Genomic DNA, 57671 nt, shown 5'->3' with positions numbered 1-57671 from the left:
AAGCACTTGCTCTGCGCCTTTCATTTGGAATGCATTGATCTTCACAGTGCGGTTGTCACCTTCCGCTTTCACAACGTTCAGTTTGGTTGTTGGGTTCACTGTACCAAAGTCACCCATGCTGATAGACGTCACTGGGTAAACCACTTTCGCGTCAGCTGCTGTTTTGGTTGTGAAGCTCATCAGTGTTTCAAACGCCTTGCTATCAAGTTCCGCTTCTGGAGCGAAGTGCGCTACGCCTTTGTGACAGTCGATACACGTTTGATCATTCGCTTTGCCGTATGCGTGCATCTTCGCCGCATCACGTGATTGCTCGTACTCTTCCATTGCATCGAAATCATGACAAGAACGACAGGTTGCCGAATCGTTTTCACGGAACTGCTCCCAAACCATCTCTGCAAGTTCAGTACGGTGTGCTTCGTACTTCTCTGGCGTGTCGATCTTACCTGTTACAAACTCATGGTAGATGTCTTTTGAAGCGCGGATCTTAGTGACCAAGTAATCCATTGGCTCTTTCGGAATGTGACAGTCCGAACATTCTGCGCGAATACCTTTAGCGTTACTAAAGTGCACTGAGCCTTGGTACTCTTTGTAAGGGATTTCCATAGAGTGACAAGAGAGACAGAACTCAGTGTCAGATGTGTAATGCATCACTGCTGCGGTACCACCTAAAGTTAGCCAGCCCACACCAATACCCACTGCCACCATTGCGGCGATATAACGTTTTTTAATTGACATAATTGGAAATAAATACTCACAAAGTTACATGCTTTGTCGCATATTTACCTCTTTAGTAGTATTTGGTAATTGATCTGAGTCATACGTCCCACCTAGGTGGTGACTTATTTTTCGTTATTGAGAGACTCCTTAGCATATTCCATATTTCCAAAAAATCTTTCTTGACCGAACCTATTCGTCATAACGATAGGTGTTGTTTATCAAAGCACTTTTGATATGTTTGTGTGAGATATGAAAACTCGATCACATGGAGGCGATTCAAACGTGTTATCTCTACCCATTTCTACCCCAAGAACTGAGCTTAAACCGCTAACAAAAAGTGATTGGGATCTGTATCGCCGCTTGAGTAGCGAACCACAAATCATCGCGCTTTGTTTTGACCCACCGACCGATGAGGAAATGCGCCAAAAGTTCGAATCGCGGTTACCTGCATGGACACCGCAAAGCGAGCATTGGTTATGTTTGGTGATTTATGAAAAACAAAGCGCACGACCAATCGGCATCACAGGCTTTGTATTGCAAGATGGTATTGCTGAAGTCGGGTATTTATTGCTGCCAGAATTTTATGGCCAACAGTTTGGTACGGAATCCCTTACCGGTGTGATTGAGTGGGCGTTTGAGCAGCACAAGATTTCTCAGTTTTCCGCCACGGTCACAGAGGGCAATATTGGCTCTGAACGAGTGCTGGAAAAATGTGGTTTCACACTCACCGAGACCATCCCTGAAGCCTATGAAATAGGCGGGAAAAAGTACGCAGATAAGCTCTATTCATTACAAAAATAATATTCTCTACAGAATTAATATTCGTGACAAAAAGTAAGGACGTATTTTGCAGAAAGTAGTCATTATCACAGGCGCAAGCCGAGGCATCGGAGCCGCAACCGCCAAATTACTCGCCAAACAAGACTATGCCGTATGCGTTAACTATCGCGCGCAAGCCGAGGCTGCCGCGCAAGTTGTTCGTGAGATTGAGGAGGTTGGCGGTAAAGCCATCGCCATCAAAGCGGATGTTTCCGATGAGCGACAGGTACTCTCATTGTTTGAACAAACCGAACAAGCACTGGGAAAAGTCACCCACCTCGTCAACAATGTTGGCATCTTGTTCACCCAATCTCGTCTTGCGGACATGAGTCTTGAGCGATTCCAAACTGTTATGAACGCTAATGTCACTAGCTGCTTTCTCTGTTGCCGAGAAGCAGCAAAACGATTTGAATCTGGCAATGCGATTGTTAATGTTTCTTCTGCCGCATCCCGCTCTGGTGCGCCATTTGAATACGTTGATTACGCTGCCTCAAAAGGTGCAATGGACTCGCTCACCAAGGGGTTATCGTTAGAGTTGGCGGAACAAAACATCCGTGTTAACGGGGTTCGCCCAGGCTGTATTTACACCGATATCCATGCAGATGGAGGCGAGCCGAATCGAGTCGACAGGCTCAGTGAAAGAATCCCTCTCAAACGAGGGGGCACGGTAGATGAAGTGGCCAATGCCATCGCGTGGCTACTCGGTGATGAAGCGTCTTATGTCACAGGTTCGTTTATCGATCTAGCTGGCGGAAATTAAGGAACAGTAATGAAAATCAGATCAGCGACACCCGACGATCTCGACACACTTTTTGATTTAAACAAACAGATCAACGAGCTTCACCACCTTTATGCACCACAGGCATTTGTTGCTCCATCAGAAGAAGACCGAACATTTTTGATTAATATGTTAGCTGATGAAGAACGATTGTTTCTCGTTGCAGAGGAAGGCCAACAAGTACTTGGTTTTATAACCGCAACCATTACCCAAAATGAAACCATCAGCTTTTTAATCAAAGACCCGATTTGCCGCATTGGCACCATCGTCGTCGATGAAAATCAGAAGTCAAAAGGCGTTGGCCGAGCCTTAATGGCGGCCGTTGAACAATGGGCACGCGAGTCAGGTGCAACTCAAGTCCGCTTAGAAGTCATGGAGTTCAACCACAATGCGCAGCAGTTTTACGACAAGCTGGGGTTTGTTCCCAACTCCCGCCTTATGATGAAATGTTTGTAACGATCACGACATTTAAGCGAATTTCAGCATTAAAGCTTACGTGAATCGCATTTATCTTTCACACTTTCCTTCCCTTTTCGAAAAGACGATATGATGTACGAATAAAGGAGATTCGAACATGATTTATCTTTTCGATTGGGGAAACACCTTGATGGTCGATTTTCCTCACGCACAAGGAAAAATGTGCGATTGGGAACACGTTGAAACCGTTCCTCAAGCCAAAGAGACTTTGGCGCAACTCACACAACATCACCAAGTTTATATCGCGACCAGCGCATCAGATTCAGCGATGGAAGATGTACAAAAAGCCTTTCAACGAGTTGGACTCGACCAATACCTCTCTGGCTACTTTTGCTTTGCAAACCTTGGTATTGCCAAGAATCAGCCTGATTTTTATCTTGCGGTCGCAGAGCAATTGAGTGCTGAACCAAGTCAACTCATCATGGTAGGTGACTTACCTGAAAAAGACATTTACCCAGCAATGGACGCAGGCTTAAACGTCATTTGGTTCAACCCTAAAAACCTCCCTGCGCCAAGCAAACCAATCCCAAATCAAATACGTTGTTTGTCCGAGTTACTACGTACCTGACCGACATACACACAAATACACTTAAGCCGCTAAACTTTATGCACCAATCAAGGAAGATAAATGCAGATAAGACCGATTACACTCAACGATATCGAACACTTTATTGCGCTTTGGAATAGCGTTTATGAGGAAGGCGAATACTTACGTTCTCCCGCGCCAAAAAAAGCGATATTAAGCAAGGTAATTACTCGTGTAGAAAAAGAATCCATTCCCCAGTTTGTGGCCTTTGATGAAAAACGCTTAGTCGGCAGCATTGAAATTTTCCCAGCTGAAATGTGTGGCTACGAAGGTGGTGAATTTGCCAAAACTGGCTTCCTCGGCATTCATATAGACCAACAATATCGAAACCATGGGCTAGGAAAGAAGCTACTTGAGACTGCTATTCAAAGCGGCTGGGAATATGGCTATGACACCATCGCGCTTCACGTTTATAAGAGCAATCGGCGAGCGATTACCTTGTATGAAAAATTTGGCTTCGAGCATTGCGGCGAGCTGGGTGAAGTGCTGCTGCCCAACGGCAAATATCTGATGAGTCAGAAAATGGTCTTAAAGCATCCGTAAGTTGATTCTAGTAGCAAGACCACATTGCCTTTGCGATATACTGAGCTGAACCCAATATTTACCGCGTACTTGTGATGATTGAATATAAACCTTTATCGCCAAATCAAATCCCGATGGCTTTGCTATTGGAAGCCGATCCAGACCAAGACAATGTTAATCGCTATCTTGCCTGTTCATTGGGCTTTGTTGCGGTAGAAGAGAACCAGATCGTCGGAGCGTGTGTGGTGTCGCCGCTTTCAGAAACGCAGGCTGAAATCATGAACGTCTCAGTCGCACCTACTCATCAGCAACGTGGTATTGGCTCAGATTTATTGCGATTTGCCATTGAAGAGTTAAAAGGCCAATCTTTTCAAAAGTTGATATTAGGAACGGGGACGTTTGGTTATCAACTGACTTACTACCAACGCTTGGGTTTCAGGGTAGAGAGCGTGGATAAAGATCACTTCTTACTCCACTACCCAGAACCAATTTGGGAGAACGGTATCCAGCACAAAGACATGCTGCGTCTGTATCTAGACCTTTAAACATAAAGGCTTAGTTAGCTTTTCATATCCAACTTTTTACCCAAGTATTCAATTTCAAAAGTCGCATAGCCAAGCTGTACCGCTTCAAAAGAGTACATCAGGTTTTGCGCCTGTTGGGCATCTTTCGCCAATACGGCGACGGAGTAAATCGGACGCTCAACACCATTGTCCAACACTTGGGTATTGATGTAAGACGAGGTGACTAAGCCGGAGTTGTTCAAGCTGATCACTCGCTGCAGATCGACACCTAATACACGGTCCATTTCTAACGCCTCAATGCCCTCTTTCCAACGTAACGTCACACTGTAGTTATCACTTTCTGGCGTGTTGTCTAACCATTTAGCTCCTAGTGGTTGAATGCTCGCGATCTTCACCAAATCTTGCTGATACATAGGTAAGTCCTGCAATTTAGTGGCAACTTCCGCCTCGTTATTTGCCGACAACACGAAACGCAAAATCTGTACTGGTTTACCATCAATACTGCTTGGTAAAACAAACATGTCTTTCACATCACCTTGTTCGATCAGTTGGCTAAAGGCCGCTTTCTGCTCTGGCAGTGTTTTGAGAACCTGTTCCGAATCATTGGTGTTCCAAACGAGCTCCACGCCGTAATCAGCAGCAAAGCTAGAGAAAGAAGCCACAGTAAGCGTGCTTAATAGAATGAGTTTTTTCATAAGGTTACCTTTCACTTAACGATTTTCTTTTTTGCTTCGATATAAATTCAATGTTGTGGTTCGATTGATTACCAACGACTGCGGTATGCACGATGACAGCTTCGGCAAGTACTCTGAGCTTGCTTAAGTCCTGCCTCAGCCGATGAAACTTGTTGGTTCTGCGCAGCTTGATACAACTGTGCAAACCCTTCATCCATTTGCAGCATCAAGCGATTGAAGTTATCTGGTTTGCTCCACACTTCTTTCTTCGCTTTGCTCTCAGCTTGGCTTCCCTCTGGAAACGCTTGTTGCAGTTGCGCGCTGTGACGTGTGAGTTCAACACCAATCTGTTCTAGCGCGAGCCAATCGGTATTGCTGCCTTTCAATGTCTTACCGGCTTGTTTCGACAGGGACTCTATTTGCTCAAATGTATTCTGACGCGATTCAATTTGAGCGCTGAAGTCTTGGGCAAACACTGTTGTTGATACAAAGATGGTTGGTAAAAGTGCAATCAGTGCCAATGTCTTTTTCATTTCGTTCTCCTGGTTTTTCGTTATTGCTGTGTGGTTGCAAATAAATTTACACAACAATCATTGCGTACGCAACTATTGTTGTGTAAATTACCGTAAAGAAGATCATCACACCGAGAAAAGATCGAGGTAATTATGAAAATTTGGGATTTAGCAACGCGACTTTATCACTGGGCTCAAGCCTTACTGTTTATAGCCTTGATGGCATCTGGATTGTCTGGCAATGGGCCTCATGTTCAATTGGGATTAGCGTTATTCACTTTGTTGTTATGGCGATTAACTTGGGGAGTTATCGGCAGCGAAACCAGTTTGTTTCGACAGTTTCTCCGCTCGCCTAAAGGTGTCATTACTTACTTAAAAGGTAAATCGGCGGTGACTGTGGGTCATAATCCTGCAGGCGGCCGGATGGTGGCGGCATTACTAACGACATTGCTGCTTCAATGTATCTCGGGAATGGCGCTTGGCGGCTTATTCGATACGTGGCCATATTCCGATGTTTGGCTTAACGACAACGTGTTTACAGGGCTTGAGTGGTTACATCTGACCTTGGCCGATCTTTTGCCTTTACTGATCGCCTTACATGTTGGTGCGATCCTTTTCTATAAACTAAGAGGTAAACCCTTATTGAAAGCGATGATCACAGGTAAACAAACCCAAATGAACAAGCAGGCGCTCATCACGGAACAGAAAATTGTCTATCTCGCGCCGCAAAGCCGTGCTTTAGGGGTGCTAGTTGCTGCAACATTGGTTACCATGGCAATCGTTGCTTTATCATAAGAGTAAGAAAATGAGCGAACAGTTTGACAGACAAGACAGCTTTGGCTGGATGATCAATGTCGTTGCACACGATGCAGCGAAGCGATTTGAAGCCGAGCTCAAAAAGCACGGACTTACCGTTGCACTTTGGCCGACCATGATGTGTTTGTGGGAAGAAGAAGGCGTGACGCAGCGCGATATCGCAGCAAAATCTAAGGTAGAAAACTCGACCACGACTCGTACCTTAGACAAGTTGGAGAAATTAGGTTTGGTAGAGCGCCATCCCGATCCAAACAGCCGCCGCTCGTTCCGTATTTATCTAACGGAAGAGGGACGAAGCCTCAAAGAAACCTTGTTGCCAATTCCACTGGCTGTTAATAAAGAGCTGATGAGTCCGTTAGAGCCAGCAGAGCAACAAGAGATGCTTCGCTTGCTAAAAAAGTTGGTCGCAGAGATTTAGCACTTCGCTAAGTTTTTCCAACCCAAGAATTAACAAAGCCCTAAGTTCTGCACTTGGGGCTTTGTACTTTTCTACTCACGTCAGTTTACTTGATGTCTAGCAACCTTCTGTAACATGCCCTCTTACCACCGAGCGAGTCGACGCTTGATTAACGTAATAGAAATAGCACGCTTCACGTTCCAAGGTGTACCCTTGCGGCCAAATATACACGACACGATCTAATCCTGAATGATCAGCAAACTGATACTCCGGAATCGTGACAAAATGGGCACTGTTTGGAAATTGATTCCCCATGATGCAAAAATCACTGCCTTTACACGGCTTATCAATGGGTGAGTTGCCTTTGGCAGGCAGACCAATCTCTAGTAACGCTCGTATGCTATTTGCACTTGCTTCTGGCATCCCACTGAGCATGTTCACTTGATGATCAATGTACGTCATTTGTCTGCGCTCCTGCGCATCATCAATCATCACTTTGGCGTGGAAGAACTTAAGAGACGTCCCCAAAGAAGACTGCGAACTGTGCAACATTGAAACGTAAGCTTGACGGTGAATATCGAGCAGAATTGGCAAGGCGGCGAGAGCAATGGAACCCAAGGTTGCTAAGACGATGGTGATTTCCATCAACGTAAATCCTTTTGTTTTCACTTTTGACTCTCAGCATACAGACAGATGATAGGGGTTCGCTCCCACATCCATGTGAGAGCCGAGCCAATATATCGCTGAAATTACGCAGAGAAACGCGCAAATGATAAGAAAAAACGAGGGAATCGAGAACTTGAGAGTGACCGCCAAATTACATTGAAAAAAGCAGTAGAAGCGGCGTAAAAATTCGACTGAATTCAAAGCCTTGACGCAGGCCAAAGCCCTGCAAGCGACTGTTTCTAAAATAAGAATTGATATTAGTTAGTACTTTTGATGTATTTAAAAATATCGTTTACTTCACTTTTATTCCGATTGGATTAGGCGTTGAGCAGCGGCACGTTATTGCGGATTAAGCCTCGGCGTACGCTAGTGCACATTTTGCCGAATCGACGGATTTCATCAAACTGAGGCGTGATACCGCGATCCATTGCAGATTCCCAATAGCTCAGTTCAGAATCTACCATTTCCAACAATTTTTTAGGGCAACCAATGCATTGTCCCTCTGGCCCGCAAACAAAGGTCTCGGGTTCATAAATCGGTAATTCTGCTTTGACTTGTTCAATGATATTGCGCATCGCGCTCATTCGATCTGGCTTGACGGTCATCATCCGACTCCACAAACATGTAAGGAGCCGGATTGTACTCTCTGGCACGCAAATGTCCCTACCTAATTTAGGTATATTTTACGTTTCTGCTTTGCAACCTTTGATTTAAACATTGGTAGCTCAGGCTTTTTCACCACTAAGTAGACCGCTGTCGCCGCTAATACAAAGCCAATAATGCCCATCCAATCCAACGACTCACCGAAGACAAACCAAGCTTGAAGCGCCGTGGTCGGAGGCACAAGGTAGAACACAGAAGCAACACTCGATGCCGCACCATTCTTCACCATGTAAAGCAACAGCAGAATCGCCACACAGGACAGCACGACCACAAGCCAGATTAAGGTAAGAATGAACTCCGTCGTCCATTGCACCTGCATGGTTTCAAACTGCATCGCGATTGGCAGGAACATGGCCAATGCCGCCAAATACTGCACCGTCGCGCCGCCTACCATATCCACTTGTTGGCAATATTTCTTTTGATACAAAGTGCCAAGCGTAATACCAAACAACGACGACAAGCACACACCAATCGCTAAGGTTTTGTGCAAATCGGATTGCCACTCCATTTTCCCCATAAGCACCATAGCAATACCGACAAAACCCAAGGACAAACCAATCCACTGTGATGGTTTGAACTGCTCAGAAGCGAACGCCACCAGCAACACCGCCGTTAAAATAGGCTGTATTCCGACGAGTAGTGAGCTTAAGCCCGCCGGCATTCCCAAACTGATGGCGAAGTACGTTCCGCCCAGGTAAAAGCCGTGAATCAATATTCCGACAACGCAGCTGTGCCAAAAGTCTTTTCCCGTTGGAATGCGACGACGCAGAAAAGCCACAATCACCAAAAACAACAGGACATTAAATGCCATGCGAATCGACAACAAGGTCGCAGGCTCGGCATACTGCAAACCAAATCGCGCACCAACAAATCCAGAAGCCCAAAGGATCACGAACACAAAAGGAATGGCTCTGACTAACATGATTTGCCCTCACTCTACTTACTTTTAAATCTTGAATGTTTTTAATCTCGAATGTTGCTAATGTAGTTAGGTACAGTGTTTTCAAAAAGTGACAGATGGAAGTGTTTTTATGGGTACAGATATAGCAAGTACACTTGATGCCAATAAGTATTTGATCGTCGAGAAGCATCTCAAACAAGCGATCAGCAATGGGGTGTATCAGCCAGACGACAAGTTGCCTTCCATCCGTCAATTGAGCACTGAACTCAAGGTAAGCAAGAACACAGTGATCCGCGCTTATCAGGAACTAGAAGCACAAAGCATGGTTTATTCGGTGCCAAAATCTGGTTATCGAGTAAAACCAACTGAGCGACATGAAGCCAAGATCGCTAAGCCTACACGCGTGGATTTGCTCTCGGTGTGCAAACAAATCCTCACCTACCCTGAGTATCAAGAGCAGCTTCCGACCGGCTCAGCACACCCAAACATTGACGCGCCAGCCATCAAAAGCCTGTATGCCGAAATTGGCCGCCAGAGTCGCCAACAAAGCCATATTTCCAGCCATTATCAACTGCCACCGGGTGATGACTTATTGGTCAAACAGCTGGCGAAGATCACCCAAGATCTGGGAACGCCTGCAAACGTGGATGATCTTTTGGTCACCCATGGTGCACAGCAAGCGATCAGTCTTGCCCTCAGAGCAACAACACAGACAGGGGACATTGTGGCAGTGGAATCCCCCTGCTATTTCGGTAACTTGTTGATGCTCGAATCTCTCGGTTTACAAGTGGTCGAGATCCCTAGTTGTCCTCGTGATGGTATGGATCCAGACGCGCTAGAAAAAGCCATGGCGACGTGGGAGATCAAAGTCATTATTGTCACGCCAAACTTCACCAACCCAACAGGCTCAATGATGCCTCTTGAAAGGCGTGAACAACTGCTTAAGGTTTCTGGAGATATTCCAATCATTGAAGATGACGTGTTTGGTGCGTTGAGTTACGACAAACCCTTGCCAAGCTTACGCAAATTAGACGAGAAGCAACGAGTGATTTACGTCAACTCGTTATCGAAAACGCTCGATTCACGCCTTCGTATTGGTTGGATGCTAGCGGGACGTTATCGCGCTCAAGTCGAGCAATATCTGTTATGTGAAAACATGGGCAGTTTGAACTTGATGCAATCGGCGGTGGGCACTTTCCTAACCTCAGGCAAATACCGCACTCACACCGCGCGTATGTGCCGTGTTTACCAAGCCAACGTGAGACGATATTTGCAGATGCTCAACCAATGCTTGGATGCACACTTTGAACTAAAAAACCGCTACCAAATCAATGCAGTACAAGGTTCATTCTTGCTTTGGTTACGCTTGCCACCCAAGACTGACAGCTATGCGCTTTATCAAGCCTGTAACGAACGCAAAATCAGTATTCTGCCCGGCTCGGTATTTGGCACTCAGGGACAGTATCAAAACTGCATTCGTCTCAGCGTAGCGAACTTTGGAGCGGAGAAAAACTGGCTACCTGCAATGGAAACGCTGGCAACACTGATTGCCCAACACGCCAAGTAGTCGCTCCAGATATTTCGTTCCCAGCATTCCGTTCCAAACATTCAGCACCAGAAACAACAGAGCCTCCGCAACTTGGAGGCTTTGATATGATTTTTCTGAGCTATCTGCTCAACCAAACACGGAGTGTTAGCGAGGTAATTGCCACAATCTGGCTACGTTTTCGGCCAAGTTCGTAAGGTTCACGTCGGCTTCTTCCATAGCTTCTGGTAAGCTCATTGCGCGTGGTACACATACAAATACTGCGTTAATACCGCACTCGTAGACGGCTTGGAAGTTATCACCTGTGCAACCTGCTAAGGCAATGACAGGCAAACCATACTCTTTTGCCACTTTAGCCACACCCATTGGTGTCTTGCCATGCACAGTTTGGTGATCAATACGGCCTTCGCCAGTAAAGACAATATCAGCGTCAGCTACATGCTCTGCGAGTTTTACGGTGTCTAATACAATCTCGATACCCGGCTTCAGTCGTGCTGGTAAGTAACCAAGCAACGCTGCGCCCATACCACCGGCGGCGCCCGCGCCTTTTTGAGTCAGCACATGCTTGCCTGTCACTTGCTCTGTCAGTTCACCGTATTTGCTTAGAGCAGAATCTAACAGCTCAACATCCGCCGGCGTCGCCCCCTTCTGTGGGCCAAAAATCGCTGACGCACCTTTCTCGCCACATAATGGGTTGTCCACATCGCATGCCACCAGCACTTCGCAGTCCGCTAAACGAGCGTCAAGCCCAGACACATCAATGCTTGCTAGCTCAACTAAGCCGCCACCATTAGGTGTGATTGGCTGACCAGCGCTGTCCAGAAGCTTAACACCTAAAGCCGCTAGCATACCCGTGCCGCCGTCATTGGTTGCGCTGCCACCCAAGCCGATGATCAAGCGTTTAATACCGCGATCAAGGGCGTTTAGAATTAACTGGCCAGTACCAAAGCTGCTGGTGTTTTTCGGGTCACGTTGCTTACTTGGCACGAGGTGCAAACCACTTGCCTCTGCCATCTCGATCACTGCGGTTTCACCGTCACCTAGAATGCCGTAAAACGCCTCAACATCATTGCCAAGTGGGCCTTTTACGGTCACGAAAACCTGCTCGCCCTCAGTCGCATCAATCAAAGATTGAACGGTCCCTTCACCACCATCAGCAACAGGCACCGTAACGAATTCTGCATCGTGCCAAACACGAGACAAACCCGTCTTGATCGCGTCACTCACTTGTTTGGCGGTCAAGCTCTCTTTAAACGAATCTGGGGCAATCACAACTTTCATTTCATTCTCCTGAAAACAGCACGCTGCGAGCGACAAGTCGCAGGTCATCAATGTGGCTATTCTCACTTAAAAACTTGGCATATTCTTTAGTCAAACATCCAAACAATACTAACTATGCTTGAATTATTTTGTGCACTTGCACAAATGGCTAATTTAGCTTTCTTAACTGGCTTGCGATATACAGCTCGGTCAATCCCGTAAAATCTTGCGTCGAGATGCCCGTCACTTCACTGATTCTATCCAGACGATATCTCAAGGTATTTCTATGAATATACAGAACCTTAGCGCAATCATTGGCGTTACCATTGGCTTGAAAATACGCTTCTAAGGTTTTTACTAACTGTCCAGATTTGTCTGCCGAAACCAAAGTAGCCATCGCTTGAACGAGTTGTTCACCTTGCCAAGAATCGGCTAAAGGAGCGAGTAACACAGGTAAGCGATATTCAGAAAAGCTCAGCATGGTTTGTTCTGGATGAGAACGACGACCGACAGTAAGCACCTGCTTGGCACTTAGGTAGGAAAGAGGAAGCTGTTGTGCGCCATCAAAACGTTGCCCAATCGCGAAGCGGACATCATCAATTTGATTGGCCGTTAAGCGGCGCTGAATGCTCTCGAGCACACTTTGGTCGCTATTCGAAGAGGAACGTAAAGGCTTTAGAACGACAATTTCATTCATCGACATGATCGCCACCAACGGCTTATCTTCAGAGCAATACAGCACGTCAACTAGGCCGCGCACACTGTTCAAACTAACGGGAGCACTCTCTGCCTTAAGCTCAATTACGACAGCAACTCGTGGTGTTGCTAAATCGATGGAAAGGCGCTGCGCCCAATCGTGCAACTCAGAATCGCCAAGCTGTTGGTTCAACCATGCTGAAACAAACTCTTCTTGATGACGGCGATCCCACTGCAATTGCTCCACCAGCGAAGCTTGCTCAATCGTCAGTTCCGCTGTCATCTTCACTAACTGACCGAATGCTCTGATGTGCTCAGGGTTGCCAGTGACACCCACCACGCCCACCACTTCACCTTTAAAGTGCAGCAGCATATTGATGCCCGGTTTCACGCCTTGCAATGATTGGCAACTTTGCTCATCCAACTCTAGCGAGTCACCATGATTCAGCGCCAGCACTGCACCATCATGCTTTTGACCAATGCGCTCAGCATCGCCGCTACCAATAATGGTACCTGCCGCGTTCATCACATTGATGTTATGACCAATGATCGACATGGTGCGATCGACGATTTGCTGCGCGAGTGTGTGGTCGAGAATCACCATTTCCGTTCCTAAAATTCCACGATTGAGGCGTCAATAAATCACACTTTGTCTTCTATCGCCATGATATTGAACTGAAATCAACGCCAAAGTGAAACATCACGCTATTAACCTTAGATTATTTATGGTTATCTGCCCGTAAAGTCGAGCATCACTGCTTATACTTATAGCCGAGCCACCCAAGTTTTTGTACTTGGCGCGACTTGAACCGACAACCAAACAGTGACCGGAGGGAGACTATGGAACTGCGGAACAAGGCGGGCGACATTGCCAAAATTGCTGACAACCTCACCCTGAAAGAAATTACCGAGATGGGCTACACCGTCGATCTATGCGATGAAGCCTTTGACCCAGGCGAGCATTGGAAAGCAGAAGGGCAAACGCAAGGTATGGGCGAATACCCTGAGGAATAATCTCTAGGATACGCGTCAACAAGACCACAACCTTTTAGCCGAGTGAGCCATCGCTCGGCTTATTCATTACAGACCAGAGGTTTGCGCTTCCTCTACAAACAGATGCACCTCTTCAAGATAATTGCCATTCGCACAGCCCCAGTCACTTACTTCGATAAATTCTCGAGTTAACTGGCCATTCTCATCATGAATGACGTTTTGGCGAAACAAGTCCCAGTTTGTCGACTGTTTTGGATTGTTGGCATCCACATAACGCTCGCCATAGCTTTCGATTAACTGGTTGTAGGCACTCTGACGCTGTTCTGAGTTTGCCGATTCACTCAGTATCACAGCGCAGTTTTTTTCTATGATCTGCACTTGGTCATTGGTTGGCGGCGTCGTTGAGCATCCTGCTAATGTTAACCCCATTAAGCCCACTGTTATTCTTGTTTTCATTACTATTTTCCTTACTTTCAGCACCACTGCGAAAGACCGAATTTTATAAACTGCACTCCACGATTTCTAATCAAAAACGGAAAGATTTTGTGACTGACGCCCGCACATGTAAAAAGTGCGGTAAATTCCTGTTTACAAGCCATAAACATGACAAATGGATTTCGCATTCCTTTCTGCTGCTTAGGCGTGTAATAATCGACGACGATAAAAACCTCAATAAAGCAAACATTTGAAGGATCAAAATGACTGCAACGGAATACCTAAACGACCTCAACCAACGTTACCTCGCTATCCATCGCACCAAAGAAGATTTCTTTTGGGAGACGTACATGGGCATCAGCGACGACCACGATGGTTCGACAAAAGCACAAACCGCTTGGACCAATTTCTTAAGCAACGCCAAGCAAATCTCTGCTATCAGAGCGCAACTTGAAGCGGCTGAGACGATCGCTGATCCACAAGAGAAACAGCAAACGCAAATTGGTCTGCAAGGATGGTTAGCAACATTTGAATCGCATGCGATTGAAGGCGAACAAGCTCAAGCGCAAAAGAATGCTTTGATTGCATTTGAAGCCGAGTTGTTCGAGAAAAAACAAAATCACGTTCTGACGTTTACCAATGAAAACGGTGAACAAACCGAGGGCTCTTTGCCAGTATTGTCTTCGACCATTCGCGCGAATAACCACGAAGAAGTGCGTCAATCTGCGCACCAAACGCTGCTCGACCTTGAGCAATGGTTGCTACAAAACGGCTTTATTGAGCTGATCAAACTGCGTAACCAATTCGCACGCTCTTTGGGCTACGAGACCTTCTTTGACTACTCAGTGAAGAAGACGGAAAAGATGAGCTCAGAGCAACTGTTCAGCATCTTAGATGACTTTGAACAGCGCACGCGCGATGCTCACCTGAGCAGCTTGGCAAACCTTGCTGAGCAAAAAGGTCAAAGCGCACTGACTGGCTATAACTTTGTTTACTCGTTCGCGGGTGACGTCATGCGTGACTTAGACCCGTACGTACCGTTCTCAAAATCACTACGTCGCTGGGTAGAATCATTCGGTCGCCTAAATATCGAATACTCAGGCGCAGAACTGACGCTAGACCTGCTTGATCGCAAAGGCAAATACCCGAATGGTTTCTGCCATGGTCCTATCCCATCGTTCTACAATCAAGGCGAATGGGTTGCCGCACAGGTGAACTTCACCAGTAACGCGAAGCCAGACCAAGTTGGCAGTGGCTACGATGGCATCAATACTCTGTTCCACGAAGGGGGTCACGCTGCACACTTCGCTAACGTGAAGATGAACGCGCCGTGTTTCTCTCAAGAGTTCGCACCAACTTCCATGGCATACGCAGAAACACAATCCATGTTCTGTGACAGCCTGTTGACCGATGCCGATTGGCTAAAACAATACGCGTTGGACGCAGAAGGTAACCCAGTACCAGATGAGATCATCCAAGCGATGATCAACAGCCGTCAGCCATTCAAAGCGTACGAAGAGCGCAGCATTTTGGTTGTGCCGTATTTTGAACGTGCGCTTTACCAATTAAGCGATGAAGAGCTGACGCCAGAGCGCATCACTAAACTGGCACGCGATTGTGAAAAGCAAATTCTTGGTTTGGAATGCAGCCCACGCCCATTGATGGCAATTCCACACCTTCTGTCTGATGAAGCAGCGTGTGCCTACCACGGTTACTTGCTAGCACACATGGCGGTTTACCAGACTCGCGCTTACTTCCTCGACAAGTTTGGCTACCTGACTGACAACCCAGAGATTGGTCCGCTACTGGCGAAACATTACTGGCATGCGGGTAATCACCTATCGCACAACGAGACTATCGTTAGCCTAACGGGTGAAGGCTTTAACGCTAAGTATCTGGCGGACGTATGTAACCTATCGCCAGAACAAGCATGGGAAGTGCAGCAGAAAAAAATTGCCTCGCTGCAAACTCGTGAACGTACTCCAGTAGCGTCTTTAAATGCCAGCATCAAGGTGGTGGATGGCAGCAAAGAGCTTGCAAGCAACTCAGTCTCAGACGAGCAGATGTGCGATCAGTTTGAGCGCTACATCGAAGAGACTTACGGTCGATAAGCGAAACCAAGAGCTAGGGGTTATACTCCTAGCTCTTTTTCTATCAGGGAAGCAACCATGTACCAAGATATCCTGACTTTCTGGTTTGAAGAATTGGAACCAAAAGACTGGTTTGTGAGCAACGCCGACGTCGATAAACAAATCGAAACGCGCTTTCTCACCACCTTAGAGCAAGCCGCTCAATCTGAATTGTTTGACTGGCGAGACACCGCACAAGGCCGTCTGGCAGAGATCATCGTGCTCGACCAATTCTCTCGCAACGTTTACCGCAATACGTCAAAAGCTTTTGCTCAAGATGCTCTCGCGCTTGCTTTGGCACAAGAGGCAATTCGTTTAGGCTTAGACCAAGAATTGACCGACGTTGAACGCAGCTTCTTGTACATGCCATTTATGCACAGTGAATCTAAGCGAATTCATGAAGAGGCAGAGAAGCTGTTCAAAGCTCTTGGGCGAGAATCTAATTACGAGTTCGAGCTAAAGCATAAAGTGATCATCGATCGCTTTGGTCGCTACCCACACCGCAATACAATTTTAGGCCGTGATAGCACCGCAGAAGAAGTGGAATTCTTACAACAGCCGGGGTCCAGTTTTTAAGCAAGCACACCTGCCAACTGAAAACGAACTATTACACCAAGCATAAAGCCTTTTGCTCTCTTAAGGCTTTGTGTATCGTACTTGCCTTACGTAGCTTGTTTAGCTCGAGCTCAACTTCAAATGACTCAATCCAAATATTAAGGTAACGCAATGATCACATGGCCTTGTTTGCTCAAACTCGATGGCGACGACGAACTGGTGTACTTAGCTTCATCAGAGCAGTTAAACGCCGAATGCCAAGCATTGATTTGGGGCCAGGATGACATTGTGATTGATACGCAAGGCCATTGCTTTGCATTGAGAAATGGTGCTAATAACACGGTGGAATTGGACCTTTTGCCACAAACATTGAGCATACAGCAAGTGACAGAACTTATTCAAAAACACGAGTTTGCCCAAGCGCAGCGCTGCATCATCAAAATCCATTTTACTTCCGTCCAACAAGCGATTGAGGCCTTAGCTGATTAACAATTGCGCACTTTCCTCTGCACATCGAAGTTACATTTACGAAAACAAAATGTGGGACTATTGATTGGTAAAAAGTAGCTAGTCTACCAATAAAATTTGCTAGTCTGTCACGGTGAATTGTGTGGATGGTGAAGTCGCTTATGAACAAGGTCGTATTAGTATTTGGTGGACTAGGGAACGCTAAATCGTCTGTGGTGGGTTTGTATGAAAGCCTTCTGCACACCCTAGGCTCTCGCTTTGATATCGTCGCTATCGATCCTGCAGTTCAACATCCCAAGTCCTTTGTATCTCAGTTCCAATTACCTTACTCCGCTTGCTACGCCAATCTTAATGCGTTTTTACAGGCTAACTCACATACTGATGTTGCTGCGGCCTTCGTTCTCACGCCAGTTGGCACACATCTCTCCATTATTGAACAAGTGAGTAATGCTCTCGACACTCAAGGCCTTCTGTTTGTGGTTGAGAAACCGTCTTTCTCACTGGCTGAAATAGATAGAGGCTTTAACCAAGTCATCCCTGAGCTTAAACGTCGCGGGGCACAATTTTACTTTATCGATACGGCTTTGGTTGCTCCTTCGCTTGAAGCACTTTTTGTTGGCTCACCTATCGCACTACCTGACGGAGTGCCTAATAAGATCATTGCGATTGCTGCCGATAACCCCATCGACAGTCATGAAGCAATCCAAGGCTTCCGTTTTGAAAACCGAATTGAATTACTCAACGCCAGAAAACTACTTAACTTAACCACCAGCGGAGGAGGAGGTTACGGCTTTGATATGGGCATCCACGCAATTGCAGGATTGGTGCGTTACCTGCATAAATCCAGCATAGGTGACTCGCTGGTTGAACTAAAACAAACCTGTGCCGAACGGATTAGTGAATCGCAATTGGAGTACACACAAGGCGCTGAAACTCATCTCTATGTCGAAGGGGAACTCACTTCGCCGGAGGGCAATATTGAAGTACTGATTGAGGCAGGAAAAGCGGGGGATATCTGGGACAGACGGTTAGAGCTGCACTATCCGAAGCGCATCATCGCGATTGGTTTTGGCACACTCAAACATCCCCCGTATCTGTGGGAGAAAAGCCCCGATGGCATCAAGAGCACCACATTTGATGTCTCAGGCTCAGGTTATGCAATGCACTTTAACGACATCCTCTGCGCGCTTGGTTTTGATGCTAAACCACGACTCTCACAGCAAGAGAGCGAAGCCTTGATGTCACAATCGATGAACTTGCTAAGTAGCGTCTTTGACGCCATCGGCGATACCTACCAAGTTCGCGAACAAAACATTGCCGTAGTGGATGCACACACACCTAAATACTTATCAGAAGCAGAGTTAGAGATCAGGAAAGAACTTAGCCAATACCTCGACCTTTTGATTCTTTGATTAAAGACCCTCCCTGTATTTCTGACTTAACTCATTTCAATTAAGTGATATAGTTTCTATTCATAAGCCTCAACTCGTAAGTTGACTGATAGGAATATCATGATAAATCTATCCCACTTAATAAAAAATGATATGAACCTGCTGATTTGCTTGTACGTTTTACTGCAAGAGCGCAGCGTGAGCAGAACTGCAGAGAAACTATTCTTATCTCAATCGGCCGTCAGTAAACAGCTGACTAAATTGCGCCAAGAGTTTGATGACCCGTTGTTCGAACGTGAGTCCAAAGGTCTACTACCAACACCAAAAGCGCTAGCACTAGAGAGCAAGCTGCAACAGATTCTGATGCAAATTGATCAGCTCCGAGAGCCAGAAGAGTTTGACCCAGAACGCTCGACACGTGTTTTTAGCATCGACCTTATTGAAACCGCCTACTCCACGATTTACCCACGTTTTCTACCTCAAGCCTTATCCAGTGCGCCAAGGATCACGATAAAAAGTGAGGATTGGAGTAACGGCAGCATTACTCGACTACAAAGAAGAGAGATCGATTTTGGTGTGGGTATATTTGAGTTTGATGCCCGTTCTAAAACCCATGTCGATACCATCCCCGACACACTGAATTATGCCGAACTCATGCGTGACACCTCTGCTTGTATCATGCGAAAAGGACACCCTGCGTTAGAGGAAAAGTGGAACCTCAATACCTTCTTGAAATACCGCCACATTCAAGTCATCACTGGTGGCGTATCTAGTTGGCTATTACATGAAGTTTTGGATACGAAACGACTGCGCATTGATAACGCCGTCAACATGTCCGATATTTCCAGCGCAGTGAAACTGTGCGAGAAGAGCGACTTATTGCTCACCTATCCTTACAAAAGCATCCGCGAGTTCGAAGGCAAATCGGATATTGTGATTAAGCCGCTCCCAATCGAGATGGAACCAGGCGGGTTCTTTCTACTTTGGAACAAACAACTCGACAATGACCCAAGCCATAAATGGCTAAGAGAGCTCATCGTCAGTCAGTCCTATGCCTAATCACAAAGCCTGTAACCAAAGTAGAAAGTACAAAGCTAAGAGTTGATGTACTTTAAATGAACATTCAAACGCCAAAAATAGAGTGCTTGCAAAGCGATAACAGAGAATGTCGAAAGTAATTCAACGATAAAATAATGTTGAGCGCCAAAGTCGAAAGAGACGATAGCCATCCCAACAAGCACAGATAAAGCGACAAATCTAAACGACAAAGGGATAGATAAAGCGATAGAGCGAAGAATGTAGGTTTTACCATCTCTATTATTCGTTCTATACGTGACTATTACACCCAAAATTGACACGACTAAGATACCAATCGCCTCGGTTATCATAACTTCATTGCTTACATACGGCGCCAAGAACATCAAGTAAGGTGTCACCGTATAAAAGATTAAGAATATTAAAGCGTATTTTATCCAATCACTGTCTGGCACTTTGTTGTCTTTTAGTTCCTCAGACAGCTTTGATGTTTTCCAAATGTACAAATTATTATTCCTTTTATGTGAGCTCAGATTGAAGGCTCGCCTAAAACCCTAACTACCAACGTTCAAACACAACTAGTTAATATCAATAAAAACAGACAACTAGCAGCAACTTCGGCCAGAAGTTTACCTCACCAAACCATTCACGATCGATATAAAACAACCCAAAACACAAAGAAATTTATAAGATAACCATTTGATAAGCATGCAGGATACGCTTGTTTACCCTTCTCTCCATTATTTAATAACAAAAAATTATTATCTTAAAAATTATTGATAATTTCATGTAATCAAAATTTCTCCATATACTCACCTCCATCGAAACGAAACACGAATTAAACATCACAGTTTTTTGGAGCAGAATTATGAAAATGAATCACGTAGGCATCATGGTTGGCGATATGGACAAAGCAGTAGAGTTCTACACTAAAGCGCTTGGTCTTCGCATCGTAATGAACAACACAAAAGTTATCGAAGAGCGCGAATCAGCAATCGGTCGTATGTGTATCGCCGTATTCGGTGAAGGCTTCAAAGGCTTCAACATCGCTCACCTAGTGACGTCTGACGGTATCGGTGTTGAACTGTTTGAAATGAAAGAGCGTCAAGAACGTCACGAAGTAGACTTCTCTCGCCTAGGCATCTTCCACTTCTGTTTACAAGTAGCGAAAGAGCAGTTCCCACAAACTATCAAACGTATTGAAGAGTTTGGCGGTAAAGCTCGCATGGACATCATGCGCTACCACCCAGAAGACGACAGCAAACAAGCTCAAATGATCTACATGGAAGACCCGTTTGGTAACCTATTCGAGCTTTACTCACACACTTACGAAGAAACTTACGCATCTGATTACGAATAATTGAATGCTAAAGAATCAGAAAGGGTTGGCCTAGTGCCAACCCTTTTTTGTTTTGATAAGTTTTGATGAAACAACCCCTCCTAACCTCCCCTTGGCTGTAACTTAGGAGACTACAAAGGCCATTATGGTAAAGGGGAGGAACTGTCGGAGCGGGTTAAAGCGAGACTCCTGATGTCAACTAGGCCTGCCGGAATAACTCGAAAAGTTGGAGATAAATTCCCTCATCGCGCCAAAGAAAAGCCCTCCCCCTTGGACACTAAATGCAAATGCTGAGCAAACAATGTCAATACAAGGGGGAGTTGGAGGGGGTTGCGAGTGAGAAACACAACCCTAAGCTCGCTATATCAAAAAGATCCCGAGATACGTCATCACAACAATACCGAGCAAGAACTCAGACAAGGGCTCTCTAACCATCTTTAATTGAATAAAACGACTGAACCGAGTGGATACGACAAAATCGCCACCTCCCCAATCCAAACTCTTTAGGTTAAAGCACAAACTGAGGAATAAAAGATGACTGGCTGTCACGATGCGGGCATGGAAGAAATCCTCCGCGCCAATTGCAATAACAAAGGATGCAATATGGCAAATCGCAAGCGTAAGTTTTGGTAAAACAGAACGATACTCCACCAACAACAATTGCATTAACCAAAAGCCATAAATCAGTTTTAATTGCCAAGGCACCGCCTCGCCAAACAACAGAACGCTCCCTTCACCTAGCAGAGTGGTTTGCGCACCAATGTGTATCCAATATGCAATCGCCGCCGCCAGCACCATCGATATCAGTGCTGATAAATAAGCCTGCTTTTTGATTTGCACCATGATAAACCCAGCGGACTGCAAGACAAAAAACACGATCAAGCCTTTGTCGACGTATTCCACGCTTACCCATTGGCTCACAGCGAGGAAACATAACAGATTAAAGCCTGTTTCTAGACAAAGGATACGCTTTATCTCATTGGAATTTTCTACTGGCTTCGTCAGCGGCCAAAACAACACAGGCAACATGAGTGTCAGCACAAATGTCAGCCACACGGAGCTTTGCACAAGCAGATAAAAACCACTGCCATAAACTAAGCAAAGTATCAGAAACAGCCCACATGATAATGGGGAGTAGACCAGTGACTTCATTGACTCTCCTCACTCTCAGAGAGGGCTCGCGCAACCACATCCATCGCACATAGATTGGCGGTTTCAATGCAGCGTTCTAGCGTAACAGGGACTCGCCAAGTTTGCCTTGGATCAGACAAGTACTCGCCGCTTAAGAAGACGTTAGAGAAGTGTTTCACGGTAGTCGAGAGCGTACTCTGAGCCGTTGGTTGCGTTAATGCATGTTGCAAGACCCAGCAACGAGGCTGGCCACTTTCATTGATAACGACATCGCCATGAAAGTGATCGGCATACAGAGCATCCAGCTCTTGCGGCGTGACCATTTTAGCCCCTAGCCCCACTCTGAAACCTTTGTAGGCCGAGTGATCCAGTAAATCTAGTTTTCCGAAGAGTTGAAACAATAGCTCATCTTTAACTTGCTGCTCTGTACAAGACAGCATCGGTTTTTGATAAAGAAGGCCAAGCGCATTATCAAGGTCGGTTGCCGTCACCGACAAACACGTCATTTCGCCTCGGGGCGTATTTCGCGTGGTCACGTGATAACTCAACCCCCAAGGAGAATCGAGGACCAAACCAACCGTCCTACTCTTCAATACCGCAGGTACCCGTGAAAAATAGAACTGGAATCCGTGACTCAACACATAGTCATAATTCAGAGCAGGACTTGTCTCAGCGAGCAGAGATTGTGTCACGTGAGCCGGTAGTGCAAACACATAATAATCGGCCAAAACGGTATTATCGGTATGAAGTCGAACACCTTCAACTCGTGTTCGGGCCTTATTGGGGTATATGGCTTGTGCTTTGTAGCCTAAATGAAATTGAACGCCCTGTTTTTGTAGATGGTGAGTCAGCGGGTTAATCAGCGCATCGCTAATTGGTTTGTCCATTCCCAAGCTGTAGGCGTCTGGAGCAAATGGATGCAACTCTCCTTCTTTATTGTTGAGTAAATCCAAAATAGCCAGTGCGGGCGTATCATCGGTTGCGCCGATCCATCCGAGCAATACAGATCTCAAGAAGATAGCAAGCTTGGGACGGGTATCGTAGGAGAAGAAATCACGAACAGAAACGCCGAGTAAATCTTCTATCGAGTAAGGAGCTTGTAGCCGTTGCTTAAACCAAAGCGTGTCCTTCACGGGCACTTGAGAATAGAGCATCGAATAAGCTGATTTTGCATCATCCCACAACTTTTCTAGGCGAGTGAAATAGCTACGCTGAAACGGTATCGTCTTATTACTTTGAGCCCAAGAGAATTGAACAACATTCTGAGGATAGAGTGAATCTAAACAACTCCCTGAATCTGAGGGGATTTCTTTAAGAAAGTTAATCAGGTTGTAGTTTTTAGCGAAGAACTGTCGATGTGTGAGCTCATGCACCACGCCGCCATCATCTACCGTACCAATGCACTTGCCTCCGGTGTAGAGCTCCTTGTCGTAAACGGCAACATCAAAGCCTTGCTTTATACAATTATGCGCGACGGCTAAGCCTGAAATTCCCGCGCCAAAAATCGCGACTTTCGGGCGAGAACGGCCTGCGCTAGCGCAAGCCTCAACCTCCCCTTCACTAATAGAATGGCAAATCATCTTCTCACCTCGAACTATCGGTGAAAATTCACATGATTCGCGATTTCTACACGATATAGGTCGTGATTCGGAAGTTGCTCAAGCACGCCACTGATGTCCAGTTCAAACGGGCTATTTGACAGTGAGCGACACATAATCAGATCATCACCTAAAATCATCACTTTTGGTGTCGCCCCTTCCCACACCAGTTGTGCTGATAAGTTTAAATCACTGATGTTAATGCCACAGTCATAAGTGCGAGAGCGTAAAACACCATTTTCTACTTCGTAACCACCAACCAACACAATGGGATGCTGAACAGTAGGAAAGACGATTGGATCGTTTACCTCTGCAGCGGGTTGAGTCGGAAAAGTAATCGCATCTTCAGCGTGAACCAGAGAAGCAGCAAGAAGGGTCACGAAGCCAAGAACGTTTTTCATTATAGTTTTCTCCATTTTTATATTTATTGCGGGAATGTTCCCAAACGAGAATGTATATCAATTGCGAACTTATCACTATTGGCTTAACTCGTTTAATTCTGTAAGAGATATGCCATTGAACAAATCTTCACCGAAAAAGATAAAAATCATTAAATATCATTAACTTTAAAAAACAAAAGAATCAATAAAGAAAGAAATTATGGGAAAAATGAAGGAGTAAACATTTATGGGAATAGGAGAATTTTCAAAAAAGAGAGAAAAAAGTGATAAACGCAGCCAATTACATCAACTTTAAGTGATAGAAGACCTAAATAGGTATTACTACTTTGTTACTAGTAACACATTGAACATTAAGATTTTATAAAATAGGCAAATGTCTCACCTCAGCTTACGATAAGTCTGCTTGACTTGCCTGTAAACATAGAGCGGAAAACAGGTACAAAATAGAACTGGTGCAGCTCTGTGTAGAGACGCAAGTCCTCAATATTCGCTGGAATCACTCGCCGAATACAATCCGTTTAGCTTTTGAGTATAAAAAAGGCTCGGTATCAACCAAGCCTTTGAGCGATCGGATTACTTCGTAATGCGACATGTACTCTGCGATATTTCATTGACGATCAAAATCGCTTCGTCACCTTTGGTGTGGAGCACTAACATTTGGTCATCAGATAGATACCTTACACCTGAAGCCGAGCGGACCTGTTTGAGCTCAAGCTCTCTTCCGCCATCAACGGTAATCCGCGCTTTTTCCTGCTCAAAACGGGCAGCAAACTGATGGCCGTCATCACACTGATATTGGTACTCCGGCACATTGGAAGTACAGCCTCCAAGTACAAGCAAACTACCTAGTGTCAAAGTGATTTTAGCCGGAAGAGAAATCATTCTTCAGGTGCCCAAACGCGAATGTTCACGTCCAAATCCGCTGGCGCGTAAACTACAACAGGAAGCTTGCTGTTGTAACGGTAAAGGTCGCGTGTTGGCATTTGAACGAAAGTCTCGACCTTCTCCATGTCTTCAGGGCAAGCCATAAGCGTAGAGATGCCACCCGCTGGTGAAGCGTCAACTTGGTAGTAAGTGTAGCCCCAGCCTTCTAGCGAATGCTCGCTAACACTGCCGCCTAGAGAAACACGGTTACAGTCTGTTTCCATCATTTTGCCTACCACAAGCTCAACGCGCTTATCTGCTTCGTTGCTTGCTGGGTCTACATAGAAAACGTGCTTCGTCATGTTCTCCATCTCTGGGAACATCTCTGCTGATGGGCGAGATACATCATTTGCTGAGTTCATTGCCGAACATCCGCTCAGTGCCAATGCACCTGCGGCCAACCAAACTGCTTTCATCGTTTTTTCCTTTTTCATATGGATGGGCATATTGTAATGGGGAATTCTGATTTAATGTGAGAGCACGGTAGGATTTGAGGCTGGCTCTCACAATTACGACGCTCTTAGCAAAATAAACGCGCGTAGTTATGCTGGCTCTGGCGATCAGCTTGCTGGTTTAGTGCGTATACTTTTCTCAATGCTCGAAAAAGGAACACGTCATGGCAAACCAACGAAACCCCATTGAAATCAAAGCTCTCGACCACGTGGTATTAAGAACGGATAATCTCGATGCGATGCTCCGTTTCTATCGAGACCTATTGGGGTGTCCTATCGAGCGAGAGTTGCCCGACTTAGGGCTGACGCAGTTACGTGCTGGCACAGCCATCATTGATTTGGTGACGGTTGAGAGTGAACTCGGCAAGTTAGGCGGTAAATCGCCAAGCCAAGATGGCCGCAACCTCGACCATTTCTGCCTACAAATCGCGCCTTTTGAAGAGTCTGAGTTGCTTGAATATCTTCATCAACATAACGTCCATGTCGAAGAGTTTGCCGAACGATATGGTGCACAGGGCTTTGGTCGGTCTGTGTATTTAGAAGATCCAGAAGGCAATGTGGTCGAGCTTAAACCACAGAAATAACTCGTTGCTATTCCTAACTTTATGTCCTCATTTTATCGACTAGAAACGGCTTCCAATTAAACCGTTTCACCGTACATTACGTATGTGTGTTCCTAAGTTTAAATAGGCAACCTTGATTAGGAACACACCATGACACTCAGCGACGACGCTCTATCCAGAATCATAGAAATGGCATGGGAGGACAGAACCCCGTTTGAAGCCATTGAGCATCAATTCGGCCTAAACGAAAATGGCGTTATCAGCTTGATGCGTCGCCACCTCAAACCCCGCAGTTTCAAGCTTTGGCGACAACGTGTATCTGGGCGTAACACCAAACACTTAAAACTGCGCTCACCAGACGTGAACAGAGGCTATTGCCCAACGCAGTACAAACAACGTTGAGCCTCTCGCCAAGCCTTTAGACTCAAGCACTCTACGCCTAGACCATAAAGTAAGGCGCACTGTCTCGCATGAATTCCGCCATAGAGGCTAGGTAATCCCACGTTTCTCGGTAGGTGTGGCTCATGCATTGCGTGAAGGCTTGGCACAGTGACGGATCTTCTTCCAACCACTGGCTGACATGTTGCGCCGTGTAAGAAACCTGCCTCACCTCATCATCTAAAATCAGCTGAATGGTCGGTCGCATCTCTTTCAGATACGGAATATCCGATTGGTCGATAAAACTCAGTTGAGAAACCAATAGACACCAAGAACGAAGTTCGACGGAGTGAGCTCGGAAAAGGTGGATTTTAATGTCGTCGTAAAAGTGGCTCACATTGCTGAAGTCACTCGACTTTTCTTCTTGATATACCTCGGTTTGGTAACCTGTTAATGGGATCAAACTGGCGTACATGGCCGAGTGGTTTCTGTCGTTTTGGTAGTGATGCATGATCTGCTGCTTCATCTCACCCTGAGCGTAACGATTGGCGATCATTTTGAGTCGCTCGGCTCCCTCTCCTTCGTTGATGGCATTGTGCAGCAAGTAATACGCCATGGTTTGTTTGCTCTGGAATATTTCGCCAGTGAGCTTACCCATCTCTTGAGGTGTGAGTGAGGAATCGGAATGTAGGTAGCTGGCAATAGAGGCTTTGTACTCTTTAGAGGGCACGAAGTCATTGTCTTCTAACAAGTTATACAGGCTGGTCTGTAAACAGTTCATGTCACCTTCCTTGATGGTGCTGCATCGCAACACGTCATACTGACGACTAAGAAAGTGAGGTATTTATCAATACGCTCCTTTGAATGAGGAAAATTCAGGCGGCAATGTAGAGTTTGGAGTTAATTTCGGCTCGGAGCGACTGAACAGCGGCGAGGTTAGGGCAACTCTGAATGCTTTCGCATGAATATCTAACGACCTCATTGATTTATGAAGCATATATTTTGTTACAAAACAGTTAAACGATCATTTTATAAATGTTATGTGTTGAAAATAGGCAGAACGAGATGCGGGACAGTTACTGATTGTTTTTTAACGGGAAGTGGCTTTGTAGCTCAGTTTTTCCAGCATACAAATTTTAGGAATTTGCAGAAAATTAGTGTGATAACTCTATAAAAACCGGACAATTTTCACCGTCCGGTTTGATCTTACTGAGCCTAATTTGAAGAGGGTTAAGCGGTTGCAGATGCTAGGGGGGTCATCTGCAACGCTTAATATTTGACGTGTTAGTGACTCACTAACAGGTGTTATTTGCCCACGAAGCCGTTGTACAACATGTATAGGTGCGCAGCACTCCAAGAGAAGTTGTTTGCGCCCTGCACTGCACCCGTTTCAGGGTTGTAGTTTTCCTGAATTGGCGTCGTTTCCGTTAAGCCTTGTGCGTTCTTGAATAGCTTATCCACCATCTGACGCGCTTCCACACCGTAACCGTAGTTGTCCATACCACGTACACCAAAGTAGAACTGATCCAGCCACACACGACCACGCCAGTAAATGTCTGGGCCGTAAGCCGGGTTATCCATTGACGCCGTGCCAAGTGGGATCATTGGTGAGTTAAACTTGCTGGTATCAAGCATGTTCTTCACTACTTTATCCGCGTGCTCTTGCGTTGCCGCGTTGTTGAATAGTGGAGACCAACCTTCTGGCCCCATGCCGCGTTTCACCAACATTGGACCAGCACATTGGTTGCTCAAGCCTCCAGGTACCACTTCGATGTCGTAGTAGAATCCAGTTGATTCATCGAACATACAGCGGTTGATGTACTCTTTGGTGTCTTCCGCTTTCTCTTTAAACTCAGCCGCTTTATCTGCTTTACCCAGTACTTCTGCAATTTGAGATAGGAACAGGTTATCTGAGTACCAGTAAGAGGCTTGGTCTACCGACTCTTGCATCAGCGAATAGCCAGACAACTTGTTCGCTTCGTCAGTGTTCTCGTTGAACTTCACTTCCCAGTCTTTCTTCGCTAGAGCCAGTTTGTCCATGTTCTCTGGCGAATCATCACGGTAAGTCACCACCGAGCCATCTTCACCCATGACCATGTCGTAGGTGTTGTCGAATCCGTTGGTATCGTGTGCGTAACGACCCATTTGGTCGATCACTTTAGCTTCGTCTTGTGTCGGCAGTTTAGACATACCTTGTAGGTTGTCGATAGTGTCGATAAAGCCAAATACACCTGCGTTGTCACGACCAGATTCCCAACCCGCAGCTACTTTTGCAGGGATGCTCATCGCAGTGTAATCACCGGACGTTAGCAACTGGTTGTATTTCTCGATGCCAGTCTCTTTGATCCACTTGTCGCCATTCGCTTCGTCTTTGTACTGGAACTTCATGTCGTCTACTGACGCATCCGATCCCCAAGAACCATCATTCACATCATCTTCAAATACAGTATGAATTGGGTCTTTTGCTGCACCGTATTCAGGGATGCCGTTTTTGTTTGTATCGCGAGCACGCAGCCACCAATCGTGGAATGCCACCAACTTCGGATACATCTCTTCTAGCCACTGCTTCGCTTCTTCCGGACGGTTATGCTCGTCTTTCAGTGCGGTGTAAACTTCCCATACTGCCCATGCAGCTAGAGATGGTTTGGTGTTGCGTTCGTTCCAGTTCAAACCGTCTGTCGCCAGTGGGAACACTTTTTTGTATTCCGCAGACATGCCTTCCCAACGTTCAGCTGGCAAGTTGTAAGTCACCACGTCAAGCAAGTAACCTTCATCCCAAGGGCGAACAGGATCATCAGACTGAACTTGGTATTGGAATACAGTACGAATGTTTTCCATCGCCACATCTGGGTTGAAGTGAGCCATTGCGTACGCTTGTTTCCATGTATCCCATGGCCATGTCATGTTGCCAGAGAAGTAAGGCGCAGTTACCGATGGCGTTACTGTGTCGTGGTCAATGGCACCTGCTGCACCACGCCAGTTTGCGCTCAGTGTTTCCATCGCTTTTACTGCAACGAATTCATGTTCTTTTGAAGCGGCATCGTTGGTTAGACCGTTTTCTAGGTACTCTTCCCAACGCATTGCTGAATCGTGCATGTAGCCTTTCGGATCGGCCATCACGTCATCTAACTTCGCAAACTCAGACGCTTGCTCTTCGGTGTTTTGCACGTGCGTGTAAGCCGTATATAGCGTGATTTCTTCGCCATTACCTAGCTCTGCCGTTTGGACAAAGCCTTTCTTGTCATCGTCGATGGTCGACGTTTCTGGCTTGATAGAGCGTGTTACTTCAAACTTAGAATCGCCTGAAGTCAGCAGAGACCAAGAGGCACGAACCGCGCCAAAAGACACTTCTACGCCGTTTTCTGTCGCGGCGATTTCACGTGAGTAAGTAGGGTATGCATCTTCAACACTGCGCACTGTGCTGTCGCTGTTTTTGTATAGTTCACCATCGTCAGCACGGTAATCTTGCATCAACTCACCGTCCCATTCGCCTTGAAGAACCAGCTTGTTCGGGTTCTTGATGGTGGTTTTAACAAGAGACGTACGGTCGGTCACAAAGCGCATTTCAAGTTCGGCAGTGATGCCGTTATCGCCTGTGTACTCTTGAATCAGTGCGCCTGGTTGCGAGTAAGCGTCTGTTAGCTCAAGCGGCATCGCTTCACCGTCAACCATCAGTGTTAGACGGTCGAAACGTGCAGCCATGAATGACACGTATTCTTCCGTTAGCAACGCGGTACCACCTAGGGTGATTTCGCCACCTTGAGTATCTAGCGTATGACCATGCCAAGAACCGTTATCGAACATAGGAATGTAGCGAAGGTGACCACCATGAAGATCACGCAGTGCCACTGGCACACCTGCACGGTCAATGGTGTTGTGGAATTCAGCCGCTTTCAGAGGCGCTTCCACATTCGAGTCATTATCACTACTGTTGCATCCACTAAGTGTTAGAGCAACCCCGACAGCAATCGCACATAAAGAAGTCTTAAAGTGCATGTTATATCCCTCATTTATTGGCTTTTGGTCCTAATCAGGCGAAAAAAGGTCGAGACGTGCCCTGCCGATTTTCGATGATGAAGATTCAGCCTTATTTATTTCACTTTTGGATTTGAGAAGAGATCGGTTAATTTGTCTCTTCTTCGTTTGACCTATTTAAATAACAGGTCATTAATTTTGGATAATAGTGGGTCTTTGATGCATTCATGATCAAACACACCCACTTAATATAAATTCTTTATTTTGTGATTAAATAGTCACTATTTTTCATTCGCCATCGAGATGGCTTTTAATAATTCACCGTCAATATTCGGAATCGTATCCGAAAGGAATATCTGGTTGCCCGGCGTGTAAGTCATTAAGACGTTTCTCAGTCGCTTGCTACCTTCTCCGCTCTTGTTTTGCACATCAAACTCTATCAGTTTGTTGTACACCTCATTCGCCAGTTTCTCTTCCTGCTCTTCAGTGATAGCAATGCGTCCCATGCAAATCGGTGGTCGCACATCATGGCTAAACACTTCATCTCGAAAGCGCTTAGCAAACAAAGTATCGAGCTTAGAGCCTTCTTCGAAAATAAAGCGACCTTGGTCTTTAAAGCGGTATTGGTCATCACCTTTTAGCTCGATGTAATCCATCATTTCCAATGCGCGGAAATAAAGGGTGATCGAGGTATGGGTCAATTGGTATTTACTCGCAATATCTTGCGGAGACCATTCCTTCCGACGTAATAAATACAAGAAATCAAACAGGTACGGATACTGGTGAAATATTTCACTGTTAATGTCGGTGATAAATTGCTCGTTTTCTTGTTGCAGCTGTTTACCACGCATGGACAATTCGACTAAGTCAGTATCTAAATGAGTGGCATACGAGAGTATTTTGTCCAACCCTAAAGACGTGTTGTGTAACTGTCTCTTGATGGTTGATAGAGGAATCCCCATTCCAGCAGAGAGATCGGAATAACAAATCCCTTTCTCTTTAATTTTTTCTCGTAAAGCAGCAAGTAAGTACGTTGCAGAATTATTCATCTAACAATGCCTGTTTTAATTTCTTCAGCATCCCTGATGATATATTCAAGAGAATCCTACTCTTGTGATGCTGGTTCCAATTATTCCCAGCACTCTTTATCAATTAAATCGGTTTCAATGATGAGACTTTTACTTGTTGTTAACTGATCAAGTTTTACCCATTACGTTCACACTTTGACCAGATATTTTAAGCCTTATCAGTATGGCGACGAGTATAATTGTTTTGATGCGTAAAATTAAGTTCACAAAGATTTTTAGTAAAAGTTTTCTCTCAGAAGGTTATTTTATTAGGTGAGAAGTATCAAAAAGTTGTACTCAGAGATTTATTATCGTGAGGGATCACAGAAAAATAGTGACTCACTGGTAATTTATCGATTCGATGACCAGTAAAAATCTTGTTATAAGGAGCAAGAAAGTTGGTTAAATTAACCGAGGTATTATTGAAGCGCCGTCATATTATACCCGTATTTTTCTAGCTTGCTCACATAATTTATTGGCTTGCCACCAAAGCTTATTTTTATATTCTTTTGCCACGTAAAAACTCTCTCCCGCCATCGGGGTTATCAGCTCAATGTGATCAGCTTGGCAATGTTCAATCAAGTCCTCAATGGGCTCATCCCATTTGTGCGTAAACAACTCATACGTTGCCCAGTGCACAGGTAGCAACTTCTTCGCTTGCAGGTCTTTGAATGCGCGTACGGTGTGATGCGCTTGCATGTGTCCCCAGTTCTCAACCGGATAACCTTGGTTGCCTTTCACATCTGCTGCGACTTCCAAACAGGCGATATCAATCGGGCCGCAACGCTGAGCGATTTGTGCAAAGTGACTATCGTACGCACTGTCACCGCTGAAATAGAGTGTCTCTTGCTGCCCTTTAACAACCCAAGATGCCCATAAGGTCGAATTCTTATCCAGATAAGTGCGCCCTGAGTTGTGATTGGCTGGCGTGCATATTAGCTCAACGTTGGCGTAATGAACGCTCTCCCACCAATCAAATTCCACCACGTTATCAGGTCTAACGCCCCAACGAATCAAATGCTTACCGACACCGAGTGGCACGTAAAATGTTACGGATTTATCAGAATAGTAGCGTATGGTCGAAGCTTCGAGGTGATCGTAATGATCATGAGAGATCACGATAACATCCGGAATCGGCAAGCTATCACGTACGGCTGTATTGGGGATATTGCGCTCAAACCATGCCTTCGCAATCAACGGCGACGCGTAGTCGAATACAGGGTCAGTCAGAATGCGTACGCCATCGGTCTCAATCATCAAAGTGGAATGCCCGAGCCAAGTGACTCGCATCGCTTGTTGTCGCTGTTTAAACCGCATGGGCTCTATCGATGAATAAGGCAACTGATTATCGGGACTGAGCGGTGAACGTCCGCCCATGTAGGCCCAGCACACTTGCCAAAAAGACTGAGGGCTTGGCACATTTGGCATCTTGTCTTTGACGCGTCCATGTTCAAATTGAGGAGAGTGGTTAATGCGATGCGCCAACTGCGCGTAGTAAGTGTGAGGAGTAATCAGTGATTGCGTTGCGCGCTCACGAGCCAAGTACGTGTTTTTAAGTGTCGTTTCAGACATGTCCTATCTACGTCTTGTTCACTAAACTATGGTTTTAGTTAAGCCTGCTTGTATGTCTTTTTCATGACCAAAATAGGGCGTAAGATGAAGATTAGGTTTCAGAGAAGTATTTCTGTCCTTTATCGGTCTTGATAAGGAAGAGAGAAGGAGAAAAGTTATGGTGACCTGCAGCCAATACGATTTTATTGAAATCGCCTGTATGTTTAATCTGCCCGTACAGATCACCCTCAAAAACGGTGAGAAACATCAAGGCAGCGCATTTGATACAGGCTACGATATTGAACGACAAGAGTGCTTATTTTTGGATATCGATGGCGAGCACATTTCGTTCCCAACCGAGCAATTGATTGCAATGAGAGCACTCAAAGACAATCCGCATTTCAGTGAAGTGACCTTCGGTTAACTGCTCGAAAACCGATAGAACAGTTAGACATAAAAAAGCGCCCTTAACTGGCTGAGTTAAGGGCGCTTTTGTTTGGCTTTAGAGGTTTACCTTGAGCGGATAAATATCAGCATCGGCATCATGATAACGAACATCACCCCGACCAACTGGAAGGTGTGCACAAAGGCCACCATTTGCGATTGCTGATGGAGCATGTTCTGGTATTGCTCCAATGCCGCAGGATCAGTAATCGATAATCCCTGTTTCGCAGCCCAGTCATGCAACACTGGGTTGTAAGGGTTAAAGCCTTCTCCCAAAGCATGCCATTGCTGTTGGCTGTCACGGTATTGGTATGTAGTCGCAATCGAGATACCAAACGAACTACCAATGGTGCGGAACAGGTTAAAAATACTCGCCCCTGCCACCGACTGCTCTTTCGGCAATGTCATGTACGCCAGTGTCGATAGGGTCGAGAAGGTCAAACCTAAACCCATACCCTGAATCATACTTGGCATCACGATCCAGAAGGTATCGATCTCCATGGAGTACAAGGTCATGAGGTAACTACCAATACCGATACAGGTTAGGCCAAAGACAATCTTCAACCTTGGATCGAATTGTGGGTTAATCACAATCACCAATATCAGCATACAGGCGGACGCCAGCCCCCGTGGTGCCATTAACATACCCGTGGTGGATACTGGGTAGTTCAATAAGCTTTCGAGCAACATCGGTTGTTGAGTGGTCAAGCCGAACATGGCCATCGACACCACCGCCATCATTAAGGACGAGACCATGAGGTTCTTGTCCTTGAGGAGCCACAGAGGCGCAATGGGGCTCTTGGTCTTCCAACTGCGGTAGATCCACATGATTAAGCCCATGATCGCCAGCAGCACTGCGGTTTGGATGATGCGAGAGTTGAACCAGTCTTCGTCGTTACCTTTGTCGAGCACAAACTGCAGCGCACCGACCCCTAGGGCCATATAACCAATGATCCACCAGTCGAAGTTCGGTTTGGATTTGTTACTGATGTGGATGTAGCGATAAATCAGCGCAGTACACACCAAGCCAAATGGCAAGTTGACGTAGAAGATCCAACGCCAGTTGATGTTATCAGTAATCACACCGCCCACTACCGGGCCTAAAATCGGACCAAGCAAGATACCGATGGAGAAGATCGCCATCGCCTTGCCTTTTTGTTCGGAAGGGTAAATCTGAACCAGTGTCGATTGCGCTAGTGGAATAACCGAGGCACCAAACGCACCTTGGATAATACGGAACACCACCATCTCTTCGAGTGAACCCGCTTGTCCACAGAAAGCACTGGCAATCACAAAGCCGATTACTGCCACCAGCATGACTTTACGCTCACCAAATCTCGATACCCAGAAACTGGTCATCGGAATGAAGATCGCCTCAGCCATGCTGTAGCCAGTTAGCACCCAAGTGATTTGGTCTGCCGTTGCGCCCAACGCACCCATCATGTGTGAAAGCGACACGTTAGCAACGGTCATGTCTATCAGCACCATGATGGCCGAAAGCATCACGGCGACGGTGGCTATTCCCCGTTTGTCGGCCGTAATCTCATTACTCATTGTGCGTTACTTTTCAGATCAACAGTCACTTCAGAACTTGCACCCACACGTAATTGTGGCGCGCCTTCAGGTACTTCAAGCGTCAAACGCACAGGGAAGCGTTGTTTGATTTTCACCCAGTTACCGGTTGCGTTTTCTGGTGGCATTAGAGAGAAAGATGTACCACTTGCTGGCGACAGTTCTTCCACTTTCGCATCCCAAACTACGTCTGGGTACATGTCGATCACGACTTCAGCGTGCATGCCTGCTTTGATGTGTGTTAGGTCAGTTTCTTTGAAATTTGCGCGTACCCAGTAGCTATCTTTCACAATCACTGGGAACAGTGTTTGGCCAATGCCGACAACAGAACCAGTATGTGTGTTGATTTCACCCGCAATACCATCGACAGGAGAAGTGATGTCAGTGTAGCTCAAGTTCAACTCAGCCTGTGCAAGTTGCGCTGCCGCTTGTTGAACAACCGCTGCTTCTGCACCTTCTTCACCACGGTTTGCAATTGCTTTTTCTACCGTTGCACGTGCTTGTTCTAAGCTTGCTTGAGCGTTAGCGAGTTTGTTCTTCGCGGTATCCAAGTCTTGGTCAGACGCTAGTTTGCGTTTCACTAACGAGTTAGTACGTTTGTATTCCAACTGCGCTTCGGTCAGGTTAGAACGCGCCGCATCCAATCCCGCCACCGCTTCAGTCACTTGCTTGTCGGCTACATCATGCTGTTGCACCGCCAATTGGTAAGCCGCTTTGGCTTGTTTGACTGCTAGCAGGTAAGGACGAGAATCAATCTTTAATAGCAGATCGCCTTTGTTCACCACTTGGAAGTCTTTAGCTTCTACTGAGATGACTTGGCCTTGAACCTGAGGAGCGACAGACAGGATTTTAGCTCTTACATAGGCGTCTTCCGTGCTCGGGTGACTGTCGGAATATTGCCAAGACCAGTACATCGCACCGAAGGCGATAGCACTAACGAGAAGGAAAAGGATTTTGGTCAGTTTGGATTTCGAAGAGGATTTCTTCGCGATATCGTCGCTCATTTATATTGTCCAAGTGTTCAATTATGTGATCAGTGTAGGATTTTTCAGCTTCTGAACAACAAGATGATCTGAAAGGTTAAGTTCCGATTTTGAGCGTTGATCATTTGTTCAAATGATGCGCAAAGACATTCACTCTCCAATCGTGCATAAAGTATAGAAGAGGGAAATCCAATGGGGTGTGATAGACAGAGTAGGAATGGTTCAGCAATAACAGACAAAAAAAGAGGGGCAATCCCCGCAACTGCCCCTAAAAGTCATGCCAATAATATTGTTGTTCTTTTGCTACTGCTTTTTCTTAGAACTTGTAACCGCCGCTGATCATGAATACCCAAGGGTTGATCTTCACGTCTGTTTTTTGTTTCGCGCCAGCCGCTTTGTAGGTCGCTTCTGTTTCAATGTTTGCATACCACGCCGATGCGTTTAGGAACCATTTATCGTTGATCATGTAGTCCACACCAACGTTGGCAGCTAGACCGAATGAATCATCCAATTTCAGATCAGAAAGTCCCGCACCTTTACCTGTACTGTTAAAGCCTTCATCGAAGAAGATGGTGTAGTTCAGACCAGCACCTACGTACGGGCGGAATTTGCTTTGTGAGTCACCAAAGTAGTACTGAACCATCACTGTTGGCGGCAGGTGTTTGGTGCTACCGATATCCTTGCCAACCAAATCAGTAGAGATATCGTGGCTAAATGGCGTCGCAGCTAGAACCTCTAAGCTGATGTTGTCGGTAAACATGTAACCAAACGTCAAACCCAGCTGGGTGTCTGAATTAACTTCTAACTCATATTGAGAACCCAAGATCTTGTCACTGCTGTCGTTTGGTACAACCGATGCCGCACCAACACGTAGAATAAAGTCACCTTCACTGTGAGCGAAAACACTTGGAGACACTAACGCGGCAACCACTGCTAAACTACTGATTGTTTTTTTCATTGTTATTTCCTTTGTAGGGCTTAATAGTTCTTATATTCTTGAGCTGCGCGCAATCTAGCACATAGAAACCCTACTATTTTGATGGAAATCAATTTGTGAAAAATATAGCTTTTTCGTATATAAAAACGCCATTTTGATCAACAAATTATGCAAATAGGACACAATTCTGTAATGCAAACTGTGCGTGTGAGAGGAGTGCGTCGCAGTTCTCATTCCGCCTCCTCTGTACGCCTCTGCATTCAACAAAACTTTTTTCTCAATATGCTCGGGTTATTTTCAAAAAATACCCACTTTAAATCGCCAATTTGACCGCTTAAATTGGCGATTTTCGGCCTTTGTAAGCCACTGAAAAACAACAAGTTATATTTCTGGAAAATCAGTCACTTAGGGTGTTAGTCTGCTTTCAACCGAACAAAGAAAAGATAAAAAGCCATGATTAAGACCGATCTCACTTTCGAACAGGAAGACTTTTCTCACCAAGATTTGCAAAACACCACCTTTGAAAACTGCCGCTTTTATCAGTGCAATTTCGACCATGCCGATCTCAGTGATGCAAAGTTTATTGATTGTCGCTTTATCCAATCGAGCGACATAGAAGGCTGCAGTTTCCGCTATGCAAAACTCAAAGACGCCAGCTTTAATAACTGCATGTTGGCCATGTCTCAGTTCAATGGTGCAGACTGCGTCGGCATCGAACTGCGCAAGTGTGATTTGAAAGGCGCAAACTTTCAAAGTGCCAACTTTGCTAATCGCGTCAGCAATACGGTTTTCTTTTGTATCGCCTACATCACTGGCTGCAACTTGGCTTACACCAACTTTGAGCGTGCATTAATCGAGAAATGCGACCTGTTTGAGAACCGATGGAGCGGCGCCAATCTGATGGGCGCAAGCTTTAAAGGCTCAGACTTATCCAGAGGTGAATTCAGCAAAGAACAATGGGGCAGCTTTAATATAGAAGAGAGCGATCTTACCCACGTCGATTTAGAAGGCTTGGACATTCGCCGCGTCTCTTTATACGGTGTTAAGATCTGCGACTGGCAGCAAGAACAACTGCTCGCACCATTTGGATTGATCGTTATTTAGGAAGCATTATGAATCTGTTTAAAGACCTACCCAGTGATCTGAGTGAAGAAGTGTTCGAAGATTTACTCACGCATAAACAGCTGCGTATCGAGCGCATTGTCTCGAAGGGGCAAACCACGCCAGAGGGTGAATGGTACGATCAAGAAGAACATGAATGGGTATTGGTTCTACAAGGCGCAGGCGAACTGACTTATGAAGATGGATCTGTAAAACGTTTAGAAGCGGGCGATCACGTCAACATTCTTGCCCATACCAAGCACCGTGTGAGCTGGACTGATCCCGAGCAAGAAACAATTTGGCTGGCGGTTTTTTATCAATAAACCTCGGGGCAAAAAAAAGGGGAAGGTATGCTCACCCTTCCCCAAAAGATACAAGCGGAATCGCTCTAGACTTGTATCAAAGCAGCCCCCGATAAGAGCCTTCCTAGCCATTTTTATCTTTCGTTGTTGTTTCCTTTTCATGCTTGTAACCCATGGTTCGAATATGCTCGCCATGAATGGTGTTCTTCATCAGTTCCCATAACGCAGCCAAAAAACGTTTGTGCATAGCGTGATGTCGGATGTATTTGACGTGGACAAACAGATAGATAACCGCAAACACTATGATGGCAATCGTCACGCCATATGCTTCATAAACACTGAGTAAGTTCATTCTTTTACCCTTCTTTAATTAAACAATTCATCCACTTGCGACTACGAAAGCGGTACAAACACGCGACCCACTTAAATAAGGTTTCTAAGAAGAACATCGCAAATACCACTGGGGCGGTAAAACCAAACACCATCGCTCCCAATGCCGCCAAAGGAATGCCAAATAACCATTGCGTCGATAAATCTTGATAGAGACAAAACTTAACGTCTCCCCCCGCACGTAGAACTCCCACGACCATTAACGTAGGCAAAGAACGCAGCAAAATACCAACACACAAAATTAAGTAGAATTGCTCAGCCATCTGCCTCGTCTCTGCAGACAGTGCAGTAAATAGATCCAATACGCTCGATTGCATGAACCACAGTGACACCGACACCAGTAGCGTCACACCGATGGCGATAACGGTGAACCCTTTAGCCTGGGCGTAGGCAAGGTCTGGTTTATTGGCACCAAGCTGGTTTCCAACAATCACAGCCGACGCGTTCGCGATGCCGGTCAGGAAGCTGAGTGAAAACGCTTCTATTGGAGTGATCACCGAGAGTACGACCAATCCCGCTTCGCCTGTTTGTCCCATAATGGCGGTATAGGCGAATAAGCCGCCCGACCATGCAAGGAAATTGATCGTCGTCGGCATGGATAACGAAAAGAAAGGACGGATGAATTGCCATTGAAGAGCATTTTTGAGCTCTTGACGACCAAATCTTAATGGGTGTGCTTTCAGCTTTAAAAATAGGCTGATAGCGGCGACTTCAAGTAATGAGCTAATCACCGTCGCGATCGCTGCACCTTTCAGGCCTAGCTCTGGAAATCCAAAGTGACCAAAAATCAAAAGCCAGTTGAATACTACGTTTAGCGCGATACCCAAACCACTGAACCAGGTACTGAGCGCAGCTTGGTGCATTGCTCGTAACCCAGCCGCAACGCTTCCGACGAATGCGACAGCAAAAAGACTCCAGCCCGATACCTTCAGATATTGTTCACCAAGCGCAATGATTTCTGCTGAATTCGTCGACAGTCCCATAATGGCATCGCCATAGAACTGGAACGCACACAAGGGGACTAACGCAGCAACCGTCGCCATCGCCCATGTCAGAGCAGTACTTCGTGTTACGCCGCCTTGGTCTTTCGCTCCAAAGTATTGCGCGGTGAGCATGGCGCCTCCAGCCGTTACCCCCGCCAAAAAGATGGTGGCAACAAATAAAGCGCGACTCGCAACACCAATTGCTGCGATATTCTGCTCCGTTAGCTGCCCAATCATGACAAGGTCAATTAAGCCCTTACTTGAAAACAAAATGGTTTGCAGCGTAACGGGAATCGCCACCGTTAGGATGGCTTTAAACAGATCCACGCTGAATATCGAAGTCCGCTCTTTAGATTGAGACACAGAGGTTAGTGACATATCACTCGCAAAAATCATGATGAAATTTGCGTCAATTATGGGAGGAAAACTACTATCCTAAAAACCACTTATGCTGGGGTTTTACGTTCATAATAAGGAAGCCAGTTGCACTCACTCGATCAAATTTACGCCTTCGTTTCTGTTTTCGAGCACCACTCTTACAGTGCCGCTGGACGAAACTTACATAAAGATAGAACCACGGTTCGTGAGCTCGTTAAGGCGTATGAAGACGTGTTAGGGTTTGAGCTTTTTACGATCGCAGGACGCAAAGTCAACCCAACCGAACGAGCGGTTCAACTCTACCCTCAAGCAAAGTTAGTCCTTCGACAAAACGAAAAGTTACTCGAGTTCGGCAGTGCCATGTTTATGGAGCCTAAAACCCAACTCCGGCTAGGGTATGACATCGATTTTCCCATTGAATTGATTGCAGAACTTGAACGCCGATGTCTCGCTCAGTTCCCCCAGGTACGAGTTCAATGGATCGAAACACATCGAGATGCGGCATTAAAGTTAGTCTCTGAGCGTGATTTAGATTTGGCCATCTTACCTGCTGTGGGAGGAATCTCTCCAAAATACCCGCTTATCTTTAAGCACTTGGGTTACATCAGTTACGGCTTATATGTCGGGGCACAAAGCAAGCTCGCAAACAAAGCAGAGTTCACAATTGAAGATGCACAATTAGAATTGCAATACCTGTCGAGTAACAACATGAACAGTGATGGGATGATACAGCCATTCTCATCTCATACCCGTATTGTCAGCAGCCACACGTTAATGGTGAAAATGCTCAAAAATGAAGGCTGGGCACTACTGCCTTTACCCCTTGGCGAGTACTACGTACAGAAGCGGGCACTAAAAAAAATGCCAACCCCGCTGCTTGCGAATGATGTAAAAATGCCATTTAGCCTGTTTCATGCCATCGGAATGGATCAAGAGACAACCACACAAGCGCTAGTGGAATGGTGCACAGAATTAGCAAAGGACTATTTTCGATAGAAAAACGGGGGAAAGAAACCCTAACTTTCCCCATGTGCGCAATAAAGGATCTAGGTGAAGCGCAAAGTAATTGAAGTCATGACCTCTGAGCCAGTCTCCCAACCGTTACTCAGAAATGAAGTGAGCCATCACTTCAATGTTCGATAAGATAAAATGTTCGCTAAAGTGTTATTGGATAGAAAGTGTGTTTTGTTTACGGTTGTACTCAAATCGATGGCTCTTCTCCACGCTGTCTTTCACTTCAAGATCTTTGAGCGTGGTTGAGCCTTTTTCATAGCGGACTTGGTCACCATTAAGCTCAAGAGTTAGCTTTTCATACCGACTTTTGTCACCGCTATCTGCGTATTGCCAGCGCACCGTATAAGTACCTTTGTCCACATCATATTCCGCTTGATAGCCCTCGTTAAAAGCTTCAATCGCAAAGCCTTCTGGGTAAACCACCATCTTGATGTAGGTCGGTTTTTCACTGAACTGATAGGTCGAGATACCAAAACGAGTTTCGATGATCTCCTGCTCTTCGTAGAAGTGGGCAATCTCATCAGGCGTACTCACCATCACCATATCTGGTGTAAGTCGCATAAGATAGTAGCCCCAGAAGGAAGAAGTTTTACTGTCAGCGACATTCGGCACTAGCGCTTGCAACTCATCTAAAGTACTCACGTTAAACTCCCACAGCAGCCCCCGAGAAAGCTGATCAAGGGTATAGGTCACTTTGCGTGATAAGTTTTCTGCCTCAAAGCCAATGAGATCATCACTTATGGCATCCGTGATGGAGTGATGAAGCAAGGTAACGCCTTCGACGTCGTAAGTCGCTCTTGGGTCTTTAAACTCCGAAACGGAGTCTGTCGTCATTCCTTCTCCGCCACATCCATTTAGCGTGAACAACACAACCGCACCCAGCAAAGTTTTACGCATCCCGACACTCTCTTTTCCAAAGACGGCGGCAGTGTAACGGTTGTCACAAACAGTTAATGTAAGGGTATGTAAGGTGCTGCAATTTTTATTATTACAATTACGTAAAGGTCATTTGATTTTTCATGGGATTATCGTTTTATTCGATATCAATATACTGACGGCATTCCAAAACAACCGAAGACGAATGATAACAATGAGCTGGTTTTTCTTACTTTTAGGCGTGGGCGCCGAAGCCCTTTCACACGTTGCACTTAAAGCAACCGATGGCTTTAGCAAACCGCTGCCGGCGACCCTAGTGTTGCTTGGCCATTTGGCCGCATTTGTCTGTTTAGCGCAGGCGATGAAAGGTGGTATGCCAGTGGGCATTGTTCACGCGCTTTGGGCGGGTTTAGCAATTGTGTCAGTGACCTTAATCTCGCAACTGGTTTACCGTCAGCACATGGATACGAGCCTTTGGATTGGGATGGCGCTTATCGCAGCAGGTGTGATGGTGATAAACTTCTCTCACGGACACGCACACTAAACCATAAGGCAGCGACTTGTCAGATACTCAAAAGCCCTCTCTTGCCCTGTTTGATTTTGATGGCACCATAACGGATGAAGACATGTTCAGTGCCTTCCTCCACTACGCTGTTTCTGGTCCAAGAAAATGGCTAGGGAAAGTAGTGATTCTGCCATTTTACGTGCTGTACAAAACTGGTGCTCTTCCTGCAAAGAGGATGCGTCCTATCGCCAGCTTTATTGCTTTTGCTGGGAGAAGGACTCAAGAAGTTGAAGCGTTAGGAGCACAATTTGCACAAGAGGTGATTGTTAAACACATTCGCCCAGAAGCCCAAGCAAAACTCGATTGGCACCAAGCGCAAGGCGACACCATCGTAGTGGTCTCTGCATCACTTAACGCTTATTTGAGCCCTTGGTGTCGCAACCAAGATTACCACCTACTCTGTAGCGAGCTACTCAGCGAGAGTAAACGCATCAGTGGCTTCTACCAGAGCAATGATTGCAGTTTAGAAAGAAAAGTAGAGCGAATTAAAACGGCGTATGACGTTAGCCAATATGAGACTATTTATGCTTATGGCGATACCCATGAAGATATCCCAATGCTCAAATTGGCGGATCATGCCACGATGAACTGGCAGCCTTGGCAACACTGAGACGCTCAAGATCTATCGATGAAAACAAGAAACCCTTCTCAAGCGAGAAGGGTTTTGTCTATGTAGAGCAGTTCAAGCTTAACGCCAAACGCCCCATTCTCCTGTGGTTCCTGGCTCTTCACCACGAGTCCACCATTGCGCTGTCCACTCACGACCATTGTGTGTCACAACATCACCTTGGTTGTAAACCGCGTCTTTGCTCCACAGGTTAGTTGGATCAACTGGTGGCTGGGTATCACCTTTAATCAATGATAACGCGTAGCTAAAGTTTGCATTCGGCGCCAATACTTGGTTTGCGTAAATATTATTGGTATCGAACATGTAGTGCTTCATCGCTTCATGCCAAATACCCACATACCAATCACCCGTTTGTTGTGAGTTAAACTGATCGGCCAGCTCGGCTGCCCACGTCGTGGTGTTGTTAGCACTGATTGGTAGTGAAAGATCCACGATCTCGCTGCCTGTTGCACTAAAGGTACGGAAACGCACGGTATCGCCCGATTCAACTGGACCAAAACCTTGTGTCACAAAATAGCCAAGAGAAGTCAGGTTATTTACGGGATCGGTAGGGTCAACTGGGTCAGTCGGTGGTGTGGTGCCATTGCCGTTTAGGGTAATGTCACTACAGTTGTAGAAGCCTTCACCAGCCACATCGATACGTTGCCAACGAGTGTAAAGAATCGCATCACCCGAACGGTCTGCCGGGAAAGTCACCTGCATGCGATAGCGTTTTTCTGCATCTACATACACATCACCAGCAGTATCGATCAGTTCTAAATCGTCCCAAGTAAGGGGCTGCGTATCATCATAAGTTGGCTTGGAAAGGTAGAACTCCCAGTAAGAAGGGTTGTGTGGCGCTTTACCAAAGAACACCAATTCGATTTGGTTGTTCGCATCTGGCGTCACGTTAGTACGTTGCCAATTTGGCGATGGGATATTCAAACCTTTCTTTGCCGCATCGCCCGCTGAACAAAGCTCACCGTCACGAACAATCGCTTTCACATGCGCCATATCGCGGTAGTTTGGTACGTTGGCAGCGATCTCACTACGTTGTACGAAAGGGTAAGCGCCAGACTCATCATAAGCCGCCTGACACGCTTGGTTTGGAATTTCATTAGTCCAAAAGCCGCCATCTAAATAACAGGTGTTTTGACGCGCACTTGGAAACTCGACCCAGCCATGGGCACTGACATTAAACGAGCTTAACGCAGCCATTGCGCCCAAGCTCACTAGAGGAAGGGTTACGTATGATTTCATCATTCATCCTTAAATTTTTTACCCCGCTGCTCGCGAACCGGGCAGCGACGTAGAAAAACTAGCAGGATGCGATTATTTAGAAGGTGAGAATAAATACTGGAATTGTCAGATTGCAGACTGCTTTCCAGCATTTTGTGTGGACTTTGCTCATACTCGACTGACTCTTTCGAGTCACTTCAAATTGATGTGCTACAAAATCGAAGGAAAAGGATTAACGCTCGTCTTTGGGCGTATCCATCACCACCATGGTCGTGATCGCCTTGACGTGCTCGCACTCTCCCAATACATCGGCATGGAAGGCTTTGTATGCTGCAAGATCTTGGGTTTCCACTCGTAACAAATATTCGTTCGCTCCAGTGATATTGTGGCATTCCACTACCTCGTCAACAAAGCGCACGTGATCTTCAAAACCAAGCTGGGCCTGCTTGGAGTGAGAAGCCAGACCAATCGAGACATAAGCAACAAAACCAACACCCATTTGCTGATTATCTAACACGGCTCGATAGCCTTTGATGATCCCTTTACGCTCCAAATCTTGCACACGACGTAAGGTCGCCGATGGTGACAATCCAACACGTTCAGACAACTCCACATTGGAGATTCTTCCGTCTGATTTCAGCACTTGCAATATTCTTTCGTCAAATCTATCCATGGTGACCTTTTGTTGTTTATCTGGCGTATTTTCATCAAATAAAAGCACAAAATTGATGTCACTTCTACCTATCATTGTTCACGACTAGTCAAGACAACTCTCTTTCGCTTGAGTGCACGCAGGCAAAACAAAAATGCAGGAAAACACTATGGAATACCATCAACTTGGTGCGCTGGCACTGTTTGCGTTTGTCTCGACTTTCACCCCAGGACCAAACAACATCATGCTCATGACTTCAGGCGCCAACGCCGGCTTTAAACGTACCATCCCCCATATGCTTGGCATCACGCTCGGTTTTGGTGCGATGCTGATCCTCGTCGGTATTGGTTTAATGAGTTTGTTCCATGCATACCCGCTAACACATGACATTCTCAAGGGCTTGAGTCTCACTTACTTGCTGTACCTAACGTACAAAATTGCAACGAGCAACAAAACGGAAGTCAAAGACGATTTCCGCCCAATGAGCTTTTTGGGTGCAGTGGCCTTCCAGTGGGTGAACCCCAAAGGCTGGTCAATGGCACTCACCGCCATCACCGTGTATAGCAGCGGTGGGTCTTGGCTAGAACTGGCTTTGATTGCTGGCATCTTCTGCTTGGCAAACCTGCCGTCCGTGACTTTTTGGACGGCGGCAGGCATGCAGCTTCAACGTTGGCTGACGACCTCCAAACGAGTAAAAGGCTTCAACTATGGCATGGCAGCGCTTCTGCTTTTATCGACTATCCCAATGATATAAATAACAAAACAATCAGCGATAAGTGTGACTTAAAGCAAATTTCGATTAGTCCCTTGTTCGGTAAGTACAAATAATCGCCACTTCCAAGGATGGATTGGTTCATAGTAGCAACAGCAGTGATAAGAATATTAAAAGCTTAAATGATAAGTTAAACCAATATCGGTTGCCCTTTCACTGCTTTGCCGCTGTCCTGTATTTGGCCGCGACAATCGACTCACTCTGACCGACAAGCACGATGCTGACCGGTCTGTCACACAAGGAGCGTTATACAATGCGTACTCGCAAGCTCATTCTTGCTACCGCTTTTGGCCTACTCATCTCGGGTTGCAGCCAAACCTCTACCACCAATACGGCAGAAGTCATTCCGCCAGAGTATCCGGTGGATTACTTCTTCCGAAATGCTGAAGTCTCTAGCTACCAAATTTCTCCCGCTGGTGATTACATTTCAATGATGAAACCATGGCAAGACCGTAAAAACGTCTTTGTACATCCTGTTGGCAAGCCAGAGGATGTGAAACGCATTACGTCGATCACCGGACGAGACATTGCGTACTACTACTGGGTAGGCGATGACACCATCATTTACTCTCGCGATACAGGTGGTGATGAGAACTTTTACCTCGTCACGGTGAACGTTAAAACCGGTGAAGAAAAAACCATCACGCCAACGTCTGGTGTTGTGGCTTATGTGATTGACACGTTAGAAAGCCAGCCTGACGACATTCTTATCACGACCAATGAACGCAACCCACAAGTGTTTGATGTTTATCGCCATAACTTGAAAACTGGCGAAAACACACTGGTGGCACAAAACCCAGGTAATGTCCGCGATTGGGGCACCGACCACGATGGCAACATTCGATACATTTCCACCTCTGATGGCGTAAATACCGCCGTACTTTATCGTGATACGGTGGATGAAGAATTCCGTCCATTGAAGAGTCTGACTTTTAAAGAAAGCTTCTCACCGATTTCGTTTACGCCAGATAACAAGAACTTGTATGTCGCTTCTCGTATTACCCGCGATAAATCCGCGATTATTGAATACGATGTGAAGGCAAATAAAGAAGTACGCGAAATCTTCTCTCACCCGGAAGTCGACGTGACCAGCGCCAGTTACTCGAATGCGCTCAATAAGCTAACGACCATCTCTTATGTCACCGATAAACGTCAGTATCATTTCCTTGATAAAGGTTATGAAGAGACTTTTGAGAGGCTGCAAGAGAAGCTTCCAGGCGTTGAAATTTCTGTCAATAACGCCACGCGCGACGAACGAAAAATGATTGTCGTCACCTACAGCGATACTGACCGCCCAAATTACTACTATTACGATCGTGATACCGACCAGTTAGAGAAGTTAGCGGCGAATGCACCGTGGCATAAACCTGAAGACATGGCGAAAATGAAGCCAATCACCTACACCGCTCGTGATGGTGAGACCATTCATGGTTACTTGACGCTACCAAAAGGTCGTGAAGCCAAAGATTTGCCGCTATTGGTGCTGCCACACGGTGGTCCTTGGGCGCGTGATTACTGGGGCTTCCAACCTGAAGTTCAGCTGTTTGCTAACCGTGGCATTGCAGTGCTGCAAATGAACTTCCGTGGTTCAACGGGTTATGGCCGTGAGTTTTGGGAAAAATCGTTCAAGCAGTGGGGTCAGTCAATGCAAGACGACATCACCGATGGCGTAAAGTGGGCGATTGACCAAGGTTATGCTCAAGATGGCGAAGTATGTATCTACGGCGCATCTTACGGTGGTTACGCGACATTGGCCGGTGTAACGTTCACTCCAGACCTTTACAAATGTGGTATCGACTACGTTGGTGTGTCTAACCTATTTACCTTCATGGATTCCATTCCACCTTACTGGGCACCATTCCTCGCCATGCTGCATGAGCAAGTGGGCGATCCGAATAACCCAGAAGACGCGAAGATGATGAAAGCTTACTCACCAGTGTTCCACGTGGACCAAATCAAAGCACCATTGTTGGTTCTACAAGGCGCGAAAGACCCACGAGTGGTGAAGAGTGAATCTGATCAGATCGTCGACGCTCTGCGCGACCGCGGGGTTGAAGTCGAGTACATCGTTAAAGAGAACGAAGGTCACGGTTTCCGCTCTTTAGAGAATCGTCTCGATGGTTACCAAGCGATGGACCGATTCCTGAAAACGCACTTGTTAGAGCAAACTCAACAAGCTCAATAAACTTAATAATCTCAATAAAAACAAAAAGGGCACCACGGTGCCCTTTCTTAATAAGATTTCAAACAAGAAAAGCTTGGCTATTCAACAAGAGAAAGAGCTTTCAATACTTCAAAATCAGCGAGCACCTCTGCGTAGCTCTTGCCTTTTACTACAATCGATCCCGACAAGTTTTTTACGCTATCCACACCATCATAGTAGTCTCCCACCTCACAACCGAGGTTAAGCTCAAACTCAGACTGTAAATGGACCTTATTGATCTTATTTACTCGGCCTTGTTTTGCAGGAAAAATACCTCCCATGCAGTAAGAGTCATTTTTCACTATCTCTGCAATATCCAACCCACACTCAATATCCAGCGCCATCTCAATCATATTCATATCAAATTGCGCCTGATAGATAGGAACCATAATCGCCCCCGGTGTACGACAAGCAGCTTCAAGGAAAACCAACTCACCGCTCTCTTTCACAAAGATTTCAACGTGTGAAGGGCCATTTTTTAAGCCAAGAGATTTCACAGCAAACGCAGCAAAATTCGTCAATTGCGCATACAATTCATGGCTTTCTTCCAGAACCAGAGAAAGACAAGGCTTACCGAATTGAAAATCAAGGTTTGGGAACGAGTATTCACAAGCCGCTTGGAAACAAACTTCGCCATTTTTAATCAATAGGTCGACATGGTAGAGCTTACCTTCAACAAACGTCTCGTACTCATAGCCCAAGCCAATATTGGATGTATTGATGACATCATCATAATCGTGCTGACTTCTAATCACATGCACACCAAATGCGCCTGCCGAATCCTTCGGTTTTAGAACAAAAGGCAGCCCAACGTGCTGGGTAATCTCTGAGAACGTAAGGTTTGATTGATACGCGCCATATCGAGGCACATTTACGCCAGCGGCCAAGGCTTTTTCTTTCATTAAACACTTGTCCCTAAAGTAGGCTGTTTCAATCACAGTCATGCCCTTAAGACCAAAGCGCTCTCTTATTTGCGCAGCTAAGTACATAAAATCTTCAGATGCCGAGAAAACACGATCATCAGCATTCAAAAACTCGAGAGTCACCAGCGTACTCATCAATCCTTCTGCGGAACTAAAGGTAATCACCTTATAGGCGTGATCCAGTACCTCATCACTTAACTCGGCAAACTCAGCATCTTTAACACAAACTACAATTTTTCTTTCTTTTAAAAATGCTACCGATAATGCGTTGTGTCGTTTCGCCGTGTTAATACTGATAACTTTCATTTTTTACTCCACACTTTTGTTTTATTATTAATATGATCACTGATGACGTGATACCTAGCGCTAAAGAGATGTCCCATATATACGAGAAACTAAAGGCAATAACAGCACCACCCAAAATTGGTGCGATAAAATCGGATACAGAAAATAAAGATTGATAAACGGAAATCGTTTTCCCTTTCTTGCTCGTTGTATATTCCAATATAAATTGAACAGCAGGGACAAATAACAACATCTCTCCTAATGTCCATGCACTTACAGATAAAGCTAACCCAGCATAATCACTGATATATTTCACACTGAATGTGCCTAAAGAAAGAAGCAGAACACCACTTATCACTCGGTAGTGGATGTCTATATTCTTTGTCAGTGCACTAAGCTTAACCTGAAATAGGACAATAATGACGCCACTAAAGGTGAAGATGTAACCGGCAATATCGGTCGGAAACTGCTTTTCACTCACAATATAAATCGTGTAGTAAACGGGAATAAAGCTAAAGCAAATAAGCGACAATGTAATAGAAATGATGGAAAGCAAGTATAGTGATTGGCTTCTAGACTTCCTGCTCTCAATAACATCCAGAACATACAACTTATTCATGTCAACCTTATAAATTGCGATTGAAGCAAACGTTGCTAAGCCGAAAAAGAGCAAGTACATGACATAGAAATCGTTGGATTGGCTAATGATAAAACCCATCATGCCGCTTCCTATGGCAACACATAAGTTAATGATGATTCGTCGGATCGACAAAGAGTGATTGATGTGGTCTTTATTCCTCTGAGAAGTGATGATGTACAAGATCACAGAGCGGCACCCCGCCAACGACATGCCAATCAAAAAGATCGCACACACTTGGACAAACATATTGTTTTGAGAGATAAGCGCAGGGATAAAAAGCCAGGGTATGGCCATTATTATGAGTACTTTTTTAGGGTTCGAACGGTCACTAGAAACGCCACCAAAAATCCCCCCAAGTAACCCGCCAATACCCATAAAAGGCAGCATCATCGAAATGCTTTCTTGATCAATGCCTGATTGATATAGGTACAGCGAGAGAAGTGAAAACCCGCCTTGTAAAAAAGCGAGAAAAGTAATGGGTAAGTAAATGATTTTATTCATCGATATTAAACTGCCAGCCAATGAAGTTTGGCTGGCACCTTCCTTTAGTTAGTGGCTAAGGTTCTTGTTTCAATATCGCCTTTGAATAAGATACTGCTCTTTATTAGCTCACCATCTTCTTTACACACATCTAAGTGGAATCGAGTTGGGCCTTTATATTTAAAGTGCTCTCTTGGAATTTCTAGGTTTAACGCTCGTTTCTTATCATATTTAGATTCCGAACATACAAATAATTCACAAGCAATACGGCTAAAGCCTGACTGATATTTATCACTTGTTGCTGAAATATCATTGTCGATTTTATTTTTTACAGTACTAATAAATTCTTGGGAAAAAATACCTTTTAGAAAAAGAAATCCATCCTGCTGGAAATTTTTGATATCTGACTCAGTTATTTGGAGATTTTTATTTATTAAGCTCATTATTATATTCATCATTTAATTAAACAGCACGACATGCACAAAAACACATACCAACAACGCCCGCACAGGCTATATTCAACTTTATGCATGTCAAAAAATACGCGCTAAAAAATGACCGAAATCACATTGAATTTAACAAATGCAACCAATATTTAACCTTGTTAGAAGTTGTGAAAACTCGTGATGTTTTTTGAAATGCTGACTTTTGCGAGCCGACGAAGGTGTAAAGGTAGGTAAAAATGCTGTTTGGCCGTACAATTAGTTGCTACGCTTAATGCGAAAGAGAATAGTTATCAAAAATCGCAAGGTAAAAACTAAAATGAAAAAGAAGCCACAACCTAAAAGTCTCGAGATCATCAAAACACAAACCATTACGCCGAACATGCAGCGTATTACTCTGCAGGGCGAGGCGTTAGGCAATTTTCCGCTCGATTGCGAAGGCAGCTATGTTAAGTTGCTGTTCAACGAAGTTGGGGGTACAGATATCCAAGGCTTTTCTGAGGAAAATCGCCCAGTAATGCGCACTTACACCATTCGCCGCTTCGATCCACAGGCATGCACGATTGAAGTCGACTTCGTACGTCACATCACCAAAGACCTACAATGTGGTTTTGCGGCGCGCTGGGCAATGGCGGCGAAAGAAGGCGACACTATCAGCATCGTAGGCCCTGGTAGCATTTCGAACCTTAACACAGAAGCAGATTGGTTCTTTATGGCAGCGGATATGACGGCGCTGCCTGCTCTATCTGCAAAAATTCGTACTCTGCCAGCCGACGCAAAAGGCTATGCGGTGATCAGCGTAATTTCTGAGGCGGATATTCAACCTATCGAAGCGCCAGCAGGCATGGAGCTCCATTGGGTTACTGAGCAACCTCTCGCAGACAAAGTTCGTGAACTTGAATGGCAGCAAGGTGAAGCCGCAGTGTGGTGTGCTTGTGAATTCGATTCAATGCGCGCACTGCGTCAGTACTTCCGCAACGAAATGGATGTAGACCGCGAAAACATCTACATCAGCAGCTATTGGAAACAGGGAGTGTCGGAAGACGGCCACAAGGTCATCAAGCGCGAAGATGCGGAGTTAAACGAGCAGTAATTCCCACTGACAAAAAATAAAAGCCAAGTCGCTTTCATAGCAACTTGGCTTATTTTTCTCATTTAGCCTGTCTCTCAGCTCATATTTTCAGCCAAGAAATCAATCAGTAAGCGCACTTTTGGCGACAGGTTTCGGTTTTGTGGGTACAGCGCCCAAATACCTTCACGATCGTCTCGGTAATCGGTTAACACTTCCACCAGCTCACCATTGTCTAACGCCTCTTGTACGTAGTAGTCCGGCAACTGTACCAAGCCTAAGCCACGTTTTGCCGCATCGACCAAAGCAAAACCACTGTTGCATTTGATTCGGCCAGAAACGCGCAAAGACTTCTCACGCTTTTGCTCTTTAAAGTGCCAGTAATCGGCGGTACCGACCAAGCATTGGTGATGGCTCAGCTCAGACAAGGTATGCGGTTCACCCGAGCGATCTAAGTACGCAGGGCTAGCACACACGTAAAGCTGTCGAGATGACAAGCGCTTGGCAATCAAACTAGAGTCTTGCAAACGTCCAAGACGAATCGCCACATCGACGCCTTGCTCAATCAAATCTAACTTTTGGTTAGTCAGATTCAACTCCAGATTCACCTGCGGGTATTTCTCAATAAACCGGTGCAATAACGGCGCGAGGTTCATTTCGCCGTAAGTCACAGGTGCAGTCACTTTGAGCAAACCTTTCGGCTCGGCTTGCATCTGCGTTACCGCTAACTCTGCGAGCTCTAGACCTTCGACAAGGTGTTTACATTGCTGATAATAAAGTTGTCCCGCTTCGGTCAGAGAGACTTTGCGCGTAGTTCGGTGCAGCAATTTAACCGCTAAACGCTCTTCCAACGCTGACACGCGGCGGCTGATTTGAGCCACCGACGTTTTAAGTTTGTTTGCTGCGCCTGTAAAGCTGTTGGTTTCTGCGACCGCGACAAATTCGCTCACGCCTTCCCAATTCGCCATGAATGTGGTTCCTGTGGAATTCTATGTATGCGTATTCTCACACAAAGTTAAATGCAGAGAAAACCTGTTTAAAAAGGATAGCCGACTAAATGTACAACTTGCTGCGGCCAAGTGATATTCAGAGAACGTACCATAGCATCACTGATACTAGCCCATTGATTAGGTTGAACTTCCATGTGTAAGTTATCTGTCGGCTGATAACCGCTGGACTGATAGACGTGCGTTCGCCCAAATAATATGGAAAAGGCATCTCCTCGTTCTATAGCATCCTGATGCACCGAATTGAGCAATGTTTTCACCAGTCCTTTCCCGCGAAAGTTAGGCTGCACACAGACTTCCGCAATACCGCTAATGGGAAAGGATTGATCATCTATCATCACTTGCTTCTCGTGCACAGCAATATGCGCTGCAAGGATTTCGCCATCCCATATAAGGTAGCGATGTCGTGGCATTTCACGGAAGTATCGTTGAGTCTGAAAGATTTTATCTTGCTCTTTGGTGAAGCAAGTAGAAAGCAAATGTCTTAGCTTTGCATCGAGAGCTGGGGTGACTGCATCATCAAGTATGTATTCAAAGCGCATGATTTACCTCATTGATTTCCCATGATTAAAAGTAAACCTTTGAAAAACCACTTACTGGGATACAGCGCAAATAAAAAAAGCGCAGACTGAGCTGCGCTTTCCATTTTTCTCTCTGAGTGTTACTCAGTCTTCAGAATATCGCGCTTCACTTCACCCTTAAGATCAGTCAGCGTTTGCTGCTCAGTATCAATCAAAAAGTGATCACTGGCTTCGCCCGTTGCGAATTTCTCAAGAATCACAAACAAGCTGCCAAAGCGTGAGCGGAAGACCTCACCAACTGAGTACTCACCTAAGTCCCCAAGTTCAGAATCGACCGTTCCGGCGAACTCAGAGAGCTCTCGGCTTAGCAGCTCGTATTGCAGTAACTGTGCTTCCTCGATGTCGCGGAATGCTAGCTCATCAGCATTACGCAGACGATAAAAGTCCGTGGCTAGCTCTTCACCATTCCACATCGCAAAATCAGATAAAGTAAAACCGCCTTCTTGAGCGATGGCTTCCGCCTGTTGTGATGCGGCTTGCCAATCCTTTTGGAACTGTTCGTAATCGACCACGGCATTTTCGTTGCAGCTCACAATGTCATAACCAAGCTCTTTCGCGAGCTGGCACACAGTAAACTCAGTCGAAAGTTGAGACATAATCAACATGTCGTCGCCGTCCATATGCATGATCATTTCACGCATTTCTAGCGGCCAATCACTTGGTAAGAAACGCAAACGCGTTAGCTCTCGAATATGCCAATCCGTCAATGCGTAATAGCTGTCGGCTTCTAGGATCTCTTTATTCCAAATGCTCGCTTTTGCTGTTTCATCATCGCCTGCTTGCTCAGTCAGGTACTCATGCTCTCTCGCATAATGTTCAAACAGCTCGTTGTAACCCGCCACTTTGTCGATCACGACCGTTTCCACTTCAATTTGTTGATCAGGGCGAATATTCAGGAGCTTGTAAGCCGGAATGTAGCCCGCCAAAGAAGGGGCTTGAATGTTGAAGAGCGTGTGCTGCACACCATCAATCATATAACTCTTCTTACCGGTATCATTGAAGTGCATGTGACCACCTACGTGAATGCTCAAGCCGGTGGCTGCCAATGCTTTACTGGTGTCGTCGTTTGGTTCACGAGAAAGCTGATGACTGCCCTCACCAAACAAGTCTTCGATGTCTTCTGACGCGCCATTGTAGAAGTCTGTCATTGGGAAGTGGCTGAATGAAACCAAGGTTTTGTTTTGCTCTTTTGCTGCTTTCACCACATCACTGATCCACTCAATAACGTGCTGTTTGTGGGTCAACATCATGTTGTAGCCTGCGCTGCTCGAACCATCAAAGTCATCACCGCTCACCGAGCCATCTGGTAAGGTATCTTTTGGCTTGTAGACGTTCGCATCTATCGCCAATAACCACAGACCTTTCACGGGCTCAACAAGGTAACTGGTATCAGGAACCATAGCACAGTTGGTGTAGCCATCTTGTTTGTACTCGCCCCCTGTCCCTTGGTGACAAATCTCAAACATACGTTTGTCATAAGCGGCTTCTTTCGAAGCAAGCTCGTAAGAGTAGTGGTTGCGAGCTTCGTCACTGCTGTATGGCGTTTCGAAATAGAAGTATTCTTCTTGAGGGTAAAAGCCGTGTGTACCAAGGATATCCATGATCTCCTTGTAACCCCATTCTTTCACTTCCTCGGTACATATTGTGTCTAGGTTATCACCTTCACCGGGAATGGTGCCCCACTCACCTTCATAACCAACACACTCATCTTTACCACGGCTAAAAATACGTTGCTTCTTGCCACCTTCCCCTAGGTAGTCAGACTTGCCTGCGGCTACGGTAAATGGTTTGCCCGGGTCGTGGTTGCCTGGCGCAGCAAAGAACTCAAGGCCATACGTTTCACGGTAGTGGTCGAAGATCTTCACTAGACCACGCATGTGCACGGGCTGGCCGTCGTCACTGAAGTCTCCAGGTAGCGCTACATACTTGATACCACGCTCTACCACGTCATCCAGCGCTGCGATCATTGCAAAATAGTTTTCGTTGAAAAGGCGTGTCGATTCCATCTGCGATTGCATGGTACGAATCGTCGCGTATTTGCCGCTGGCACTGGTATAAAGGCCTTGGTAAGAGCCGTCCTGAAAATCACCATACACATCGTGAAAGTGAATGTCTGGCATAAACGCCACTTGGACTGGTGCTTCAAGTTCTGGCGTGTCACTGCTTGAAGAGTCTGAATTACAACCAACTAAGGTAGTTGCAATCAGACCAGAGAGTACGGTCAATGTACTGAGTTTCATTTTTCTCATCCCGATAAAAGAGTCATAATTTTGAAATCGGGCGAGGAGCTTAGGCAGGAAAGATGACAATTAAGTTGCGACTTTCTTACAACTTATCGTACACAGTTCAGTTTTGAGACTCTCGTTCACGCCATTTATAATCAAAAACTTAAAGTAATAAAAAACACAATATAGACCAATGCCAGCCATTAAAATTCACTATATATTTAAGTAAAGTTTAATGGCTGGGCCATTTAGACACGCGATGCGATCGGTAGCGGTTTAAGATCTTGATATTCCGCATCCAGCTCAATCCCAAAGTGTTGTTTGAGTGCGGATAGGTAAGCCGGCCCTGCTTCAAGCTCAACCTCCGTCGCCTCACCGTTAGCACGATGCTTTAAGGTGTAATTCGCCAGTGTGATGATCCCCGACTCTGTCGACAAAGTAGCGACTCGACTTGAGGTAAAGCGCGAAGCGGGTGAGGTAGAGGCAAAGTGATTGCCACAGACAATGTCGCCATCAAACACGTGTTCAAAGTCCATGCTGTACATATCAAGCCACTGACTTTCATCATCATAAGATTGAACTTGAAGCATATAGCCAACGCGCTGGTCTTCAATAAAACGGAACGTTTGGGTGTCGGTATGAATGGCTTGATTAAGAATAAATGGTAATGGTGCTCTCGGCGTATTAGCGCCAAAGCCAGCATCGACGATCCACTTTTCATCGCCCATGGTGACCAAAGTAAACTGATGCGTCCTGCCTAACGGTGTACCCGATAAATGCACCCGTCCCAATAATGGTCGCGCATCAAACCCAAGAGTTTGCAGTACCCTTAAAAGCAAGCCATTCAACTCAAAGCAATATCCCCCACGGTTGTGATAAACCAATTTGTCGATAATGTCTCGTTCAGAGATGGATACACCCTTTCCTAACGCAATATCAAAATTCTCAAACGGTAATTTTCTCTGTTGATTGATATGCAACTTGAACAATAATTCAATATTGATGTCTAAGGCTTGTGCAACACCTATTTTATCCAAATAAGCCTGTAAATCCGTGTTGTTCATTTTGATCCTAACTCGCTGTTTCTTCGTCGTGGCGACACAATAAAACCTCAACCGCAGTTGAGGTCAAACGGCAATGCGATTTTTCTGGTACTTATTTATTTGCTTGCACAGATAACAGTTCCAACTGCCCATTATTACATATGCGTAAAAATCATTTTCAATTTAACCGGATTATCATTTTTCGTGAAACACCTAAAATGGGCACCAACAAAACGACGCAGCGCAGAGAGAAACACTCAACTACGCTTATGACGTCACTCTATATACTGAGAATATAAAGGAAACATCCAATGGCACTTGAAATCAAACCAGGTCAAACTCACATTAAATCAAAAGCAATGGTTGCATGGGCTGCAGGTGAGCCGCTAAAAATGGAAGAAGTTGATGTACAACTTCCAAAAGCTGGCGAAGTTCTTGTTCGCATCGTTGCTACTGGTGTTTGTCACACTGACGCATTCACTCTATCAGGTGACGATCCAGAAGGTATCTTCCCTTCAATCCTTGGCCACGAAGGCGGCGGTATCGTTGAAATGGTTGGCGAAGGCGTAACAAGCGTTGAAGTTGGCGACCACGTAATTCCGCTTTACACAGCAGAATGTGGTGAGTGTAAGTTCTGTAAATCTGGCAAAACAAACCTATGTCAGGCAGTTCGTGAAACTCAAGGTAAAGGCCTAATGCCAGACGGCACAAGCCGCTTCTCTGTAAACGGTGAGACAATCTTCCACTACATGGGTTGTTCTACTTTCTCTGAGTACACAGTACTTCCAGAAATCTCACTAGCAAAAGTAAACAAAGAAGCACCACTTGAAGAAGTTTGTCTTCTAGGTTGTGGCGTAACCACTGGTATGGGTGCGGTACTAAACACAGCTAAAGTTGAAAAAGGCGACACTGTTGCTGTATTCGGTCTAGGCGGTATCGGTCTTTCTGCAATCATCGGCGCTCGTATGGCTGGTGCAAGCAAGATCATCGGTGTAGACATCAACGAGAGCAAGTTCGA

At 45.7% G+C, this 57671-nt stretch carries 62 protein-coding genes (2 of these 62 cut by a window edge); 28 read left to right on the top strand and 34 right to left on the bottom strand.

Translation table 11 applies throughout. The annotated features are described in order from the left end of the window. Positions 1-735 carry the 5' portion of a NapC/NirT family cytochrome c gene (locus KIO97_RS00585; RefSeq protein WP_285380470.1) on the bottom strand. Its footprint begins 360 nt before the window's first position, so only the first 735 of its 1095 coding nucleotides appear in the window; its start codon is at positions 733-735; the stop codon falls past the left edge of the window. A 231-nt stretch (positions 736-966) separates the two neighbouring features. Between KIO97_RS00585 and KIO97_RS00580 the strand changes: the two genes are divergently transcribed. The 6 genes from KIO97_RS00580 to KIO97_RS00555 all read left to right on the top strand — a co-directional run bounded on the left by KIO97_RS00580 (position 967) and on the right by KIO97_RS00555 (position 4444). Next, the gene (locus KIO97_RS00580) at positions 967-1518 is read left to right on the top strand and encodes a GNAT family N-acetyltransferase (RefSeq protein WP_285380468.1); all 552 of its coding nucleotides are present in this window, start codon (positions 967-969) and stop codon (positions 1516-1518) included. A 46-nt stretch (positions 1519-1564) separates the two neighbouring features. Beyond that, the gene (locus KIO97_RS00575; protein WP_285380466.1) at positions 1565-2296 is read left to right on the top strand and encodes an SDR family oxidoreductase; all 732 of its coding nucleotides are present in this window, start codon (positions 1565-1567) and stop codon (positions 2294-2296) included. 9 nt (positions 2297-2305) lie between these two features. Beyond that, the gene (locus tag KIO97_RS00570) at positions 2306-2770 is read left to right on the top strand and encodes a GNAT family N-acetyltransferase (RefSeq protein ID WP_285380465.1); all 465 of its coding nucleotides are present in this window, start codon (positions 2306-2308) and stop codon (positions 2768-2770) included. Positions 2771-2888: 118 nt separating this feature from the next. After that, a complete protein-coding gene (locus KIO97_RS00565; protein WP_182052947.1) occupies positions 2889-3359 on the top strand; it encodes an HAD family hydrolase in 471 nt (156 codons plus the stop codon). A gap of 60 nt (positions 3360-3419) precedes the next feature. Next, on the top strand, positions 3420-3920 hold the full coding sequence (locus KIO97_RS00560; protein ID WP_285380464.1) for a GNAT family N-acetyltransferase: 501 nt from the start codon (positions 3420-3422) through the stop codon (positions 3918-3920). Between the two features lie 74 nt (positions 3921-3994). Beyond that, entirely contained in the window at positions 3995-4444 is a 450-nt protein-coding gene (locus KIO97_RS00555; protein ID WP_045370999.1) for a GNAT family N-acetyltransferase, read from the top strand. A 14-nt stretch (positions 4445-4458) separates the two neighbouring features. Here the strand turns inward: KIO97_RS00555 and KIO97_RS00550 are convergent, their stop codons facing one another. Both KIO97_RS00550 and KIO97_RS00545 read right to left on the bottom strand, forming a co-directional pair. Next, entirely contained in the window at positions 4459-5118 is a 660-nt protein-coding gene (locus KIO97_RS00550; protein WP_285380462.1) for a hypothetical protein, read from the bottom strand. Positions 5119-5186: 68 nt separating this feature from the next. Next, the gene (locus KIO97_RS00545; protein ID WP_285380460.1) at positions 5187-5630 is read right to left on the bottom strand and encodes a cytochrome c; all 444 of its coding nucleotides are present in this window, start codon (positions 5628-5630) and stop codon (positions 5187-5189) included. A gap of 132 nt (positions 5631-5762) precedes the next feature. Between KIO97_RS00545 and KIO97_RS00540 the strand changes: the two genes are divergently transcribed. Beyond that, on the top strand, positions 5763-6404 hold the full coding sequence (locus tag KIO97_RS00540; protein ID WP_285380458.1) for a cytochrome b/b6 domain-containing protein: 642 nt from the start codon (positions 5763-5765) through the stop codon (positions 6402-6404). A gap of 10 nt (positions 6405-6414) precedes the next feature. After that, positions 6415-6843 (top strand): MarR family winged helix-turn-helix transcriptional regulator, encoded by a 429-nt coding sequence (locus KIO97_RS00535; RefSeq protein WP_045371010.1) that lies wholly within the window; start codon positions 6415-6417, stop codon positions 6841-6843. Between the two features lie 96 nt (positions 6844-6939). Here KIO97_RS00535 and KIO97_RS00530 read toward each other — a convergent pair whose 3' ends face one another. The 3 genes from KIO97_RS00530 to KIO97_RS00520 form a co-directional block, all read right to left on the bottom strand. After that, entirely contained in the window at positions 6940-7467 is a 528-nt protein-coding gene (locus KIO97_RS00530; protein WP_047476975.1) for a hypothetical protein, read from the bottom strand. 338 nt (positions 7468-7805) lie between these two features. Then, a complete protein-coding gene (locus KIO97_RS00525; protein ID WP_005428383.1) occupies positions 7806-8093 on the bottom strand; it encodes a hypothetical protein in 288 nt (95 codons plus the stop codon). Between the two features lie 62 nt (positions 8094-8155). Beyond that, positions 8156-9073 carry a DMT family transporter gene (locus tag KIO97_RS00520; RefSeq protein WP_285380454.1) on the bottom strand — a complete coding sequence of 306 codons (918 nt, stop codon included), beginning with the start codon at positions 9071-9073 and terminating at the stop codon, positions 8156-8158. Positions 9074-9182: 109 nt separating this feature from the next. On the opposite strand from KIO97_RS00520, the gene KIO97_RS00515 reads away from it, so the two are divergent. Then, positions 9183-10619: a PLP-dependent aminotransferase family protein gene (locus tag KIO97_RS00515; RefSeq protein ID WP_285380453.1), complete on the top strand. Its 1437-nt coding sequence runs from the start codon at positions 9183-9185 to the stop codon at positions 10617-10619. Positions 10620-10745: 126 nt separating this feature from the next. On the opposite strand, the gene KIO97_RS00510 is transcribed toward KIO97_RS00515, so the two are convergent. Both KIO97_RS00510 and KIO97_RS00505 read right to left on the bottom strand, forming a co-directional pair. Further along, positions 10746-11879, bottom strand: coding sequence for a glycerate kinase (locus KIO97_RS00510; protein WP_285380451.1), 1134 nt, complete (start codon positions 11877-11879; stop codon positions 10746-10748). Positions 11880-12027: 148 nt separating this feature from the next. Next, complete coding sequence (locus KIO97_RS00505) at positions 12028-13158, bottom strand: sugar diacid recognition domain-containing protein (protein WP_285380449.1); 1131 nt, start codon at positions 13156-13158, stop codon at positions 12028-12030. A gap of 236 nt (positions 13159-13394) precedes the next feature. Here KIO97_RS00505 and KIO97_RS00500 point away from each other — a divergent pair, with 236 nt between their 5' ends. Then, entirely contained in the window at positions 13395-13568 is a 174-nt protein-coding gene (locus tag KIO97_RS00500) for a hypothetical protein (protein ID WP_005428284.1), read from the top strand. 66 nt (positions 13569-13634) lie between these two features. Here KIO97_RS00500 and KIO97_RS00495 read toward each other — a convergent pair whose 3' ends face one another. Next, the gene (locus KIO97_RS00495; protein WP_285380447.1) at positions 13635-14003 is read right to left on the bottom strand and encodes a hypothetical protein; all 369 of its coding nucleotides are present in this window, start codon (positions 14001-14003) and stop codon (positions 13635-13637) included. A 242-nt stretch (positions 14004-14245) separates the two neighbouring features. Here KIO97_RS00495 and KIO97_RS00490 point away from each other — a divergent pair, with 242 nt between their 5' ends. From KIO97_RS00490 to KIO97_RS00470, 5 genes are all read left to right on the top strand, one after another. Then, positions 14246-16093 (top strand): M3 family metallopeptidase, encoded by a 1848-nt coding sequence (locus KIO97_RS00490; protein WP_285380446.1) that lies wholly within the window; start codon positions 14246-14248, stop codon positions 16091-16093. A 57-nt stretch (positions 16094-16150) separates the two neighbouring features. After that, positions 16151-16687 carry a DUF924 family protein gene (locus KIO97_RS00485; protein WP_285380444.1) on the top strand — a complete coding sequence of 179 codons (537 nt, stop codon included), beginning with the start codon at positions 16151-16153 and terminating at the stop codon, positions 16685-16687. A gap of 150 nt (positions 16688-16837) precedes the next feature. Continuing rightward, entirely contained in the window at positions 16838-17155 is a 318-nt protein-coding gene (locus tag KIO97_RS00480; protein ID WP_285380442.1) for a DUF4144 family protein, read from the top strand. 140 nt (positions 17156-17295) lie between these two features. Next, positions 17296-18546 (top strand): hypothetical protein, encoded by a 1251-nt coding sequence (locus tag KIO97_RS00475; protein ID WP_285380441.1) that lies wholly within the window; start codon positions 17296-17298, stop codon positions 18544-18546. A gap of 99 nt (positions 18547-18645) precedes the next feature. Then, positions 18646-19584, top strand: a complete 939-nt coding sequence (locus KIO97_RS00470; protein WP_005428457.1) for a LysR family transcriptional regulator — start codon at positions 18646-18648, stop codon at positions 19582-19584. A gap of 35 nt (positions 19585-19619) precedes the next feature. Here the strand turns inward: KIO97_RS00470 and KIO97_RS00465 are convergent, their stop codons facing one another. Continuing rightward, positions 19620-20066, bottom strand: coding sequence for a hypothetical protein (locus tag KIO97_RS00465; RefSeq protein WP_010645458.1), 447 nt, complete (start codon positions 20064-20066; stop codon positions 19620-19622). Positions 20067-20428: 362 nt separating this feature from the next. Here KIO97_RS00465 and KIO97_RS00460 point away from each other — a divergent pair, with 362 nt between their 5' ends. Beyond that, positions 20429-20920, top strand: coding sequence for a VOC family protein (locus tag KIO97_RS00460; protein ID WP_005428296.1), 492 nt, complete (start codon positions 20429-20431; stop codon positions 20918-20920). A 339-nt stretch (positions 20921-21259) separates the two neighbouring features. Here KIO97_RS00460 and KIO97_RS00455 read toward each other — a convergent pair whose 3' ends face one another. From KIO97_RS00455 to KIO97_RS00435, 5 genes are all read right to left on the bottom strand, one after another. Then, positions 21260-22051: a hypothetical protein gene (locus KIO97_RS00455; protein ID WP_285380439.1), complete on the bottom strand. Its 792-nt coding sequence runs from the start codon at positions 22049-22051 to the stop codon at positions 21260-21262. Further along, positions 22048-23610, bottom strand: a complete 1563-nt coding sequence (locus KIO97_RS00450) for an NAD(P)-binding protein (protein ID WP_285380437.1) — start codon at positions 23608-23610, stop codon at positions 22048-22050. Before KIO97_RS00450 ends, KIO97_RS00455 begins: the two co-directional genes overlap by 4 nt. Before the next feature lie 14 nt (positions 23611-23624). Beyond that, positions 23625-24029, bottom strand: a complete 405-nt coding sequence (locus tag KIO97_RS00445; RefSeq protein WP_285380435.1) for a hypothetical protein — start codon at positions 24027-24029, stop codon at positions 23625-23627. A gap of 573 nt (positions 24030-24602) precedes the next feature. Further along, positions 24603-24911: an MliC family protein gene (locus KIO97_RS00440; protein ID WP_043883155.1), complete on the bottom strand. Its 309-nt coding sequence runs from the start codon at positions 24909-24911 to the stop codon at positions 24603-24605. Next, positions 24908-25369: an ecotin family protein gene (locus KIO97_RS00435; RefSeq protein ID WP_038891045.1), complete on the bottom strand. Its 462-nt coding sequence runs from the start codon at positions 25367-25369 to the stop codon at positions 24908-24910. Before KIO97_RS00435 ends, KIO97_RS00440 begins: the two co-directional genes overlap by 4 nt. Before the next feature lie 200 nt (positions 25370-25569). Between KIO97_RS00435 and KIO97_RS00430 the strand changes: the two genes are divergently transcribed. Further along, on the top strand, positions 25570-25989 hold the full coding sequence (locus tag KIO97_RS00430) for a VOC family protein (RefSeq protein ID WP_005428272.1): 420 nt from the start codon (positions 25570-25572) through the stop codon (positions 25987-25989). Positions 25990-26118: 129 nt separating this feature from the next. Further along, positions 26119-26370, top strand: a complete 252-nt coding sequence (locus KIO97_RS00425) for a TIGR03643 family protein (RefSeq protein WP_005428362.1) — start codon at positions 26119-26121, stop codon at positions 26368-26370. A 37-nt stretch (positions 26371-26407) separates the two neighbouring features. On the opposite strand, the gene KIO97_RS00420 is transcribed toward KIO97_RS00425, so the two are convergent. From KIO97_RS00420 to KIO97_RS00405, 4 genes are all read right to left on the bottom strand, one after another. After that, complete coding sequence (locus tag KIO97_RS00420; RefSeq protein WP_285380430.1) at positions 26408-27127, bottom strand: GTPase; 720 nt, start codon at positions 27125-27127, stop codon at positions 26408-26410. 524 nt (positions 27128-27651) lie between these two features. After that, positions 27652-30342 (bottom strand): alpha-glucosidase, encoded by a 2691-nt coding sequence (gene ygjK / locus KIO97_RS00415; RefSeq protein WP_285380428.1) that lies wholly within the window; start codon positions 30340-30342, stop codon positions 27652-27654. A gap of 260 nt (positions 30343-30602) precedes the next feature. After that, on the bottom strand, positions 30603-31370 hold the full coding sequence (locus tag KIO97_RS00410; protein ID WP_032802841.1) for a transcriptional regulator: 768 nt from the start codon (positions 31368-31370) through the stop codon (positions 30603-30605). 456 nt (positions 31371-31826) lie between these two features. Then, positions 31827-32960, bottom strand: a complete 1134-nt coding sequence (locus KIO97_RS00405; RefSeq protein ID WP_285380426.1) for an MBL fold metallo-hydrolase — start codon at positions 32958-32960, stop codon at positions 31827-31829. Between the two features lie 157 nt (positions 32961-33117). Here KIO97_RS00405 and KIO97_RS00400 point away from each other — a divergent pair, with 157 nt between their 5' ends. After that, positions 33118-33363, top strand: a complete 246-nt coding sequence (locus KIO97_RS00400) for a Rho-binding antiterminator (RefSeq protein ID WP_012130247.1) — start codon at positions 33118-33120, stop codon at positions 33361-33363. An 86-nt stretch (positions 33364-33449) separates the two neighbouring features. Here KIO97_RS00400 and KIO97_RS00395 read toward each other — a convergent pair whose 3' ends face one another. The 3 genes from KIO97_RS00395 to ompW form a co-directional block, all read right to left on the bottom strand. Beyond that, positions 33450-34937, bottom strand: a complete 1488-nt coding sequence (locus KIO97_RS00395) for an MDR family MFS transporter (RefSeq protein WP_005434843.1) — start codon at positions 34935-34937, stop codon at positions 33450-33452. Then, a complete protein-coding gene (locus KIO97_RS00390; RefSeq protein WP_285380424.1) occupies positions 34934-35959 on the bottom strand; it encodes an HlyD family secretion protein in 1026 nt (341 codons plus the stop codon). Before KIO97_RS00390 ends, KIO97_RS00395 begins: the two co-directional genes overlap by 4 nt. Positions 35960-36254: 295 nt before the next feature. Continuing rightward, positions 36255-36896, bottom strand: a complete 642-nt coding sequence (ompW, locus tag KIO97_RS00385; RefSeq protein WP_285380423.1) for an outer membrane protein OmpW — start codon at positions 36894-36896, stop codon at positions 36255-36257. Between the two features lie 432 nt (positions 36897-37328). Here ompW and KIO97_RS00380 point away from each other — a divergent pair, with 432 nt between their 5' ends. Together KIO97_RS00380 and KIO97_RS00375 are read left to right on the top strand one after the other, a co-directional pair. Continuing rightward, the gene (locus KIO97_RS00380) at positions 37329-37979 is read left to right on the top strand and encodes a Qnr family pentapeptide repeat protein (protein ID WP_079401637.1); all 651 of its coding nucleotides are present in this window, start codon (positions 37329-37331) and stop codon (positions 37977-37979) included. A gap of 8 nt (positions 37980-37987) precedes the next feature. Continuing rightward, complete coding sequence (locus tag KIO97_RS00375) at positions 37988-38299, top strand: cupin domain-containing protein (RefSeq protein ID WP_045371060.1); 312 nt, start codon at positions 37988-37990, stop codon at positions 38297-38299. A gap of 103 nt (positions 38300-38402) precedes the next feature. On the opposite strand, the gene KIO97_RS00370 is transcribed toward KIO97_RS00375, so the two are convergent. After that, positions 38403-38630, bottom strand: a complete 228-nt coding sequence (locus KIO97_RS00370) for a hypothetical protein (RefSeq protein WP_010453439.1) — start codon at positions 38628-38630, stop codon at positions 38403-38405. Positions 38631-38634: 4 nt separating this feature from the next. After that, complete coding sequence (locus KIO97_RS00365; protein WP_285380420.1) at positions 38635-40029, bottom strand: MATE family efflux transporter; 1395 nt, start codon at positions 40027-40029, stop codon at positions 38635-38637. Positions 40030-40134: 105 nt separating this feature from the next. Between KIO97_RS00365 and KIO97_RS00360 the strand changes: the two genes are divergently transcribed. After that, complete coding sequence (locus tag KIO97_RS00360) at positions 40135-41025, top strand: LysR family transcriptional regulator (RefSeq protein WP_285380418.1); 891 nt, start codon at positions 40135-40137, stop codon at positions 41023-41025. 168 nt (positions 41026-41193) lie between these two features. Here KIO97_RS00360 and KIO97_RS00355 read toward each other — a convergent pair whose 3' ends face one another. Next, complete coding sequence (locus KIO97_RS00355) at positions 41194-41940, bottom strand: hypothetical protein (RefSeq protein ID WP_285380416.1); 747 nt, start codon at positions 41938-41940, stop codon at positions 41194-41196. A 193-nt stretch (positions 41941-42133) separates the two neighbouring features. Here KIO97_RS00355 and KIO97_RS00350 point away from each other — a divergent pair, with 193 nt between their 5' ends. Further along, positions 42134-42463: a multidrug efflux SMR transporter gene (locus KIO97_RS00350; protein ID WP_005428450.1), complete on the top strand. Its 330-nt coding sequence runs from the start codon at positions 42134-42136 to the stop codon at positions 42461-42463. A gap of 16 nt (positions 42464-42479) precedes the next feature. Then, positions 42480-43094, top strand: a complete 615-nt coding sequence (locus KIO97_RS00345; protein WP_228903980.1) for an HAD family hydrolase — start codon at positions 42480-42482, stop codon at positions 43092-43094. Between the two features lie 78 nt (positions 43095-43172). Here the strand turns inward: KIO97_RS00345 and KIO97_RS00340 are convergent, their stop codons facing one another. Then, positions 43173-44351: a lytic polysaccharide monooxygenase gene (locus KIO97_RS00340; protein WP_005428273.1), complete on the bottom strand. Its 1179-nt coding sequence runs from the start codon at positions 44349-44351 to the stop codon at positions 43173-43175. A gap of 211 nt (positions 44352-44562) precedes the next feature. Then, entirely contained in the window at positions 44563-45003 is a 441-nt protein-coding gene (locus KIO97_RS00335) for an Lrp/AsnC family transcriptional regulator (protein WP_010645422.1), read from the bottom strand. 148 nt (positions 45004-45151) lie between these two features. Here KIO97_RS00335 and KIO97_RS00330 point away from each other — a divergent pair, with 148 nt between their 5' ends. Both KIO97_RS00330 and KIO97_RS00325 read left to right on the top strand, forming a co-directional pair. Further along, a complete protein-coding gene (locus KIO97_RS00330; RefSeq protein ID WP_285380413.1) occupies positions 45152-45736 on the top strand; it encodes a LysE family translocator in 585 nt (194 codons plus the stop codon). A gap of 271 nt (positions 45737-46007) precedes the next feature. Then, positions 46008-47939: a S9 family peptidase gene (locus KIO97_RS00325; RefSeq protein WP_285380412.1), complete on the top strand. Its 1932-nt coding sequence runs from the start codon at positions 46008-46010 to the stop codon at positions 47937-47939. 77 nt (positions 47940-48016) lie between these two features. Here the strand turns inward: KIO97_RS00325 and KIO97_RS00320 are convergent, their stop codons facing one another. Genes KIO97_RS00320 through KIO97_RS00310 form a run of 3 tightly spaced genes read right to left on the bottom strand, consistent with a single transcriptional unit; the run spans position 48017 to position 50728 of the window. Continuing rightward, positions 48017-49186 (bottom strand): acetyl-CoA carboxylase biotin carboxylase subunit family protein, encoded by a 1170-nt coding sequence (locus KIO97_RS00320; protein WP_285380410.1) that lies wholly within the window; start codon positions 49184-49186, stop codon positions 48017-48019. Further along, positions 49167-50327 carry an MFS transporter gene (locus tag KIO97_RS00315; protein ID WP_045383165.1) on the bottom strand — a complete coding sequence of 387 codons (1161 nt, stop codon included), beginning with the start codon at positions 50325-50327 and terminating at the stop codon, positions 49167-49169. Before KIO97_RS00315 ends, KIO97_RS00320 begins: the two co-directional genes overlap by 20 nt. A 23-nt stretch (positions 50328-50350) precedes the next feature. Continuing rightward, a complete protein-coding gene (locus tag KIO97_RS00310) occupies positions 50351-50728 on the bottom strand; it encodes a hypothetical protein (RefSeq protein WP_285380407.1) in 378 nt (125 codons plus the stop codon). Between the two features lie 319 nt (positions 50729-51047). On the opposite strand from KIO97_RS00310, the gene KIO97_RS00305 reads away from it, so the two are divergent. Further along, a complete protein-coding gene (locus KIO97_RS00305) occupies positions 51048-51821 on the top strand; it encodes a siderophore-interacting protein (RefSeq protein WP_047476934.1) in 774 nt (257 codons plus the stop codon). 74 nt (positions 51822-51895) lie between these two features. Here KIO97_RS00305 and KIO97_RS00300 read toward each other — a convergent pair whose 3' ends face one another. From KIO97_RS00300 to KIO97_RS00285, 4 genes are all read right to left on the bottom strand, one after another. After that, positions 51896-52765: a LysR family transcriptional regulator gene (locus tag KIO97_RS00300; RefSeq protein WP_005428403.1), complete on the bottom strand. Its 870-nt coding sequence runs from the start codon at positions 52763-52765 to the stop codon at positions 51896-51898. Between the two features lie 68 nt (positions 52766-52833). Next, positions 52834-53346 (bottom strand): GNAT family N-acetyltransferase, encoded by a 513-nt coding sequence (locus KIO97_RS00295; protein ID WP_045371077.1) that lies wholly within the window; start codon positions 53344-53346, stop codon positions 52834-52836. A 119-nt stretch (positions 53347-53465) separates the two neighbouring features. After that, on the bottom strand, positions 53466-55625 hold the full coding sequence (locus KIO97_RS00290) for a metallophosphoesterase (protein WP_285380403.1): 2160 nt from the start codon (positions 55623-55625) through the stop codon (positions 53466-53468). A 233-nt stretch (positions 55626-55858) separates the two neighbouring features. Next, positions 55859-56674, bottom strand: a complete 816-nt coding sequence (locus tag KIO97_RS00285) for an arylamine N-acetyltransferase (protein ID WP_077262552.1) — start codon at positions 56672-56674, stop codon at positions 55859-55861. 290 nt (positions 56675-56964) lie between these two features. Between KIO97_RS00285 and KIO97_RS00280 the strand changes: the two genes are divergently transcribed. Continuing rightward, a protein-coding gene (locus tag KIO97_RS00280; protein WP_045371086.1) for an S-(hydroxymethyl)glutathione dehydrogenase/class III alcohol dehydrogenase crosses the window boundary here: on the top strand, positions 56965-57671 show its 5' portion. 442 nt of this gene lie beyond the right edge of the window; the window shows 707 of its 1149 coding nt (coding positions 1-707); its start codon is at positions 56965-56967; its stop codon lies off the right edge, out of view.

This window comes from Vibrio sp. B181a, from assembly GCF_030248375.1.
GTDB classification, from domain to species: domain Bacteria; phylum Pseudomonadota; class Gammaproteobacteria; order Enterobacterales; family Vibrionaceae; genus Vibrio; species Vibrio campbellii.
The sequence above is the reverse complement of the archived record's forward strand: the minus strand, read 5'-3'. Positions and strand labels throughout refer to the sequence as shown.

Coding starts and splice junctions, on each gene's coding strand:
- KIO97_RS00580 (WP_285380468.1), top strand. CDS start 967: ATGAAAACTCGATCACATGGAGGCGATTCAAACGTGTTATCTCTACCC.
- KIO97_RS00570 (WP_285380465.1), top strand. CDS start 2,306: ATGAAAATCAGATCAGCGACACCCGACGATCTCGACACACTTTTTGAT.
- KIO97_RS00565 (WP_182052947.1), top strand. CDS start 2,889: ATGATTTATCTTTTCGATTGGGGAAACACCTTGATGGTCGATTTTCCT.
- KIO97_RS00560 (WP_285380464.1), top strand. CDS start 3,420: ATGCAGATAAGACCGATTACACTCAACGATATCGAACACTTTATTGCG.
- KIO97_RS00555 (WP_045370999.1), top strand. CDS start 3,995: ATGATTGAATATAAACCTTTATCGCCAAATCAAATCCCGATGGCTTTG.
- KIO97_RS00550 (WP_285380462.1), bottom strand. CDS start 5,118: ATGAAAAAACTCATTCTATTAAGCACGCTTACTGTGGCTTCTTTCTCT.
- KIO97_RS00545 (WP_285380460.1), bottom strand. CDS start 5,630: ATGAAAAAGACATTGGCACTGATTGCACTTTTACCAACCATCTTTGTA.
- KIO97_RS00540 (WP_285380458.1), top strand. CDS start 5,763: ATGAAAATTTGGGATTTAGCAACGCGACTTTATCACTGGGCTCAAGCC.
- KIO97_RS00535 (WP_045371010.1), top strand. CDS start 6,415: ATGAGCGAACAGTTTGACAGACAAGACAGCTTTGGCTGGATGATCAAT.
- KIO97_RS00530 (WP_047476975.1), bottom strand. CDS start 7,467: ATGGAAATCACCATCGTCTTAGCAACCTTGGGTTCCATTGCTCTCGCC.
- KIO97_RS00525 (WP_005428383.1), bottom strand. CDS start 8,093: ATGACCGTCAAGCCAGATCGAATGAGCGCGATGCGCAATATCATTGAA.
- KIO97_RS00520 (WP_285380454.1), bottom strand. CDS start 9,073: ATGTTAGTCAGAGCCATTCCTTTTGTGTTCGTGATCCTTTGGGCTTCT.
- KIO97_RS00515 (WP_285380453.1), top strand. CDS start 9,183: ATGGGTACAGATATAGCAAGTACACTTGATGCCAATAAGTATTTGATC.
- KIO97_RS00510 (WP_285380451.1), bottom strand. CDS start 11,879: ATGAAAGTTGTGATTGCCCCAGATTCGTTTAAAGAGAGCTTGACCGCC.
- KIO97_RS00505 (WP_285380449.1), bottom strand. CDS start 13,158: ATGGTGATTCTCGACCACACACTCGCGCAGCAAATCGTCGATCGCACC.
- KIO97_RS00500 (WP_005428284.1), top strand. CDS start 13,395: ATGGAACTGCGGAACAAGGCGGGCGACATTGCCAAAATTGCTGACAAC.
- KIO97_RS00495 (WP_285380447.1), bottom strand. CDS start 14,003: ATGAAAACAAGAATAACAGTGGGCTTAATGGGGTTAACATTAGCAGGA.
- KIO97_RS00490 (WP_285380446.1), top strand. CDS start 14,246: ATGACTGCAACGGAATACCTAAACGACCTCAACCAACGTTACCTCGCT.
- KIO97_RS00485 (WP_285380444.1), top strand. CDS start 16,151: ATGTACCAAGATATCCTGACTTTCTGGTTTGAAGAATTGGAACCAAAA.
- KIO97_RS00480 (WP_285380442.1), top strand. CDS start 16,838: ATGATCACATGGCCTTGTTTGCTCAAACTCGATGGCGACGACGAACTG.
- KIO97_RS00475 (WP_285380441.1), top strand. CDS start 17,296: ATGAACAAGGTCGTATTAGTATTTGGTGGACTAGGGAACGCTAAATCG.
- KIO97_RS00470 (WP_005428457.1), top strand. CDS start 18,646: ATGATAAATCTATCCCACTTAATAAAAAATGATATGAACCTGCTGATT.
- KIO97_RS00460 (WP_005428296.1), top strand. CDS start 20,429: ATGAAAATGAATCACGTAGGCATCATGGTTGGCGATATGGACAAAGCA.
- KIO97_RS00455 (WP_285380439.1), bottom strand. CDS start 22,051: ATGAAGTCACTGGTCTACTCCCCATTATCATGTGGGCTGTTTCTGATA.
- KIO97_RS00450 (WP_285380437.1), bottom strand. CDS start 23,610: ATGATTTGCCATTCTATTAGTGAAGGGGAGGTTGAGGCTTGCGCTAGC.
- KIO97_RS00445 (WP_285380435.1), bottom strand. CDS start 24,029: ATGAAAAACGTTCTTGGCTTCGTGACCCTTCTTGCTGCTTCTCTGGTT.
- KIO97_RS00440 (WP_043883155.1), bottom strand. CDS start 24,911: ATGATTTCTCTTCCGGCTAAAATCACTTTGACACTAGGTAGTTTGCTT.
- KIO97_RS00435 (WP_038891045.1), bottom strand. CDS start 25,369: ATGAAAGCAGTTTGGTTGGCCGCAGGTGCATTGGCACTGAGCGGATGT.
- KIO97_RS00430 (WP_005428272.1), top strand. CDS start 25,570: ATGGCAAACCAACGAAACCCCATTGAAATCAAAGCTCTCGACCACGTG.
- KIO97_RS00425 (WP_005428362.1), top strand. CDS start 26,119: ATGACACTCAGCGACGACGCTCTATCCAGAATCATAGAAATGGCATGG.
- KIO97_RS00420 (WP_285380430.1), bottom strand. CDS start 27,127: ATGAACTGTTTACAGACCAGCCTGTATAACTTGTTAGAAGACAATGAC.
- ygjK (WP_285380428.1), bottom strand. CDS start 30,342: ATGCACTTTAAGACTTCTTTATGTGCGATTGCTGTCGGGGTTGCTCTA.
- KIO97_RS00410 (WP_032802841.1), bottom strand. CDS start 31,370: ATGAATAATTCTGCAACGTACTTACTTGCTGCTTTACGAGAAAAAATT.
- KIO97_RS00405 (WP_285380426.1), bottom strand. CDS start 32,960: ATGTCTGAAACGACACTTAAAAACACGTACTTGGCTCGTGAGCGCGCA.
- KIO97_RS00400 (WP_012130247.1), top strand. CDS start 33,118: ATGGTGACCTGCAGCCAATACGATTTTATTGAAATCGCCTGTATGTTT.
- KIO97_RS00395 (WP_005434843.1), bottom strand. CDS start 34,937: ATGAGTAATGAGATTACGGCCGACAAACGGGGAATAGCCACCGTCGCC.
- KIO97_RS00390 (WP_285380424.1), bottom strand. CDS start 35,959: ATGAGCGACGATATCGCGAAGAAATCCTCTTCGAAATCCAAACTGACC.
- ompW (WP_285380423.1), bottom strand. CDS start 36,896: ATGAAAAAAACAATCAGTAGTTTAGCAGTGGTTGCCGCGTTAGTGTCT.
- KIO97_RS00380 (WP_079401637.1), top strand. CDS start 37,329: ATGATTAAGACCGATCTCACTTTCGAACAGGAAGACTTTTCTCACCAA.
- KIO97_RS00375 (WP_045371060.1), top strand. CDS start 37,988: ATGAATCTGTTTAAAGACCTACCCAGTGATCTGAGTGAAGAAGTGTTC.
- KIO97_RS00370 (WP_010453439.1), bottom strand. CDS start 38,630: ATGAACTTACTCAGTGTTTATGAAGCATATGGCGTGACGATTGCCATC.
- KIO97_RS00365 (WP_285380420.1), bottom strand. CDS start 40,029: ATGTCACTAACCTCTGTGTCTCAATCTAAAGAGCGGACTTCGATATTC.
- KIO97_RS00355 (WP_285380416.1), bottom strand. CDS start 41,940: ATGCGTAAAACTTTGCTGGGTGCGGTTGTGTTGTTCACGCTAAATGGA.
- KIO97_RS00350 (WP_005428450.1), top strand. CDS start 42,134: ATGAGCTGGTTTTTCTTACTTTTAGGCGTGGGCGCCGAAGCCCTTTCA.
- KIO97_RS00340 (WP_005428273.1), bottom strand. CDS start 44,351: ATGAAATCATACGTAACCCTTCCTCTAGTGAGCTTGGGCGCAATGGCT.
- KIO97_RS00335 (WP_010645422.1), bottom strand. CDS start 45,003: ATGGATAGATTTGACGAAAGAATATTGCAAGTGCTGAAATCAGACGGA.
- KIO97_RS00330 (WP_285380413.1), top strand. CDS start 45,152: ATGGAATACCATCAACTTGGTGCGCTGGCACTGTTTGCGTTTGTCTCG.
- KIO97_RS00325 (WP_285380412.1), top strand. CDS start 46,008: ATGCGTACTCGCAAGCTCATTCTTGCTACCGCTTTTGGCCTACTCATC.
- KIO97_RS00320 (WP_285380410.1), bottom strand. CDS start 49,186: ATGAAAGTTATCAGTATTAACACGGCGAAACGACACAACGCATTATCG.
- KIO97_RS00310 (WP_285380407.1), bottom strand. CDS start 50,728: ATGAGCTTAATAAATAAAAATCTCCAAATAACTGAGTCAGATATCAAA.
- KIO97_RS00305 (WP_047476934.1), top strand. CDS start 51,048: ATGAAAAAGAAGCCACAACCTAAAAGTCTCGAGATCATCAAAACACAA.
- KIO97_RS00300 (WP_005428403.1), bottom strand. CDS start 52,765: ATGGCGAATTGGGAAGGCGTGAGCGAATTTGTCGCGGTCGCAGAAACC.
- KIO97_RS00295 (WP_045371077.1), bottom strand. CDS start 53,346: ATGCGCTTTGAATACATACTTGATGATGCAGTCACCCCAGCTCTCGAT.
- KIO97_RS00290 (WP_285380403.1), bottom strand. CDS start 55,625: ATGAAACTCAGTACATTGACCGTACTCTCTGGTCTGATTGCAACTACC.
- KIO97_RS00285 (WP_077262552.1), bottom strand. CDS start 56,674: ATGAACAACACGGATTTACAGGCTTATTTGGATAAAATAGGTGTTGCA.